Here is a 57,671-nt window from a genome sequence, read left to right as displayed (position 1 = left end):
CGTTCATCCCCAGACCCAAAGTGCCCCAGGTATACGGCACGCCGTAGCGATTACCGGGGTCGACGGCGGCCATTTTCTCCAGCAAATCCGGATCAAGGTTGGCGTAGCCCTTGAGGCCTTCGTGGGGGATTTCCTTCAACGCGCCGGCCGCCAGTCCACGCGCCAGAACGCTGGATGACGGCACCACCACGTCGTAACCGCTGCCACCGGTGAGCAACTTGGTTTCCAGCACCTCGGAGGTGTCGAAGGTGTCGTAACGCACATGAATGCCGGTTTCCTGCTCGAACCGTTGCAGGGTTTGCGGCGGCACGTAATCAGCCCAGCTGTAGAGATTGAGGGTTTTGTCCTCGGCCTGAGCCTGAAGAGCCACGGACAACAGCAGCGCGGGGAAACACAGCTTGAACACGGGAGCCATGACGAACACCTGACCGGAGGAAGTGGTTGCAGGATGCGCGGTCCGATACATTAGAAAAATAGCCGAATAATTATCCTGACTTTATCCCGGAGTAATGTGATGTTGGGTCAACTGCACGACGTGGACTTGCAACTGTTGCGCCTGTTTGTGCGGGTGGTCGAGTGCGGTGGTTTCAGTGCGGCACAAGGTGATCTGGGCCTGAGCCAGTCGAGCATCAGCCAGCAAATGGCCAAACTGGAAACCCGCCTCGGCTACCGTTTGTGCAGCCGTGGCAAGAGTGGTTTCAGTGTCACGCCCAAGGGTGAGCAGCTCTTGATCGCGGTGCGCGCGCTGTTTGAATCGATTGAAACCTTCCGCCATCAATCCAACGGTGTTGCCGGACGCTTGATCGGTGAAGTGCGCCTGGGGATCTCCGAGTCGGTCGATCAGTCGGTGTTGCAGCGGGTGGCGATGGCAATCCGGCGCTTTCGCGAGCGCGATGAATCTGTACGCATCGAATTGATCAGTGCCATGCCCGGCGAAATGGAGCGGTTGCTGTTGCAACAGCGACTGGATCTGGCGATCGGCTATTTCTCGCAAGTGCAAAGTGCCTTCGACTATCGCCAGTTGTTCAGCGAAACCCAGCATTTGTACTGCGCTGCCGGCCATCCCTTGTTTACCGATGCAGCGCCGAGTGATGCCGCCCTGCAGGCCTGCGACCGGGTCGATCACCCCTATCGGTTTTTGCGCAGTGACGAACCGTTTCAGGGCAAGGTCTGCTCGGCGCGGTCGGAGCAGGTTGAAGGCACGCTGACCTTTATTCTGTCCGGCAAACATGTCGGTTATCTGCCGGATCACTACGCGCGCAGCTGGCAAGCCAAGGGCCTGCTGCGGCCCATTCGTGAGGGTGAGTTGAGTTTCGAAGTGGGGTTTCATCTGGCCCGGCATCGGGCGCAGGTGCCGGGAGATGCGCAAAAAGCCTTCGAGGAAGATCTGCTCGCGGCCTTCTCCTGATACATCTCCCTGTAGGAGCTGCCGCAGGCTGCGATCTTTTGATCTTCAAAGATCGCAGCCTCGTTTCACTCGACAGCTCCTACACGGGCGTTTGCCGATAGCGACCAATAAAACCTGACCTTTCAGGCAGTTATTGCTCGTTGCCCTCGCCGCCCTCTTCCGGCATCCTGCGCCTCCATTTTCTGACCCGGCCCCGCCTCGCGGCGCGCAAAACACCATGACCGCCTCTGAAAAAGCCCCGCGCAACAACGACCTGATCTATGGTCTCAACGACCGCCCGCACTTGACTGCCACCGTGTTTGCCGCGTTGCAACACGTATTGGCGAGCTTCGTCGGCATCATTACTCCCACGTTGATCATGGGCGGCGCCCTCGGTCTGCACAGTGAAATCCCCTACTTGATCAGCATGGCGCTGTTCGTTTCCGGCCTCGGCACCTTCGTCCAGGCCAAGCGCTTCGGCCCGGTCGGTTCGGGACTGCTGTGCCTGCAAGGCACCAGTTTTTCCTTTATCAGCGTGATCCTCAGTGCCGGGTTCATGGTCAAGGCGCGCGGTGGCGGCACCGATGAAATTCTCTCGACGATCTTCGGCGTGTGTTTTTTCGCTGCGTTCATCGAAGTGGTGCTGAGTCAGTTCATCGGCAAACTGCGCATGTTGATCACCCCGGTGGTCACCGGCACCATCATCACGTTGATGGGCCTGTCGCTGATCAAAGTGGCAATGACTGACATTGCCGGCGGTTTCGGCGCGCCGGATCTGGGTGCTGCCAGCCATATCTTTCTGGCAGCGCTGGTGATCGGTACCATCGTCGTGCTGAACCGCGTCGACGTGCCGTTTCTGCGCCTGGGCGCGATCGTCATCGGCCTGACGCTTGGCTATGTGGTGGCGTGGCTGATGGGCACCGTGGATTTCGCTTCAATGCCCGAGGTGCCGCTGGTCAGCGTGCCGGTGCCGTTCAAGTACGGTTTCAACTTTGACTGGGTGGCGTTTGTGCCGGTGGCGGTGATTTTCCTTGTCTCGCCACTGGAAGCTGCCGGTGACCTGACCGCCAACTCGATGATTTCGCGGCAACCGGTCAAAGGCCCGCTGTACATCCGCCGGATCAAATCCGGCCTGCTCGCCGACGGCCTCAACTCGGCGATGGCTGCCGTGTTCAACAGCATGCCGATGGTGACCTTCGCGCAGAACAACGGCGTGATTCAACTCACCGGCGTGGCCAGCCGCTACGTCGCCTTCTTCATTGCCGGTCTGCTGGTGCTGCTGGGGCTGTTCCCGATGATCGGCGCGGTGCTGCAGTTGATGCCGAAACCGGTGCTGGGCGGCGCCGAACTGGTGATGTTCGGCACTGTGGCGGTAGCCGGGATCAAGATCCTCGCCGAAGCCGGCCTGCATCGGCGCAACATGCTGATCGTGGCGATTTCGCTGGGCATGGGCCTGGGCATTGCAGCGGTCCCGGAAGTGCTGCGCGAGCTGCCGCAAGCACTGCGCAACATCTTCGAATCGCCGATTACCGTCGGTGCGTTGTGCGCTATCGTGCTGAACATCTTTCTGCCGGAAGAGTTCATCGAGCTGGAAGAAGACGATTTCGACCCGGAAGCTTCTATCCTTCAGGTCATGGAAAACCCGGACATGCCGGCCAAAGGTGAACCTGCCCCAGCCGCGGCTGTCGCACAGTCGAACCGCTAACGTCTGGCCTTTGATAGAAAGGGCTGAGCCGGTGACGGTTCAGCCCTTTTTTGTTGAGAGACCGTTTATGCGCCGTTTTCAAGCCGTCATGCTGTCACTGCTCCTGCTGTCCCTCAGCGCCTGTGCGCTATTCCCCAACCGTGATCCGGTGAACATCAACGTGGTCGGTCTCGAACCGTTGCCGAGTCAGGATCTGGAAGTGCGCTTCGCCATAAAAATCCGCGTACAGAACCCCAATGAGACGGCCATCGACTACAACGGCATCGCGCTGGATCTTGAGGTTAACGGCCATTCGCTGGCCTCGGGCGTGAGCGATCAGAGCGGTTCGATCCCGCGTTTTTCCGAAACCATTGTCAGCGTGCCAGTGAGCATTTCCGCGTTCTCGGTCCTGCGCCAGACGCTGGGCCTGAGCCAGACGCAAACCCTCGATAACCTGCCTTACGTGCTGCGCGGCAAACTCGCCGGCGGCTTGTTCGGCACCATGCGTTTCGTTGACAGCGGCAAGCTCAGCCTGCCCAAGGCCACTGCCGCGACCTGGTAAAAATGCGCTAGCCTGCTTCGTTCCTCAAAGACACTCATGGAGGCTGCAGGTTTATGGAAGACACACCGACGCTGTACACCGAACGACTGATCCTGCGCCCATTGCAACTGGCCGATGCCGACGCCGTGCAACGCGAATTTGCGCATTGGGACGTGGTGCGCTATCTGAACTCGGCCGTGCCATGGCCCTACCCGGAGGATGGCGCCCTCACCTATCTGCGCGACATTGCCTTGCCGGCGGTGGCGGCAGGCAAGGAATGGCATTGGACGATTTGCCTCAAGTCCGCACCTGAACAGTTGATCGGCAATATCAGCCTGATGGATCAAGCGGACAACCATCGCGGCTTCTGGCTGGGCCCGGCGTGGCAAGGTCAGGGATTGATGACTGAAGCCTGTGCGGTGGTGGCCGATTACTGGTTCAACGCTCTGCAGCGCCCAGTGATGCGCGTGCCGAAAGCGGCGCCGAACATTGGCTCGCGCAAGCTCTCGGAACGCGCGGGGATGCGCTTGATCCGGACAGATGAAGGCGATTTCGTCGGTGGGCGTTTTCCACGGGAGCTGTGGGAAATCACCCGCGAGGAATGGCTGGAACAACACAATAACTGAATCGAGTGACTATCCCCTGTGGGAGCGAGCTTGCTCGCGAAGGCGGAATATCAGTCAACGAAAATGTTGAATGTGATGACGCATTCGCGAGCAAGCTCGCTCCCACAGGTTCTCTATAAGGCTGGAGTCATGTGTTGAAGCGCACCCCGGGCTTGGCGCGTTCATCCACTGACAGCTCAAACACATCCGGCCGCGCGTAGTGGCCGACCACATCGTAGTCATACCGCGCGCGCACCAGTTCATCGGTGTCGATTTCAGCCGTGAGCAACCCCGCCTCCCCGCGCAACGGCCCCGCCAGCACGTCCCCCATCGGCCCGACAATCACGCTGCCGCCGGCAATCAACGGGCGATCCGCCGGCCAGTTGGCAATCTCGACACCCAGCGCCTGAGGCGATGCCTGCACCTGACACGCACTGACCACAAAGCAGCGGCCTTCATGGGCGATGTGACGCATGCTGACCTGCCACATCTCGCGCTCGTCCACGGTCGGCGCGCACCACACTTCAATGCCTTTGGCGTACATCGCCGTGCGCAGCAACGGCATCATGTTTTCCCAGCACACCATGGCGCCGAGCTTGCCAACCTGGGTGTCGAATACCGGCAAAGTCGAGCCGTCGCCCTTGCCCCAGATCAACCGTTCGGTGCCGGTGGGCATCAGTTTACGGTGTTTGCCGACGAGGCCGGCCTGGGGGTCAAAATACAGCGCGGTGCAATACAGCGTGCTGCCGGAGCGTTCGATCACGCCGACCACCAGATTGGCCCCGGTGCGCGCTGACAGATCGGCCAGTGCTTGCGTCTCGGCACCCGGCACATCGATCGCATTGGCGAAGTAACGGGCATAGGCATCACGCCCCTCAGGCAGGCGATAACCCAATTGTGTGCCGAAACCCTCGCCTTTCGGATAACCACCCAGCAGGGCTTCCGGCATCACTACCAGCGCCGCGCCGGACTCGCTGATCGCGCCTTCCCAACTCAAAATCTGTTCCAGAGTGGCAGCTTTGCCGTCGGGCAATGCGCCGATTTGCAGCGCTGCAACAATCGATTTGGCCATTGCGGGGACTCCTTGAGGTTCAGTGGTTGCCGATTCTGCGGCGCCACGCGATCATGAATAAAGCCCCGAACACTGCTGAATGATATGAGCCAAATGAATATCGCCACCGTCGACCTCAACTTGCTGAAAGTCTTTGAAGCCCTGCATGAAGAGTCCAGCGCGAGCCGCGCGGCGTTGCGTCTGGGCGTCACGCAATCGGCCGTCAGTGCGGCGTTACGCCGGTTGCGTGAGGTATACGGCGATCAATTGTTCGTGCGTACCGGGCGTGGGCTGGCACCGACGCTCAAAGCCAATCAATTGAAACCGGTGGTCAGCGACGCGCTCAACAAATGCCGGCAGAGTCTGGCGATGGTCGACCCGACGGCCAATCAATACGATGGCCGCTCGGTCACGGTGGGGCTGTCGGATGACTTCGAGATTGCCTACGGCCGTCGCCTGATCGAGGAAATTGCCCGCAGCGCACCGAAGCTGCGGGTGATCTTCCGACAGACTCATAGCCAGATCGTCGCCCGCGCGCTGATGGAGCGCAGCATCGATCTGGCGATTACTGCCGGTGGCTTTGCCGAGCGCTTGCTCAGCCGTCAGGTGTTGGGCGAAGGTGGATATGCGTGTCTGGTCGATCCGGCGAGCCTTGCGCCCGGCCAGCAGCAGATTGATCTTGAGGCGTTCGTTGCCCGCGAGCACATTCTGGTGTCGTCCGGCGGGTTTATCGGGATTACCGATGAGGGGTTGGCGGCGCTGGGCCTGAGCCGACGGGTGTGCGCTTCGACCACGCACTTCGCCGCGCTGCCGTACCTGCTCAAGGGCAGTCGGGCGGTGGCGACGATTCCGACGCATGCCGCCGAGAGCATCGCAGCACTCAGCGGTCTGGCGCTGCTGCCGTGCCCGCTGAAATTGCCACGTTATCCGATCGAACTGGGCTGGCGCACCAGCACGCAGATCAATCCGGTGGTGGTCAAAGTGCGTGAAGCGATTGCCGAGACGTTCAGTTGAGGCGTTACTTGTTGGCGGCCATCAGTCGATTGACTTCACTGCGTACCATGTTGGCGAACTCTGGCGGCGACATGCCGTCCAGTTCCGCGCGGACCCACTCGGCCCATTTGCCTTTGCGCTTGCCGCGCTCGCCGAACAAACGCGCGGCTTCGCCTTTGGCTTTGCCCAGATTGTTCTGCCAGAGTTCGAACAGACGGGATTTCTCGTCTTCCAGCGCAGCGCGCTCTGCGAGGGATTTGTCGGCCAGATTGAAACTCATGGGGAATTATCCTGCTGCGTAAAATGGCGACATCTTACACGCTCGACAGAAATCTCCCGCGCAGGTTTTTCTTTCTGACCTAAATTCAGTGCAACTTTTCAGTAAGCGCCACACTCCATTGATCACTGTCCATTCAACTGCAAGGAGTCACCCAATGGCCCGCAAATCCGCCGTGCAAGCCGCCGAAGATCAAATCAAGGATCAGGCCTTCAGCGAACTTCAGGCTCTGATCGAAGAGTCCGACAAACTGCTCAAGAGCAGCGCCTCACTGGTCGGCGAAGAAGCGGAAACGCTGCGCGGACAAATCGCCCTGAAACTGCAACAGGCCCTGGATTCCGTGTCGAGCGTGCGTGATCGCACCAAACCGGCGGTCGATGCAACCGAAAGCTACATCGGCGGCCATCCGTGGCAGACCGTGGCGATCTCCGCCGGATTCGGTCTGGTGGTCGGTTTGCTGCTCGGCCGTCGCTGAGTCAAACGCACACAAAAAAGGCGAACCCGCTGGGTTCGCCTTTTTCATGCCTGCTTGAATTTCGCTGTTCAAAACCTGAGCTCAGCTCGATCTTTCACGTCGGCGCACATCCCCCATTCACCTCGTTCAGTCCCCTCTCCCTCTGAGAGAGGGCTAGGGTGAGGGGCTTTGCTCTTTGCTCACACCCCCGCCAGCTCACGCAACTGCACCAATGTCTGCGCATCAAGCACAATACCCTCAGCCAACGATTTGCTCCGCTGCCAATGCCGACGATCCCCCGGCAAACGCTTGAGCCCGACACCGTGCATCTGCCGCACCAGTTCGCCACTGCGTTCGGCAAAACCTTGTCCGGCAGCTTTACTCGGATCAATGACGATCAACAGTTGCCCGGTCCACGGCGTTTTCGCCCCGGGATGATTGGACCAATCGAATTCGAAGGAAAAGTTGCCTCCCGTCAGCGCCGCCGCCATTAGCTCGACCATCATCGACAGCGCCGAGCCCTTATGACCACCGAACGGCAACAACGCCCCGCCCTCAAGAATCGCCTTGGGATCCTGAGTCGGCTGGCCGAGGCTGTCCACGCCCATCCCGGCCGGCAGCCGCTCACCTTTGCGCGCGGCGATCTGCACGTCGCCATGGGCAATCGCGCTGGTGGCCAGGTCGAAGACAATCGGCGCGGCGCCGGCCCGTGGTGCGGCGAACGCAATCGGGTTGGTGCCGAACAATGGCCGGTCGGCGCCGTGGGGTACCACGCAGGTCATGCTGTTGACCACGCTCAACGCCACCAGACCTTCATCGGCGAAAGGCTCGACATCCGGCCACAGCGCGGCGAAGTGATGCGAATTGCGAATCGCCAACACGGCAATCCCCGCGCTACGCGCCTTCTCCACCAGCAACGGCCGGGCGGCGGCCAGCGCCGGTTGCGCGAAACCATTGCCGGCATCGACACGGACAAATCCGGAGGCGACATCTTCGACTTGCGGCACCGCGTGGCCGTTGACCCAGCCACTTTTCAGGGTCGAGACATACCCGGGAATGCGGAACACGCCGTGGCTGTGGGCACCGTCGCGCTCGGCGCCGGCGCAGTTGGCGGCCAGCACTTGCGCGACTTCGGCGGAGGTGCCGTGGCGCAGAAAAATCGTTTCAAGCAGGTGCGTCAGCGCTTCGAGAGACAACGAGGACGAGACAGCAGAAGACACATGATCGTGTGGCGCAGACATCTGAAGCTCCAGAATGATTATTGGAGGGAACAACAGCGTACGGACGACTTGCCCACCGATTAACCATGGCGGAGCTGTCGGCTGTCAACCCTTGGATGGGTGATGACCGACATTGACCCATGGCACATTTCCACTCGGCATGTGCGGTAACTATGTACCGCCTGCACGGCGACTTGCGCTCCTACTCTTGAACTCCCCGCCCAAGGCGCCCCGTTCAGAGTTGCGAAGATGTCCAGCCCGCTGCTGTTTCCCGACATACTCAAATCCACAGGCCGGCATGACGAGTTGAGTCGAACACACGGCCTCAACAGTAAAGATTTCAGCTGGCTGGCCCATGTGCAGCTGGCGACCCACGCCCTGCGCAGCGAACAAACCCCACCCATGCTCGCCGAACGGATTCTGCTTAACGCCGACAAGCAACTCGCCGTACCACTGGCCGGCAGTTTTATTCTCGGCACCGGGCCGGATGACAATGGCGTTTTTTTATACACCCCCTACGACGGGCTGAAAAAATACAGCGATCACAAGGCCCTGACAGACGCCTTGCAGACGCGCCTCGACAACGCTGAGGAAACCGATGATCTGTTCGCTTTTCTCACCGTTTCGCTGCGTAAAGAGCTGGTCGAAAAGCGCGGTATTACCCTGACCCGCGAAACAATCCAGGGCGATGTGTTTGACGATCAAAAAGCCCTGATCAGCGAATCCCGGGACGCCTGTGCGCGCGATCTGCTGGATGAACTGAAACGCCTGCCTTCGCTGACAACACTGCTGGAAAAAATTCTCGACGAACTGCTCGAACCGCACTTTAACGGTTTGCCGCAATCGCTCACCCGCGTCAGTTTGTTCGCCAACATCACGTCCCATTCAGGGGATACTCGACATCGGGTCGATTCGTTGTCGCCAAGTGAAGCGCTGCTGCTGCATTTCCGCCGTCAGGGCTGGCCGCGCGGTCACACGGCAGAATTCTCCCACCCGACCCGTCCCCCCCGGGATGCTGACCAGATAGCGTGGGCAAAAGCGATCACATCCGCGTCGGAAAAGCTGACCATGCTGCTGTTTCGACAACTTGAGGTCTACTGGAATACCGCCGCATTTGAGGGGTCGTCCAGACGCACCTTCTTCACCCAGACGCTGCAGGATCAGGTGCGTGCCGATTTGATGATCAAGCGCGAAACAGAAATCCTCTCGGCCACTGAGTTCAACGCCCTGCACAGCTTGATTCGAGAGCCAAACGTGGGTGTCCGGCGGCCGAACTTCGAAACGGTATGTCTGCGCGAGGAAACCGCTTATGTCGAGTTGGCCGGCTCGCTGATGATCAACCATGACAAGGCCTACCTCTACACCCCCACGCAAGGCTTGCAAGTCCTCACGAACTACGCCGACCTCAAGCAAACGCTGACGGCCAAACTCAATGCAGCGGGACATGAAGACGAGCTGTACGGGCTGATGAATCTGGAAGAGCGCAATCGCTACCTGGGTTTCGCCAACGCTCAGGTTTCAGGAGAGAACATCGGCGGCGAAATCATCACGACGCTGTTTGAGGCGATCCTCACCAAACAGCGCCAGAACGTTGAATTCGCCTTGCAGCTGTTTCGCCAAAGCGAGCGCACGATCGACATCCACGCGCTTTTCGATAAAGCGCTGGATATCCGCTCAATGATTCACGAACGTCTACTCAAGCTTGACGTCAACGAGCGGTGGAGTACGCGCCCGATGTTTACCAGCGCTCCTCCTTCCTCACTCGTGCAGGCCGACAAGGCGGCTCACCTGGCGACAGAACTCGAACGAACCCTGGACAATCTCTCCAGCCACTTCAAAGATCAGCCGACCACGAGCAGCACCGATCAGCGCGTCTTTCTCGAAGGCATTCGATGGAAACTGGCGCAGGCTTTCGAGGAGGGGGTGCGCGGGGAGGCGCGCATAAAAAACCTCAGCGATTCCTGGCTGACGGCCGAGCGAAAAATAGTCGATACCGTGTTCGATGCAAAACACGCAACCCGGATGGATCGCCAGTCACTCAATGGGTTCCGGCCGGATGCCTGGTCGCTCAACCTCACCTGTGCCGGCCAAAGCGGTGTGCTGCCGCTCGCTCATTGCGTGCTGATGACCGAGCGCGGCGGCATGGACGGCGAGCATTCCGGGCGTGCCATCCTGTGGACGCCAGCCATTGGACTGGAATCGTTCGACGATATCGCCATTGCGCAGAAGCAATTGCAACGGCGCCTCGACGACCATGACCAGTGTCGGACGCTGCTGGAAAACCTGCCTGTGAAGCAATATCAACTGGACCGCCAATACACGCTGGGCACCTTCCATTTGATTGAAGGCGACGTGTTGAACGATCGCATGCAATCGGCCATTGAACATTTCCTGGCCCATTGTGAGGCTTTACGCGCTTGTATCACGGACAAGGACATCCTCTCGGATTATCTCAACCAAACGAAAAACACCGTCATCGATACGAACTTGCGCCGAACCATCGAACTCGCGCGCGCCTTCGTCAGTCAGCGGGATTTTCCCGACTGGTTGCGCATGGCCCCAATCACGGAACAACGCACACAACTCGCACTGCTGGATGAAGTCCGGCGTAGTTTTATCGATGGCAAGGATTTTCTCGAGGCCGTCCCTGCGTTGGCCACCCACGTTGACCAAACACTGAAGACACTGCTCGACGCCCGATTTCCGAACAACGGACTCATGCCACACGATATCCATATCACTCCGAATCTGACCCTTGCCGGCCCTCCCTGCAACTTGCTCGAATTTGCCTTGCATCACTACAACATCGTGCAAGGCACCGGGTTCAAAGTCGCCTCGAAAGCAACTACAGCGTTGCCGACGAACTTTGATCAGTCTGCGGTACAGCAATTGTTGTCATCGCTCAATGTCACCACCACCTATGTGGAGAAAGTGACCAAGACGCTGTCAGGCAGTCATGAATCTGCACGCACCAGCAAAGAACGTTTTCTGCGTCAGCTGCCTTGGCAATTGATGCAGCACGCGCACTCGCTGAAGCTGCAACAGCAACTGTCAGAGACCGGATATGACTACATCTGCCAAGTACTGGACATGCCGGATGCAATAGCCCGTGCCACCGTCAAGGGTGCGCACGCCATTGTCGGCCCGCTATCGTTGATGAAGACCGAAGGCAGTGATGCGGTCGACGCCCTCGGCCTCTATGTCATTCGGCCTGGCGCGGGACACTCAGGGCCACGGGTGCTCTACGCCCCCTACTCCAGATACGTTTTTCGCGAATTCGAAAATGAAGCGCAATGGGTGGACGCCCTCAATACACCTGGGCATTTCCAGGATCTGATCCTGCGACGTCTGCCCGCCGAGCAACAGACCGTTCTCAAGAACCTGTTGAAAACCACGATTGGCAAAACCAGTGAAATCAAACTTCACAACACTGCCATCAACGGCAATGTGTTGGAGCACTTTCACAAAGATACGCTCAGTCTTTTGCCGCGTTTACTCAGTTGCCAGCAGCAGATCAATGCACAATCCGACTGGGAAACCGCGAAGTCTTTGTTCAGTCGCGGTGTCCGTCTGGTGCCTCACCTCTTGTCCGGCAAACTCGCGTCTTTGTTCTTTCTCTGGAAAAGCTACAAGGACTTCAAGGAGTCCGCCGAAGGTCTTCAGGATCACCATTGGGCCAACGCTCTGAAAGGCTTTATTGCCGGGGCAATATCCCTGTTTAGCCTGGGTCGTCTGTCGTGCGAAACGGAGGCAGAAGCGCAAACAGCTGACTTTGCCTCCGAGGCGCAAAGACCTGAATCGAAGGGTGCCGACGCAGCCGTGAACACGACGGCAAAAGCCGTCGTTCGCTGGTCAAAAGTGCCACCGGTTACGCCCTCTCGCGTCAACTTGCAGCCTTATGAGACAACCACCGCACTCGAGAGCCTCAAGCTTGAGCCACCTAAACTTGTTTATATGGATTCATCGGGTACTCGCAAGTATGCGGCGATTGCCGGCAAGGTCTATCCGGTAATAGAGGCAGAAAAAACCTGGTACTTGCGCAAAAAAGACGGGGGCCGAGGGCCGGCCCTGGAGCAGAAAAACTCACGACTGGTGCTTGCCCGCCCCGGTCAGCCCGTGCATCGCTGCCGATCAAAGCGGCGCAATCGACTGCAAAACAGAGTTGAGCAACATTGTTCGATTCTGATGCGAATCCAGGCCCGAGGGATGGCACAGATCAATCGCCAATATCCCGCCAGAGCTTTCGTGATACAGCAAGCTGTCGCCCGGGCAAGAACCTACGCGCTCAATTGCCTGCATAACTTTGTCGTCCATCGCGACAACCTTGGGGGCTCTCGCGTGGAAACGGTCCTCAGAGATTTTTTCGAAATCTCGCAGATCACGCCCATGCTCCTGAAGAAAGTCGAGAAGGTCATCCTGCCGATTTGCCGGGAGCTGACTGACCCAAAAGATGACTTGCTCTATACCGACCGTTTTTTCGTTGGCCACAATGAGCGTTACGATGACGATACGGTTGCCTTTGTATTCAAGGAAGACACGCGAAAGGTCATCCACTTTACGGAACATTTTTTCAACCCGAGACTGGACGCTTATACCGAGTTTTTGCCTCCCAGGTTCAATGTGGATTCCCACGCACGCGCAATCACACTACTCCACGAGCTGTCGCATTTGATCTGCGACACCGAAGACTTTGTCTCCGTAGAGGCAATGTGTCCATTCCCTGACCTTATCGACATCACCCTCCCGGATGGGCAGCTGCTCAAAGCGATCCTGGAACGCTATCGTAAATCCTTGTCCCGCTCCGCTGACCCTTCACGATTATTCGTGGAAAAGAACGATACTGGGGTGTGGGTGGATCTTGACCAGTTGCCTGGGCACGCCAAGGCCTACAAAAAACTTCTCAGCCTGACCAAAACCGCAAACCTTGCAGAGGCTCGTAAAGCGATCCGCCATCCGGTCACTAATGAAGCACGTATTGACGTAATGCTGGCCAATGCCGATTCGATCGCCCTGCTCATCAGCGAATTGGGCCGGCAACTTGATCCGCCACTGGTGCCGATACCCTTGCCGGCTCCAGCGTCAAGTCAAGCGCAAACCCTGCAAACGTTGGCGTGACCAGCGAAAAAAATGCGCCGGGTTGACGCCGGCGCATGTTTCAGGAGCTCACTGAGTGTTTACAACGTGATCAATCCTTCTGATCCCGCAAAATATTGCCCGATGCCCCGTCGATGCGGAACTCGTAAACAACGCCGTCCGCCTTGCGCCCTTCACCTTTCCAATAGCCGTTGTTGTCGGCTTCGATCTCATAGACCTCGACGTAACCGGCCTTGGTTTTAACGATTTCGATGGCTTTTTCGATGGTTACCCAACCAGCACCCGGCTTATCTGCCAACGCTGCGCCAGCACTGAGCAAACCGGCAGTGGCGATCAAGGCTGCGAATGTCTTTTTGATCATTTTTTCACTCCATTTGTGGATAGTGGTCATTGTCGTCCTGTCTTTTTGGGCGCCTGAGCGAAAAATAAGTTCCACTTTGATGGGTAAATGCCATGACGGTTGTTCTCGGTAACTTCCCGACAAGGTTAGAATGTGCGAAATCAGGACGAGTCAATGACCCAAGACACCCTCTCGGAAGCCGAATACGATGCGATCACCGATGCCGCCGCGCATTGGTGCATGCGTGTGCACGCCGCCGACTGCACCGCCGAAGAGCGTCGCGCGTTCAAGCAATGGCACGATGCTCATCCACTGCATGCCTTCGAATATGAAGCCATGCTGGAAATCTGGGACGTGGCTGAACACTTGCCTCGCCCGGAATCTGCGTCAGTCGTGCCAGCGCCTCGACCTTCGCGCTCATGGCGTCAATTCGCTGTTGCAGCCGGTGTCTGTGCGCTCGCCCTGCCACTGGCCGCTTACACTGGCTGGAACCTGGGCTGGCTGCCCAACAGCTATCAGCATTTCGCCGCCACCGATAATGTCCGGCAGGTCACGCTGAATGATGGCAGCCAGATCGAACTGAACCTGAACACCGACCTGACCTTCAGCAATTACAAAGACGAACGCCGGGTCACCCTGAAAAAAGGTGAAGCGTTCTTTACGGTCAGTCACGACCTGGCCCACCCGTTTGTCGTCCGTGCAGGCGAAGGCAAGATTCGAGTCACGGGAACACGGTTCAATGTCTGGATGTATCAGGATCAAGTGCGCGTGAACCTGATCGAAGGCTCGGTGCTGGTCACCAGCAATCGTTCATTACCCGGCGATGGCTTGCGCCTTGGCCCGTCGATGCAGGCACGCTACAAGCAAGGCGATTACATGCCGCAGATCAGCCAGACTTACGCCAGCGACACTTCACTGGCGTGGCGCAATGGCAAACTGGTGCTGGATAACCTGGCATTGAGCGAAGCACTGCCACTGATCAATCGTTATCTGAGCAACCCACTCGAACTGGCTGATAACAGCACCGGTTCGATTCGCGTGGGTGGCATCTACAACATCAAAGAGTTGAACAACCTCGCCAACAGCCTGCCCAAAGTGCTGCCGGTCTACCTGAGTCGTAACAAGGAAGGTAACCCGGTGATCAACTCGATACCGCAACAGCCGCCAAAAAGCTGAAGGCCGCATCCCTTGCAGGATGCGGCCTTCAGGCTTGATGCGATGAACGCTTGTACTTATTGAGCGGCGACTTTCCCCGCCTTGTCCAACGTCTCGCGAACAGTCTGCACCTGATACTGCGGATCAGCCTGAATCTGCTGTTCGGTGAACGGCAACACACTCCACTGCTTCTTCGAGAACGCCTCGGTCTGGTCCCGCGAATACTTCGACGCCGGATCGCTCGACAGCGAAAACGCCAGCAGCCCTTGGGCGTGCGGGCCCTTGTTGTCAAAGGTCACCACTTGCAGGTAGCTCGTGCCACTGACCACTTCGAGTTTGCCGTCCTCACGGGGCACGCTCTGCATGGCGTTGTAGATTCCCAGAGTCGCCGGCCCGCCGTGAATCGGCGTCTGTTGCCCGCCACTGCTGACCACCTGGATATCACCCCAGCGGGTTTGCGGCGTGAGACCCATTTTTGTCGTCGCTTCGACCGACGCCAACATGGCCTCACGCAACGCCTTGGCCACCGCCGGCCGCTCGACTGCCAGGCCACGCGGAGTGTGTTGTGCATCCTTGGGATCGAACGCCACGCGCCAGACATCCGGCGCAGCCTGCAATGCTTGCATGATGTTCTGGAAGTGCACCAGGCCCACGCCCGAATCGAGATTGGCGCGGCCATCCCAGGCCTTGAGGCTGACGCAAACCGGTTTAAGGGCCTGAGCATCGGCGCCGAGATCAGCGGCACAGAACTTCAACAGATCCGGCACCACCTGCGTCGCCAGATACACCTGGTCGTCCATCACCATTTGCTGCAGATCTTTCACCGCCAACGGTCCTTTCTTGCTCAGCGTGCTCAAACGATCCAGAGCAAACCGGGCGCGCAAGCCCAGCGGTTGGCCATCCTGACTGATCAGCGGCGAGAAACCGGTCAGCGGTTGCGCCGGGTTGGCCAGCCACGCAGAGTCGTTGGAATGCTGGACGAAATCCTTGCGCAGCAGTTGCGGCAATTGGCTGGCAGCATAAATGCCTTTCTGCGCAGCTTGTGGGTCGATGTCCCACGCGCAGGCACTGTTGGAGCCGTCCAATACGATCATTTGTGTGCCGATACGCGGGTCGCTGCATTTGGCCAGCTTCTCGGCGTTGACGTTCGGCACCACCGACAGGTTCATGTACAGCGTCTGGCCTTTGTCATCGACGGCCAGAGTGTTGACCCACGGAATACCCTGAATCTTGTGCACCGAATCCTGCAGCTCCGAAAGTGTGGACGCCTGATTCATCGTGTACCACTGGTTCAGCACACGATCATTGTCGAGGTTGGCGTCGCGCAGGCTGTAGGCGAACTGATTGTCCCAGTCGAGCTTGCCCGGCCATTGCACGATCGGCCCGAATTGCGAACTGTAGACATCACGCGAGACCGGCACTACTTGCCCGTCGGCCTGTTTCACCTGCACGGTGACGGTCTGCTTGTTCAGCGGCATTGACTTGCCATCGAGCAGATAACGGGTGGAATCCTTCGGATCGAGTTGCAGACGATAGAGCGTGAAATGTTTCGACGAATCGACCGTGTGCGTCCAGGCCAGGTGCTGATTGAAGCCGATATTGATCATCGGCAGGCCTGGCAAGGCGGCGCCCATGACGTCGAGTTTGCCGGGAATGGTCAGGTGCATTTGATAGAAGCGCATCCCGCCGACCCAAGGAAAGTGCGGGTTGGCCAGCAACATTCCACGCCCGTTAAACGAGCGCTCGCTGCCCACCGCGACAGCGTTACTGCCACGGTCCAGGGCAAAGCGTTGCTGACGCGCGTCAGCCAACTGATAGGCCTGCACGTTTTGTTCGATTGCGGCGCTCGCATGCGGCGGTGTAGCACCGGCCAAGGCCTCGGCGAACTGGCCGACACCGCCCTCGACCAACAGTCGGCGGGTCAGCTTCACCAGATCTTCCGGTGCAATATCTCGCACCCACTCGCCCTGACACTGTTGCGGCAAGCCTTGCGGACGGCGCTCGGCCAGATAGCGGTTGTAGCCCGCGGCATAACCTTCGACCAGATCACGCACCTGCGCAGGTTGCGCCTGCCAGAAAGCCTTGACCGCCTCTGGCGTATTGAGCCAGGTAAAGAACACGTCGCTGACACGGTTTTCACGTTGCTCGACGCTGAACTGATCCGGGCCGAAGTAACGGGAACGCTGGCCATTGACCGTCACGATCTCGTTGGCCAACAGGCACAGATTGTCCTGGGCATAGGCATAGCCGATGCCAAAACCCAGCCCGCGCTCGTCTTGCGCGCGGATATGCGGCACGCCAAAAGCAGTGCGGCGAATATCGGCGCTGACATCCGTCGCCGGGCTGAACGCATGGGCCGAACCACTCAGGCCAAAAACCACGCCGGCCAAGGTCAGTCCGGTTAACTGTCTGGAAATAATCACGCTCGCTCCTGATCGACATGCCAAAGAGCGGATCAGGCGCTTGCGCGGACCCGCCCTGGAAACACCCACGCGTCCACGCGCAATGAGCCTGTCGAAGAAACGAAGTCAGAGGAAAAAATTTAGGCACTCCACGCAATCCCCCGAACGCAAAATCAAAAGCCCCTCACCCTAGCCCTCTCCCGGAGGGAGAGGGAACTGACCGCGGTGACTGTGAGACATGCGCCGACGTGAGATTCCGAGCCGCACTCAAATCCAGAAACAAATCAAAAGCCGCCCCCCACCCTAGCCCTCTCCCGGAGGGAGAAGGAACTGACCGAGGTGATGGCGAGAGATACACCGTCGTGAGATACCGAGCCGCACTCAATACTGAAGCAAATCAAAAGCCGCCCCCCCCCCCGCTCCTCACCACTCAACAGGATGAGCGTTAGCTCGGCTGCAGCTCTTGATCTTGCCGTGCTGGCCCCTTCGGCAGGCTGAGTGGAGGGATTTATCCGGGGGTGGGAGCGCAGCGACCGTTCGACGAAGTCGAATGCATCGAGAGGAGGTGCAGCGAAGCAAACCGTAGGCGATGCCCCCGGATAGATCCCGTAACGAAGGAACCCGAGCCACGGCGAGGGCCGAACGCCGGGGCCCAGCCTTTTGGTTACTTTTTGGCGTCTGAAAAAGTGACCCGCTGTAAGAGCGGAACCGCCAGCCGCAACCCCCAAAAAAACGGATATACACCCAAAACCCCAACAGCATGGTCGGCCCAAAGGCCGCCAAGCCCAACACAATCCCAACCCAGAATCACAAGGAAAAGACAAACCCACGACAAATTTTCTACATTTTTTCTTTCATGATTTGTCGTGCTGAAACGTCTTGTTTAGAGAGAGCAAAAAAACCTTTCCCGATCAAGCTCTGAAAAGGAGTAATCGCATGTACAACTCGCATCTACCAACGGACGGTAGCCAGGCCCCCAAAGGAGTTTCCATGAGCCCTCACGCGAGCGATTTCGGGCAACGCGTCGAGCGTCACGGCAACGAACGCATCCGTTTGCTGCTGAAAAGTTTCGGGCTGCGCACCAGCCTGATTCGTCTGAAAGTCATTGATGCCCTGCTGGTCGCCGCACAAAGCGAACGGCGTCTGGGCGTGCGCGGCGTCCACAGTCAATTGCTCGACCTGGATATTCCGCTGTCCTTCCTCAGTGTGCGCGAAGTGCTGAAGCGTCTGTGCGCCGAAGGGGTGATCACCTTCAATGAAGACAAGAGCTACAGCCTGCATCCACAGGCTGCGGCAGTCCTCAACAACGATTGAAGCGTGCGGCAAACGCCGTCAAGGCTTGACCTTGCGGCGCATGACGCCGTTGATCACCACCACAATCACCGCCACACCGATGGCGACGAACTGGAACGTCTTCTCCGAAATCATTCCGGCGTTTTGCAGCCAGGACAGGCCAAGCATGATCGCCAGGACCGACACGGCGATCAGAATCGAATAAATCAAGCGTTGCTTGTGGGTCATTGCGGCTTCCTGAAACGTTGAAATGTATCCGTTTTGTATCCGTTTGCATGCCATGCACATACCGTTCTACGGGGATGCGCCGCGGCAATCGGGGTCTCATGTTACAGCCGATGAAGAGTTTTGGCTTCATGACGGCGTAACCATGAGGAATTTTCAAAATGCTGCGTCGAATCACCTGGCTGATTCCGGTTCTTGCCCTGCTGACCCTGAGTGGCTGCATCATCTTCCCCCACGGCGGCTGGCATGACGATCACCACCGTTATTACCAGGGTGGCCCTGGTTATTACCAACATCGCTAGAACAGGATTGTTCGCCCTGCCCGCTTGCCAACTAACAGATTGAGGCAGGCCATCAACAAGCCCGATCAACTTCAAACAAAGCCCGCCCTGTTGCGGGCTTTTCTGTTTCTTGCCGGCGGCTCTGCCGCGCAGTTGAAATTCGCCTGCTACGCAAAGCGGACTCGCTAAATAAGTTGCAAGCATTTGAAATTTAATGTCGCAGCAAAACAATAGGTCACGTATGCCTCTGCCACTAGTCTCTGGCAACTTTCCTCCACTCACTAACAGGGACGTTTATGCAGAGAACTCTTATACAGATCGGGCCTCGACAAGTGCTCGGCTTCTGTTTAGCGCTAAGCGCTTTTGAACTTCTGACGTATATGGCCAGCGACTTGATCATGCCAGCCATGCTGAGCGTGACAACTGAACTTCACGCTGATGTGCGTCATGTGCCGAACGCCTTCAATCTGTATCTGATTGGCGGAGTCTGCCTGCAATGGCTGATTGGGCCGCTGTCCGATCAATGGGGCCGGCGGCGGGTACTGTTGGTCGGCTGCGCATTGTTTGCGGTGGCCTGCGCAAGTGCATTTGCCACCCAGAGCATTGAAACCTTCAATCTGCTGCGACTGTTGCAAGGCATGGGCCTGGGTTTCGTGGTCGCGGTCAGTTATCCCGCCCTTCAGGAAGTATTCTGCGAGGCTGATGCGGTGCGCTTGATGGCGCTGCTCGGCAATATCGCCCTGCTTTCACCGCTGATGGGGCCGCTATTGGGCATTGTCTTGTTGCAATGGCTGTCCTGGCGCGAACTGTTTCTGGGCCTCGGTTTTGCCGCATCAATGGTCTGGCTGGGGCTTTTCGTCTGCATGCCGGAAACGGTCGGGGTCACTCGCCGCGATGGGCACGTGCAGGCCGCCGTACGTTGTTCCTGGCGCCAGACCGGTCAACGCTACCGAGCCCTCTTGGGTAATCGTCGCTTCCTCGCTGCCAGTCTCGCACTGGGGCTCATGAGTCTGCCGCTGATCGCCTGGATCGGCTTGGCACCATTGCTGCTGATCCAGCTGCTCGGGCTGACGCCGCTGGAATATGCCTTGTGGCAGATTCCGGTTTTTTCCGCTGTTATCACCGGCAATCTGATCCTCGACCGCTTGCTGGCTACGCATTCTTTGTCCCGGTTGATCCGGTTGGCGCTCTGGCCTTTTTGTCTGGGCCTTGGGGCGTTGATTGCCTGCGCGCTGTCAGGTGCCGGACTGGGCGCAGTGGTTGCCAGCCTGGCGTTGTACGCGGTCGGACTGGGAATGAGCAACGCTGCGTTGTATCGGCTGGCGCTGTTTGCCAGCGACGACAGCAAGGGCTTGGTCTCGGCGCTGGCCGGCATGATTTCGATTGCGGTGATGGGGCTCGGCGGCTCGCTGATTGCCACCATCGGCGGCGGCGCCGGCCTCGAACGCTTCGCACTCTGCGCCGCCTTCAGCGGCCTGATGTGCCTGCCCCTGTTGCACGGTTTGTTGCAACGCACATCTCCCGACTCCGTCTCTGCTCAATAAAGGAATATTGAATGAACCACTTCCCCGCCAGCGATGCGCTTTGCGCGTTGCCACACCCCTATTGCCCGGATTCTGTGCCCACGGGCCTGTTCGACCAGGCCATGACCGAAATCAGTCGGTTTCATTGCCAGCACACCCCCGGCTACGAACATTGGCTGAACGCCAACGGCCTCGATGTGAAGGATCTGGACAGCCTCGATGACTGGTCCCGACTGCCGCCGATTCTGGCCAATTTTTTCAAACAGCAACTGTTGCTCAGCCCGACCGGGGAGGATGCCCTGGAACTGACATCCTCCGGCACCAGTGGCCAAAAAAGCCGCATGCGCTACGACCAACGCAGCCTGTCGGCCGCGCAGTTCATGGTCGAGCAGATCTTTAATCATTACGGCTGGAACACGCCGGATACGCCGTGCAACTACCTGCTGCTGAGCTACGAACCACAAGGTGCGATCACACTGGGAACGTCCTATACCGACCAGTTCCTCTGCCGCTTTGCGCCCGTCAATAGAGTTGTCTACGCCTTGCGCTGCAACGGCGATGGCCACCAGTTCGATGTGTTTGGCGTCATCGCGGCCCTGCAATCGTTCGCCGAGGAAGGCCTGCCCGTGCGCATTTTCGGTTTCCCGGCGTTTCTTTGGCAGACCTTGCAGCAAATGCAGGCCACAGGTGTGCCTGAGCTGAAACTGCCGGCCGATTCGCTGGTGTTCTTCGGCGGCGGCTGGAAAACACAGGTCCGCGAGGAGATTCCAAAACAACAACTGTATGGGCGCATCGCCCGACAACTGGGTATCGCAACGTCACGATGCCGCGACGGTTACGGCGCGGTCGAGCACGCGGTGCCCTACATCGAATGTGCCCAGCATCATTTTCATGTGCCCGTTTACGCCAGGGCTTACGTGCGTAATCCGCAGGACTTCTCCGTTCAACCCTACGGCCAGCAAGGCTTGCTGGGGTTCGTCTCGCCCTATATTTCGTCCAGCCCGGCGCACGCCGTGGTGATGAGCGATCTGGCGACATTGCACCCCGGTTCGAGCTGTGACTGCGGCCTCGCCAGTGACTGGTTCGAACTGCATGGCCGCGCAGGCACCACAGTCGGCAGAAGCTGCGCGATGGCCGCGTCCGAATTACTGGGGAGGCACTGACATGTACCTGATCAACGGAGATCTGCACGCGGACGTAAACCTCGACAACGCACTGGCGCTGCTGCATCAAACCTTGCCGCAACACCTGAGTACGCCGCTGGACAGCGCCACCGTACTGACTGCCGCCGCACAGTTTGCCCAGCAATTGCACAGCGCCGAACTGCCGCTGGATGAAGAACAACGCCAGGCCCTGATCGACTTCTGTCAGCCTCATGCTCTGCAACTCAAGCTTGAGCGCGAACTGGGCGATCAGGCTGAATCGCTGCGACGTATCGATTATCAGCAATCGCGCTTTGAGCGCTGGAGTCCGCTGGGACTGGTGGTCCACGTCACGCCGGCCAACGCGCCGCTGCTGGCGTGCTGCGCGATGATTGAAAGTCTCTTGGCCGGCAACATCAACTGGCTACGGCCCAGCCGCAGCGACCAGGGCCTGACGGCGCGCCTGCTGCACGCTCTGGTGCAATGCGACCCCAGCGGTGAGTTGCGCCATTACGTCGCTGTGTTACCGGTGGCGACAGCGCAGATCGGCCGTTTGTGCAAAATGGCCAACGGCGTTTCGGCGTGGGGTGGCGAAGCGGCGCTGCAGGCGATCCGCCAACAGTTGCCGCCCGGATGTCGCTGGATCGACTGGGGGCACCGCATCAGTTTTGCCTACCTGACGCCGGAAGCGGCCTCGCCACAGGCGCTGGACGCACTGGTCGATGAGGTCTGCCGACTGGATCAGCAAGCTTGTTCCAGCCCGCAATGGTTGTTGGTCGATAGCGACGACCCCGCCGCTCTACAAGCAATCGGCAGCGAATTGGCCAAAGCGTTCGAGCGCCGCGCCGAACAATGGCCGGCACTGATGCCGACGGCTCAGGAGGCCAGCGAAATCACTACCCGCACCCTGATGACGCGCCTGAGCCAGAGTTTTTCCGAGGTGACGGCGCAGGTCTGGAGCGCACCGGGATGGCGGGTGATCTGGAGCCATGATCAGTTGCTTGCGCCCTCGCCGCTGTTTCGCACGGTGTTGCTCAAGCCCCTGCCGCGTGCACGACTGACGCAAAACCTGCTGCCTTGGCGCAACGTTTTACAGAGCTGTGCACTGGTGTGCGACGAAGCGCAGATCGGTGCATTGTCGCGAACATTGATTGCCGCCGGCGTCAGCCGGATTGCGCCCATTGATGCAATCCATGATGGCTACGATGGCGAGCCCCACGACGGCGTTTATGCACTGCAACGGCTTAGCCGGCGGGTGTCGGTCAGCGTCGCACCGACGCAGTTGCTTACCCACATGACCCTCGACCGGCCACCGTGCAAGCCGACGCTGGCGGGCCGCGCGATCACCGACAAAGAAGCGTTTATCGCGCGACCGACGACAGCCGCGGCGCAACTGTTTTTCCGCTCTGGCGGCAGCAGCGGCACACCGGCGCTGGCGGGATACAGCTACCGCGATTTTCAGCGGCAAATGCGCGCAACGGCCGACGGGTTGTTTGCGGCGGGTCTCGATCCGCGCCGCGACAAGGTGATGAACCTGTTCTTCAGTGGCGGTTTGTACGGCGGCTTCTTCAGTTTTGCCAAAGTGCTGGAAATATTGGGCGCCCACCACCTGCCAATGGGTGCTCCGGCCGACGATGACTACAGCGATGTTGCGCAAGTCATCATCGAACAGCGCGTGACGGTACTGATTGGCATGCCCAGCACGCTGCATCGTTTGTTCCTCAACGAACAGCAGCGTCTGAGCCGTTATGGTGCCATCGAAAAAGTCTTTCTCGGCGGTGAACACATCAGTGATCAGTGTCGCGAACTGTTGCAGCGCTGTGGCGTTGCCAGCATCCGCTCGGCGGTGTACGGCAGTGTCGATGCCGGTCCCTTCGGGCATGCCTGTGCCGCGACCGGCGATGGTGTGTTTCATCTGATGGACGCGATCCAGCATCTGGAAATCGTTGCGCTTGCGGAGGACGTGCCTGTCGTTGGCAATGAAATCGGCCGTTTACTGTTCACCTCCACAGCCCGCGAAGGTCAGCAGGTACAGCGTTACGACGTCGGCGACACAGGGCGCTGGTTGCCCGGCGAATGCGCGTGCGGGCTGAGTTCCCCGCGTTTCGAACTGCTGCAACGGCACGGCAGACTGCTGCGTATCGGCACCGATTTCATCTGCCTGAACGAGCTCGCCAGACACCTGCAAACACCTTTTCAGTTGCGCCTCGATCACGCCCCTGACGGCCTCGAACGCCTGATGATTCGCAGCCCCGCTGCCCCCGCCGACATCCACCGCCGACTGGAAGGCTACGCGACGCTGACGACCCTCGTGCGAACCGGGCTGCTCACCGTGCAAGCGCAAACCTGCGAGCCGCAACAGTTCGACAGAAACAGACACAGCGCAAAGATACCGGCAGTGGTTGACGCTCGCCGCTGAAAGTCCAACTTCGTCCATGACCAGAACAATTAAAGAGACCACCATGAATACAACACTTGAACTGAGCAAGTTGCTCGCCTTCGCCCGCGAACATTCAACGTTTTACGCCAGACATTGGCAAGACTCTGCGCCACAGATCAGCACACTGGATGAACTTCCGCCGATTGATCCGCAACAATACTGGGCCAGCAGCACTCACTTCGATCAATGGCCAGTACTGACTTCAACAGTCCAACGCGCACTGGTGTTCAAGACCGGTGGAACAACCAGCGCGGGTAAACTTTCGGTATTCACCCGTGAGGAATGGCAGACACTTGTGCGCGACTTCGGTCGCCATCTGGCGAGCCAACTGAATACGGGAGACCGGGTTGCAAATCTGTTTTTTGTCGGCGACCTGTATGCCAGTTTCATCTTTATCCACGACGCCTTGGCACACGAAACATCGGGTATTACCGAGTACCCCTTCACCGGTGACGTCGACTTTACGGTACTCGCTGACTCTATCCGCCAGCACCGGATCAATGTGCTGGCCGGCGTGCCCGCTCAATTACTGACGTTCGCCAGCGTGCTGGAGCGCCAGGGGCAAACCCTGGCCGAGGTCGAAAGTGTGCTTTACGGCGGCGAAAGCCTGTTCGCCGGGCAATTGCAGATCTTGCACCGAGTGTTCCCGAACGCACGGATCGCCTCCATCGGCTACGCCAGTGTCGACGCGGGATTCATCGGCGCCACAAGCCGCGATTGTGCCTTGGGCGAGCACCGCATGCTGGCCAGCCACAGCGTGCTGGAAATTATCGATGAGCACACCGGTGAAGTGATTGAAGAGTGCAATCGTACCGGGCGCCTTCTGATCACCAACCTCACCCGTCGGCTGATGCCATTGATCCGTTATCCCGTGGGTGACCTCGCCTGCTGGCGAGAACCGGCCGAGGCGTCCATGCGCAAGTTTGCCTTGATGGGCCGTAGCATGAGCAGTCAGCGTATAAGGGTGAGCAGCCTGACCCTGTTGATCGAAGACATCGCCAAAGTGATTCAGCGCAGCACTGTCAGCGCCGACTGGCAACTGGTCATCAGCCAATCGGCAAACGTCGATATCTTGTGTCTGAAGTGGGTGCCCGAGGCGTTCAATCCCGAGACAGCGCAGACCGGCACAACCTTGCAAAACGGCTTGATCGAGCAATATCCGCTGATCGCGCAACTCTGCGCTGATGGCCAACTTGAACTGCAGGTCGCCCATTGCACAGCCGAGGCACTTGCTCGCCATCCGCGCTCCGGCAAACGCCAGCGAGTCGTCGACCTTCGCAACTACGACACCCCACGTCCGGAGCAACGCCCATGGACAACGTGACGCTGCGCAGTTATCGCCGCTCCGATGCTGGAGCGATCAGCCGTCTGTTCCGGGAAATCTATGGCGACCATTACGTGCAGCCGCACGTGTATCTGCCTCTGATGATCAACCAGAATCATGGCGATGGCAGTTGGCATTCGTTGGTAGCGGAATCCGGCAAAAAAATTCTTGGCCACGCCACGCTGTGCCGCAACACAGGATCAAACACGGCGGAACTGGCATTGAGCGTGGTGCATCCGTCCACGCGCGGGCAGAACATCGCCACGCATTTGGGCACGCGACTGTTGATCCATGCACAGGCACTGGGTTGCCATGGCGTAACCATCAAACAGGTCACGCAGCACGCCTATACACAGCGCATGGCTGACAAACTCGGCTTCTGCAGCACGGGATTGATGCTCGACTACGTGCCCTCGCCGTTTGGCGAACCACTGCCAGAATCCATCGTCATCGGCTACACGCCGATCGATGGCTCCCGCCGCCCACTCCCGGCGCTGTCATGGCCAGAAAGCTGCCGCGCTTTCATGGAGCATTTGTGCCGCGTACACGGGACACAGGACAAGGAAGCGTCATGGGTGGGAGCGCCTATTCATGTCGAACAGTGTTCCGGACGCTATGACGTGATTCTGCAAAAACTCGACAACGGTTTGCTCAAACAGCTGAAGCAACTGCCTGGACACTGGATGATCTCGATCAGGCTCAGACTGGCGACGGGTTTCGCCAGCGCCGTGGACAGCCTGTCAGCGATGGGCTTCGTCTTTACCGGGATTGCCCCGAATGAACGCTGTGCGGGATGGCTGGCGTTGTTTCATCGCGGTTATCGGCCGCGTACGCTGGAGTTGCGTTGCCCGCACATCCAACGGCTGCATGATCAGGCGCAACAACAAATAGCGTGCGCGAAAGCGTCGCTTTCTTGAAGCAGATCGAATCCATCGACACCGCCCGTTCAGAGTTTGAACGGGCTACAACGGTCAGGTTCAAGCCTTGGACCTGACGCCTTGGTCAACCGGCTTCGCGACGTTGCCATCACCATAGGTCTTCAGATTCTGCAGGACGTAGATCGCTTTCTTGAACTCGGGGATGAGGTTTTTCCCGTAGGCGTTGCCATTGAGACCGTTGGACTGAATAGCATCGAGCTGGGTGGCAAAGTATTCCAATGCGTTGAATTTGACATCGATATCCTTGGTCACGCCAAAACGGTCGAACTTGTCACCGGCGTTCTTCAACGTAAAGGAAGTGATCTCGGAGATCAGCCCGCGGCTGCGCAGCATCTCGCTCAGATTGCCCATTTGTTTAACCGAAACATTCGCCGGATCGAAGCCCTTGATCGCCTTGCGCAAACCCTGCTTGTCCATCTCGGCGGTATTCAGCGCGGTGGGATCATTACCGACCAGCGTCAGCATCTGCTGCACCTTGACGCTCTGGGACACTTGTTTCTTTGCGCCGGTGTCGCGCACCAGTAGTCCTGCCTTGGCCTGCCAGCCGCCGACAATACCGATCGTCATGAAAAGACTCCCTGTGAAATGACCTGAAATATCCGAGTGAACGGCATTAATGGCCGCGAGTATCGGCGGGCGAACTGATGGCACCAACCTCTTTCTGCACTTTTTTACAATTCTTGTACATTCTCGATACAAATGCGCAACGCCGCGCAAACCCTGACTCAGAGCCGTCATCACAATGAAATGAAAATCGCTTTTTCAGCCAGTCACAGGCGATGCCCAGCGCTTGTGTATCGAACCCGATACCGACCAGTCATCGGCGCTCAGGTTTTTTAGGACGCAAGTACCTAAAGCTTCGCGATGTAACGACGATACGTTGTGGATACCCGCACTGTTTTGCCCCTGCCCCCTAATAAGAAACGCTGCTCAAGGACCGGTCTCCATGCCCGCATTCCGCACTATTTCGGCTCGCTACACGCTGTTTCTGGTTCTGTTCATCCTGCTGTTGTCGGTGTTGACCGTGGTCGGCATCAGCCAACTGGTCGCTCCCAAACTGCGTCACACCGAAGAACAAGTGGTGCTCAACCGCATCGCCGAAGTCGCCGAGCAGATTCAGGGCGAGTTGAACAAAGTGCAGGCGCAACAGCGCAGCATCACCCAGACCATCCCGCTGCTCGACAGCGCTGCCATCGACACGGTGCTGCCAGGCCTGGTCGATCAGTACGGCGAGTTGAAGGTGTTCGGCGGCGGGATCTGGCCGCTGCCGGGGCAGAGGGAGGCCGGGCGCAATAAATTCAGTACGTTCTGGCACCGTGACGCGTCGGGAAAACTGGCCGTGAACACGTTCTGGAACAGCGACGCGGCCCCCAACTATTACGACCAGAGCTGGTACAAGGGCGGCATGGCTACACCGCGTGGCAAATGCGCCTGGGCGGCGGCTTATAAGGATGATGCCAGCGCCGAGCCGCGCACCAACTGCGCCATGGCCATCCAGAAAAACGGTAGCGCCTGGGGGGTTTCGACCATCGACGTGACCCTCGGCTTCTTCAATGATCTGGTGGCGCGCAAGGAGAAAGACCTCAACGCCGAAATGCTGATCATCGAAGCCGACGGCAAGATCATCAGTAACAGCTCGCGCATCAGTGGCCCGATCGTGCTGAAGAACATCAGCGAACTGGCCGGTACGTCGACGTTCGCCAGCCAGGTAAAAAACGGCCTGCAGAACCGTGATCAGGCGCAGCGCATCGAGTTCGACAACAACGGTGAAGCCAGCACCTTCTTCATGCGCCCGATTGAAGGTACGCCTTGGTTCCTCGCCACCGCCCTGCCGACGAAAATGCTCACGGCGCAGCGTGATGACGTCCTCAGCACCTTGAGCCTGTTGCAGATTCCGCTGGTGATTCTGCTGGTGCTGTTGCAGGTCTATGCGATTCGCCAGTTGGTGCAGCGCATGAAAGCGTTGAAAGCCAACATCGATTTGCTGTCCAGCGGCGATGCCGACCTGACTCGCCGTATTACCATCCGCGCCGAAGATGAACTCGGGGCCATCGGCCATTCGGTCAACACCTTTATTGCCTACCTGCAAAACATGATCGGCGAAGTTACCCAGGCCACCGGCGCCATGGCTTCCAGCCTCGACAACCTGCAACGCACCTCGGCACACACCAGCCAGATACTGCTGCGTCACGCCTCGGAAACCGATCAGACCGTTACCGCCATCACCGAGATGAGTTCAACGGCAGAAAGCGTGGCGCAGAATGCCGCTGAAACCGCCGCTTTCACCCAGCGCGCCAACGAAAACGCCGACCGTTCGCGTGTGGTGGTGGGCGAAGCGACCAACAGCGTGGTGGCGCTGATCGATGAAGTGGCCAGCGCTACGCACAAAGTCGAAAACATGCAGCAGGACGCTCAGCGCATCACCGAGATCCTCGGGGTGATCGGCGCGATTGCCGGGCAGACCAACCTGCTGGCGCTCAACGCTGCCATCGAAGCCGCGCGCGCCGGTGAGCAGGGCCGTGGTTTTGCCGTGGTCGCCGATGAAGTCCGCGCCCTTGCCGCGCGCACCCAGGCCAGCACTTCGGAAATCAACGAGATGTTGACGCGTCTGACGCAAGGCGTGAGCTCGTCGGTCAGCGCCATGGAGAACACCCAGGCCAGTTGCCAGTCGGCTGCCGACGCGACTGCACGGGTCAACTCCGGTCTGGACGAAATGGCCGGCTCGGTCAGCCACATCAACAGCCTCAGCACGCAGATCGCCACCGCCGCCGAACAACAAAGCGCCGTCACCGAAGAGATCAACCGCAGCATGGTGCAGATCCGTCACATGGTCGATGAGCTGGTGCAGAGCGGCAAAGCCAGCGAGCTCAACACCCATCAGTTACTTGAAGCCAACAGCCGGGTGAGCGCGATCATGGGGCGCTTCAAAGTGCGCTGATCTCTGATTCCCACAAGGGCTTTCTGCCCAACAGATAACCCTTGTGGGAGCGAGCTTGCTCGCGAAAGCAATCTGCCAGTTACTGCTTCAGTGCCTGAATGACCGCATTCGCGAGCAAGCTCGCTCCCACAGATTCACACCATCGCCAGATGTGGCCACCTGACAACTTTGTCATCTCGCGCTCAGCAACCTGTCAGCGTTGATCTACGATCATCTTGCCAGCCTGCCTTGCAACAACTGGAAACATTGCGTTGATGCCGGGCGGAAAAAACCGGTCAAAATGCGTTCTTTTCTGATCGTCAGCCGAGCCGAGAATCCGTTATGCGAACCCATCTGCGTCTGGTCGCCCTGAGCGCCCTGTTCATTTCTTCCCTGGCCCAGGCCGCCGACCTGATCCCGATCGAAGTCCATCGTGACGCCAATTGCGGCTGCTGCAAAAAATGGATCAGCCACCTCGAAGCCAACGGCTTCAAAGTCGACGATCACGTCGAAAGCGACATGAGCAGCTTCAAGCAACAACATGGCGTACCGCCGCGTCTGGCGTCGTGCCACACCGCAATCATCAACGGCAAATTCGTCGAAGGCCACGTGCCGGCGGAGCAAGTGTTGGCCCTGAGCAAGCGTGACGATCTGCTCGGCGTGGCTGCTCCGGGTATGCCGATGGGGTCGCCGGGCATGGAAATGGACGGCATGAGCGATGCTTATCAAGTGATCGGCCTGAAAAAGGACGGCGCTGATGTGGTCGTGGCGGATTACCCGGCACATTGATCATCGCGGCTTACGGTGGATTGTTTCTCGCCGCATTCGGCGCGGCGACCTTGTTGCCGCTGCAGTCCGAGGCATTGCTGGTCGGTTTGATCGTCAGCGAACGCTACTGGTTGTGGGGCCTGCTGGCCGTGGCGACGCTGGGCAACGTACTCGGCTCACTGGTCAACTGGTGGCTGGGCCGCGGCATCGAGCGCTTTCAGGATCGACCCTGGTTTCCGGTCGGCCCCGCGCACATGGCCCGGGCGCGCAAACATTATGAGCGTTACGGCCACTGGTCGTTGCTGCTGAGTTGGATGCCGATCATTGGTGATCCGCTGACACTGATTGCCGGCGTCATGCGTGAACCGCTCGGGCGGTTTTTGTTGATCGTCACCTTGGCCAAAGGTGCCCGTTATGGCGTGCTGGCCATGCTGACGCTGGGCTGGCTGGGTTGAACGTTCGGACGCGGGCATTGCCTGTGTTTAACGTCGGCATAATCCAGCCGTTCCAGCATCGGCCGATTTCAAACGGAGTTTGACCTTATGTCTGTCACGTTTTCCCGTTGGCTTCCCGGCCTGTTTCTTTGCGCCGCCCTGCCGCTGTCAGTGCAGGCTGCGACGCCAACTGAATCAGCGCCTGAAGGCCCGGCCTATGGCCCGGAACTGCAAGGCTTCGAATACCCTTACACGCTTAAACACTTTGCTTTTCAGTCTCAGGGTAAATCCCTGCAAATGGGTTACATGGACGTCGCCGCTCACGGCAAGGCCAATGGCCGCACCGTGGTGCTGATGCACGGCAAGAATTTTTGCGCAGCGACCTGGGACAGTTCGATCAAGGCCTTGAGCGAGTCCGGTTACCGAGTGATCGCGCCAGATCAAATCGGCTTCTGCACCTCCAGCAAACCTGACCACTATCAGTACAGCTTTCAGCAACTGGCGACCAACACTCAGCAATTGCTCAAAGCGTTGGGCATTCAGAAAGCCACGTTGCTCGGCCACTCCACCGGCGGCATGCTCGCCACCCGCTATGCCTTGCTATTCCCCGAGCAGGTCGAGCAACTGGCACTGGTCAACCCGATCGGTCTGGAAGACTGGAAGGCCCTCGGCGTGCCCTATCGCACGGTGGACCAATGGTATCAGCGCGAGCTGAAAGTCAGCGCCCAAGGTATTCGCGATTACGAACGCACCACCTACTACGACGGCCGCTGGAAACCGGAATTCGACCGCTGGGTCGACATGCTCGCCGGGCTGAGCAAAGGCCCGGGCAAGACCGAGGTCGCTTGGAACTCGGCGCTGATCTACGACATGATTTTCACCCAACCGGTGTACTACGAGTTCAAGGACTTGAAGATGCCGACCCTGCTGCTGATCGGTACCTCCGACACCACGGCCATCGGCAAGGACCTCGCGCCGCCTGAGGTGAAAGCGAAAATCGGCCACTATGAGGTGCTCGGCAAACAAGTGGCCAAGCTGATCCCGCAGTCGACGCTGGTGGAGTTTCCCGGCATGGGCCACGCCCCACAAATGGAAGAACCGGCGCAGTTCCACAAGGCCCTGCTCGACTGGCTCAATACATCCAATCCCGTGCGTTGATGAGGTAAGGCAGATGGCGGTGCAGATTGCAGTGATCGATGACTGGCAGGACGTGGCTCGCGATGTGGTCGACTGGTCAGTGCTCGATAGTCTCGGTGAAGTGACGTTCGAACACGATTACCCGGCCGACAACGCCACCCTGGCCGAGCGTCTGGGCCGCTATCAGGTGATCTGCGTGATGCGCGAGCGCACGCGTTTCGATGAGGACTTGCTCAAGCGTCTGCCCAATCTCAAGTTGCTGGTCACCGGCGGCATGCGCAACGCGGCGCTGGACATGCAAGCGGCGGCAAAACTGGGCATCACGGTGTGCGGCACTGACAGTTACAAGCATGCGGCGCCGGAGTTGACCTGGGCGCTGATCATGGCGGCCACGCGCAATCTGGTGAATGAGGCTAATTCCCTTCGCGCCGGTGATTGGCAGCAGGGGCTGGGCGGTGACCTGCATGGCAAGACCCTCGGCATCCTCGGTCTGGGCAGCATCGGCCAGCGCGTCGCGCAGTTCGGCCAGGTGTTCGGCATGCGGGTGATTGCCTGGAGCGAAAACCTTACGGCCGAACGGGCTGAACAGGCTGGCGTGACGTACGTGAGCAAGCAGGAGCTGTTCGAGCAGGCCGATGTGTTGTCGGTGCATCTGGTACTCAGCGAGCGCAGTCGGGGCTTGGTCGATGCGCAGGCGCTGGGCTGGATGAAGCCGACAGCACTGCTGGTCAACACTGCGCGCGGGCCGATTGTCGATGAAGCGGCGCTGATCAAGGCCTTGCAGAAACAACAGCTCGCCGGGGCAGCCCTGGATGTGTTCGAGCAGGAGCCGCTGCCAGCGATGCACCCGTTTCGCACACTCGACAATGTGCTGGCGACGCCGCATGTCGGCTATGTCAGTCGGCAGAACTATGCGCAGTTCTTTTCGCAGATGATCGAGGATATTCAGGCTTGGGCGGCTGGGGAGCCGATTCGCCTGCTGAACTGAGATTTCCCCTCATTGCGCCGATGTAGCGACCACCGCCTTCGCGAGCAAGCTCGCTCCCACATTGGATCTGTGCCAGGAACAGATTTTTTGTCCATTGAAGATCCCCTGCGGGAGCGAGCTTGCTCGCGAAGAGGCATTCACAGTCATCCTTTCGACAAACTGCCCGCACCACAACAGTGCGCCCGCCCTCCTCGCTAGCACAAAATCGTGACTGCCCAGTCACCGTTTTGGCCCTGACTCGCAGAAAAACCTGCACTTCGTCGGTGCGTTTGCCCTTCCAGAGCACGGTTTCCGTTAACGGCAAACCGATTGTCGAACAATTTACCCATTTGCTCTGGCCCGCTCTAGGATCTGGCCTAGACTGACTTTCGCGGGGTAAAACCGACCCGTCACATCGCGGAAAAAAAGTCGAAACTTTTGCGCGTGGCGACGGGTCATCAGAAAGACAGGGCCAAAGCGACTGGTGCAATCCTTGCAACGGCCCGATCACCCATTCTGCTTGCGCGTGTTGGGTAGCGTTTGCTCACCGATGCGTGGCGCGTTTGCGCCCGGCCACAGGACTTGGCCATGGACATCGCTTGTTCAAGACAAGAATCAGATCAACGAGACGGGAGATTCATATGATCAGTGCGGCATTGGATATTCAGGGAGAGCGTGCTCAGCAGTCGGTTGGAGAATCGAGCACCGTCAGTGTTCCTGGCAGCCGACAGATCAACGTCCCCGGCACCAAAACGCTGACTCCAGTAGCGAGCCAGAACCCCAACAAGAAAAAAGTGTTATTCGTTACCTCGGAAATCGCCGATCTGGTCAAGACCGGCGGCCTGGGTGACGTGTCTGCCGCCCTGCCCCGGGCCATGGCCCATCTGCACGACGTGCGCGTGTTGATCCCCGGTTACCCGCAGGTGATGCACAGCGAAAACCCGATCCACATCATCGGCGAACTCGGCGGCCACGCCGCATTGCCACCGTGCAAGATCGGGCGCATGGACATGCCGGACGGTCTGGTGATCTACGTATTGATCTGCCCCGAACTCTACGAGCGTGAAGGCTCGCCTTACGGCGCCAACAACGGTCGCGACTGGCCGGACAACCACATTCGTTTCGCCCGCCTGGGCCTGGCCGCCGCCGATATCGCCGCCAATCTCGCACAAATTCACTGGTGCCCGGATCTGGTGCACGCCCATGACTGGCCGGCCGGTCTCGCCCCTGCCTATATGCACTGGCGCGGGCAACGCACACCGACCCTGTTCACCATTCACAATCTCGCTTATCAAGGCGTGACCAGCCTCGGCTCCTGCCCCGAACTGGGTATTCCCACCCATGCCCTGCAACAGGAAGGCATGGAGTTCTACGGCAAGATGTCATTCCTCAAGGCCGGCATGGCGTATTCGAGCCATATCACCACGGTCAGCGCCACCTACGCGCAGGAAATCACCACCCCGGACTTCGGCTGCGGCCTCGACGGTTTTCTCGCCGCCAAGACCCAGCAAGGTTTGCTCAGCGGCATTCCCAACGGCATCGATGAGAGCTGGGACGCCGCTACCGATCCGCACCTGTTCGCGCCATTTGCCATCGGTGATTGGGAAGGCAAAGCGGTCAACGCCGCGCATGTGCGTGAGCTATTTGAATTGAATGATTCAGAAGGCCCGCTGTTCGCTGTGGTGTCGCGACTGGTCTATCAAAAAGGTCTGGACCTGACGATAGCGGTGTCCGAGTACATCGTGCAGAACGGCGGCCAGATCGCCATCATCGGTCGCGGCGAACCGGAGGAAGAACAAGCCATGCGCGAACTGGCGCTGCGTTTTCCCGGGCAGATCGGCGTGCGTATCGGCTTCAACGAAACCGACGCCCGGCGCATGTTCGCCGGCAGCGACTTCCTGCTGATGCCATCGCGTTACGAGCCTTGCGGTTTGAGCCAGATGTACGCCCAGCGCTTCGGCTCGCTACCGGTCGCACGCAATACCGGCGGGCTGGCCGACACCATTGAAAACGGTGTCACCGGTTTCCTCTTTGATGAGTCCAGCGCTGAAAGCTATCAGGAAGCCCTGAGCCGCGCGTTCAAGGTGTTTGCCTTCCCCGAATTGCTCAATGCCATGCGTTGCCGGGCGATGGCTGCACCGTTCAACTGGTGCAAAGCGGTTGAACCGTACGCCGAACTCTACGAACAACTGGTCGCCAAGGCGCTGGGTAAAGCTCACCACAAATAACCAGGGAGGTTCACCACGATGCCGTTACGGTCTACTGAAACCTGGCCCCACGGCGCGATCATGCTGGACGCCGAACACACGCAATTTGCGCTATGGGCGCCAGATGCGTTTTACGTCAGTGTCGAACTTGAAAACGGCCAGTCGTTGCCAATGCTGCCGCAGGCAGACGGCTGGTTCGTGATCAAGACCCGCTTTCCGGCGGGCACTCGCTACCGCTACAACATCGACGGCGAACTGGAGGTGCCCGACCCGGCCTCCAGGGCACAGGATGGCGACCTTGACCGCCACAGCGTGGTGGTCGATCCGCTGAGTTATCAATGGCGACACACGGCCTGGCACGGTCGTCCGTGGAGCGAAGCGGTGATCTACGAGTTGCACGTCGGTGCGCTCGGGGGTTTCGCGGAAGTCGAACAACATCTGGCGCGCCTTGCGGGCCTGGGCATCACCGCCATCGAACTGATGCCGCTGGCGCAGTTCCCCGGCGAACGCAATTGGGGCTACGACGGTGTTTTGCCTTACGCCCCGCAAGCCTCCTACGGCACGCCGGAACAACTCAAACACCTGATCGACAGTGCCCACGGCCACGGTCTGGCGGTGATTCTCGACGTGGTCTACAACCACTTCGGCCCTGACGGCAATTACCTGCATCGTTACGCGAAAGGCTTTTTCCGCGAAGACAAACACACGCCGTGGGGCGCGGCGATCGATTTCCGCCGCGACGAAGTGCGTGAATTCTTTATCGAAAACGCACTGATGTGGTTGCTCGAATACCGCTTTGACGGTCTGCGCCTGGATGCCGTGCATGCCATCGAAGACCCGGATTTCCTCACCGAGATGGCCCGACGCATCCGCGCACAGATCGACCCGAGTCGACATGTCTGGCTGACCGTGGAAAACGAACTCAACCAGTCGAGCCTGTTGGAATACGACTACGACGCGCAGTGGAACGACGACGGGCATAACGCCCTGCACGTCCTGCTCACCGGTGAAACCGACGCCTATTACGCCGACTACGCCGCACAACCCACTGAACAACTGGTGCGCTGCCTGAGTCAGGGATTTGTCTTCCAGGGCCACATCACCCGTCACGGCGAACCGCGCGGCGAGCCCAGCGAACACCTGCCCTCCACGGCGTTCGTGCTGTTCCTGCAAAACCACGATCAGATCGGCAACCGCGCGTTCGGCGAGCGCCTGCATCATCTGGCCGATCCGCGTGCCGTGCAGGCAGCGACCGTGCTGTTGCTGCTGTCGCCGATGATTCCGCTGATGTTCATGGGCGATGAATTCGCCGCCGAGCAGCCGTTCCTGTTTTTCACCAGTCACCACGGCGAACTGGCCAAGTTGGTACGTGAGGGTCGCCGCAACGAGTTCGCCGCCTTCAGCGCCTTCACCGATCCGCACAAGCGCGAGCAGATTCCCGACCCGAATGCCGACAAAACCTTCCACGCCTCACAGCCAAGGTTGATCGGCCATGGCAGCGAAAAACAGCAGGAAACCCTCGCGCTGTACCAGAAGCTGCTGCAATTTCGCCATCAATACATCATTCCCCATCTGTCCGGCACGCAAGCGCTCGGCGCCCATATGCTCGGTTATGGCGCGGTCAGTGCGCGCTGGCGCCTGGGCAATGGCAGCGAGCTGCGAATTGACCTGAACCTCAGCGACACGCCAGTGGTCAACCCTCCACAGACCGAGGCCGTGTGGTTATTTCAACAGCCATCCACCGTCGATCTATCGGAATCGGGCGTACTGCCCGCGTATTGCGCGCTTGTCAGCCTCACGGCCGCAACCCCTTTGCAACCTCTGAATGGAGAGCGCCTATGAGCGATGCGCAACTGGAAATTCTTGCAAGCCGCGCCGGCCTCGCCGTCGACTGGATCGACGCCAACGGCCGCCCGCAAAAAGTCGCCCCGGCGGTGCTGCGCAATGTCCTCATAGGACTCGGCCACCCGGCCAGCACGGCGCAGGAAATCGACGCCAGCCTGTTGGAATTGCAAGCCGTTCAACAAGATCGCCATCTGCCGCCGCTGTTGACCAGCGATGTCGGTGTCGGCGTTGATCTGGCGCGTTACTTTTCGCCTGAAACCCCCTGCGAAATCCACCTTGAAGACGGTTCACGCCTGAACCTCAAACTGGATAGCGAAGCGGTGTTGCCGGGCCTGATCCCGGTCGGTTATCAGCAAGTGCACATTGGCGATCAATACTTCACCCTGGCCGTCGCCCCGGAGCGCTGCTTCAGCGTCGGCGATGCGGTCGACAATCCAATCCCGCGCGCGTGGGGCCTGAGCGTGCAGTTGTATTCCCTGCGTCGGCCCGGCGACTGTGGTTTCGGCGACACTCAAGCGCTGGAAGAACTGGTGCGCGTGGCCGGTGAGCGCGGCGCCGAGGCCCTGGCGATCAGCCCGCTGCACGCCATGTTCAGCGCCGATACCGGCCGTTATAGCCCTTATTCTCCGTCCAGCCGGCTGTTCCTCAATTCCCTGTACGCCGCACCGGGCGCCATTCTCGGTGAACGCGCCTTGCGCGATGCCATCGACGCGGCAGGCCTGGCGGAGCAGTTCGCGCAACTCGAAGACCTTAAACTGATTGACTGGCCGAGCGCCGCCGACGCCAAGCAAAAACTCTTGCAAGCCTTGTATGAAGGATTCGTCGCCGGCGACCACCCGCTGCACCCGGACTTCGCCAGTTTCCGTCACGCCGGTGGCGAAGCACTGGAAAATCACTGCCGTTTCGAAGCGATTCAGGAAATGCGTGCCGCCCGTGGCGAGAACCTCGACTGGCGGCAATGGCCAGAGCACTGGCACGACCCACGCGGCGCGGCGCTGGAAGCCTTTGCCGAAGAATACGCCGAGCGCATCGGCTATTTCGCTTTCTGCCAATGGCTGATCCACCGTTGTCTGGAACGCGCGCAAACCGCCGCACGCAGCGCCGGCATGGGCATTGGCCTGATCGCCGATCTGGCGGTGGGCGCCGATGGCGCTGGCAGTCAGGCCTGGAGTTTTCAGGATGAATTGCTCGCCTCACTGACCGTCGGCGCACCGCCGGACATTCTCAACCGCTCGGGTCAAGGCTGGGGCATTTCCGCGTTCTCGCCGGAAGGCCTGATCCGCAATGGTTTTCGCGCTTTCATCGACATGCTGCGCGCCAATTTCGCCCACGCCGGTGGTTTGCGCATCGACCATGTCATGGGCCTGCAACGCTTGTGGGTGATCCCCAACGGCGCCGCACCGGCCGATGGCGCGTACCTGTATTACCCGGTCGACGACTTGCTGCGGTTACTGACGCTTGAATCCCATCGCCACCAAGCGATTGTCCTCGGCGAAGACCTCGGCACCGTGCCTGATGGCCTGCGCGAGAAGCTCATCGCCCGCTCCATGCTGGGCATGCGCGTGTTGCTCTTCGAACAGGACAACACCCATTTCAAACCGATTCTCGACTGGCCGGACAACGCACTGGCGACCACCAGCACCCATGATCTGCCAACGCTCAACGGTTGGTGGCATGGCCGTGATATCGACTGGAACGCGCGGTTGGGTTTTGTCGACGCCAACGGTGAGATCGAATGGCGCCAGCACCGCCAGCGTGAGCGCGAAGGTTTGCGCAGCGCGCTCAGCCAGGACCCGCAGAACTTTCGCGAGGAGTCCCACGAGGCCGATCAAGTGGTGGATGCCGCGGTGCGATTCCTCGGCCACACCCGTGCACCGTTGGTGCTGCTGCCGCTGGAAGATGCGCTGGGCATCAACGAACAGGCGAATTTTCCGGGCACCATCGACACCCACCCGAACTGGTCACGACGTTTACCCGGCACCAGCGAGGCATTGCTCGATGACGCCGATGCGGCGCGACGTCTGGAACTACTCGCGTGCGCGCGTCTTCAGGCTGCCGAGCGTGACCAATGAATCAAGCGCTCATCCAGCCTCTACGCGCGACCTTGCGCCTGCAATTTCATAAATGCTTCACCCTTGAACAGGCCGTGCCACTGGTGCCCTACTTTGCCCGGCTCGGTATCAGCCATATTTACGCCTCGCCGCTGCTCGCGGCTCGGGCCGGTTCCATGCACGGCTACGATGTCGTCGACCCGACCCAGGTCAACCCCGAACTCGGTGGCGAGCCGGCGTTAAGGCGCTTGGTCGGCACCCTGCGCGAACACAACATGGGACTGATCCTCGACATCGTCTCCAACCACATGGCGGTCGGTGGCAACGACAATCCGTGGTGGCTCGACCTGCTGGAATGGGGGCGGCTGAGCCCTTACGGCGAGTTCTTCGACATTCAATGGCACTCGCCCGACCCGCTGATGGAAGGCCAGTTGCTGCTGCCGTTTCTTGGCAGCGATTATGGTGTGGCGTTGCAGGAAGGCACGCTGAAGCTGCTGTTCAAGGCAAACACCGGCAGCTTTTACGTCGAGCACTACGATCATCATTTCCCGATCTGCCCGAGTGATTACGGTGAGATCCTCAAACATCAGGAGACGCTGAAATCCCTCGCTGACCGGTTCAGCACGCTCAGTTATCAGACTGATGCACATTCGCTGGCGATGCCACTGAAGGAAGAGCTGCGCGAACTGGCGGGCGATTCGCAGACGCTTGAAGCGATTCACAGCAACCTGCAGCATTTCGACTCGACCACCGAAGAAGGCTTCCACAAGCTGCATCAATTATTGGAGCGTCAGAGCTATCGTCTGGCGAGTTGGCGCACGGCGGCGGATGACATCAACTGGCGGCGCTTCTTCGACATCAACGAGCTCGGCGGGCTGCGTGTTGAGCGCCCGGCTGTATTCGAGGCCACCCACGGCAAGATCTTCCAGTTGATCGCCGAGGGTCTGGTCGACGGCTTGCGTATCGACCACATCGACGGCCTCGCCGATCCGCGTGGTTATTGCCGCAAGCTGCGCCGGCGCGTCGATCTGCTGGCGCCCGGCAGGCACTTGCCGATCTACGTCGAGAAGATCCTCGGCGCCGGCGAAACCCTGCACCGTGACTGGGCGGTGGATGGCACCACGGGTTACGAGTTCATGAATCAGCTGTCGCTGCTGCAACACGACCCGGACGGTGAATTCGTGCTCGGTGACCTCTGGCAGCGGCGCACCGAACGCCCGGCCGCGTTCATCGAAGAAGCACAGCTGGCGCGTCAGCAGATTCTCAACGGCTCGCTGGCCAGCGATTGCGAAAGCGTCGCCCAGGCCCTGCTGCAAGTCGCCCGCGATGACCTGATGACCCGCGACCTGACTCTCGGTGCGATCCGCCGGGTGCTGCAGGCGCTGATCGTGCATTTCCCGGTCTATCGCACTTACATCAGCGCCATGGGCCGCTCGGCGCAGGACGAGGTGTTTTTCCAGCAAGCCATGGACGGGGCCCGGCAAACGCTGAGCGAAGCCGACTGGCCGGTGCTCGACTGCGTTGCCGCCTGGCTCGGTGGCACGCCGTGGCGGCGCAAACCACGTGGGCGTTCACGCAAGATCCTCAAGCATGCCTGTGTGCGTTTTCAACAACTGACGTCTCCGGCGGCGGCCAAAGCCGTGGAGGACACCGCGCTGTATCGCTCTGCGGTGCTGTTGTCGCGCAATGATGTCGGCTACAACACTGAACAGTTCAGTGCCCCGCTCAGCGACTTTCATGCGGTCAATCAGCAACGGTTGAATGAATTCCCCGACAACTTGCTCGCCACCGCGACCCACGACCACAAACGCGGCGAAGACACGCGCGCGCGGCTGGCCGTGCTCAGTGAACGCAGCCATTGGTACGCCGAGCAGATCGAACTGTGGCGCGCCCTCGCCCGCCCGGTGCGCGTTGACGAGCAGATGCCGTCGAGCGGCGATGAACTGATCCTCTATCAAGCGTTGCTGGGCAGTTGGCCGCTGCAACTGCGCGATGACGATCAGGCCGGGTTCGCTGACTACGCCAATCGCGTCTGGCAATGGCAACAGAAAGCCCTGCGCGAGGCCAAGCTGCAAAGCAGTTGGAGCGCACCCAATGAAGTCTATGAAAACGCCGCGCAGGCGTTCACCGAAAAACTCCTCACCGGTGAAGAAGGCGAACTGCTGCGCGCAGCACTGAGCAAGACCGTCAACAGCATCGCCGCTGCCGGCGCCCTCAATGGCTTGGCGCAAACCTTGCTGCGCATGACCGTGCCGGGGGTGCCGGATCTGTATCAGGGTAATGAGTTCTGGGACTTCAGCCTGGTCGATCCGGACAATCGCCGGCCGGTGGATTACGCCGCTCGTGAACACGCCTTGCAGGAGCGATTGCCACCTGTGGAGTTGCTGGCGAACTGGCGTGACGGGCGCATCAAGCAAGCCTTGATCGCCCAAGTGTTGACCCTGCGTATCGAGCATGCCGAGCTGTTCCGCCGTGGCAGCTACCAAGCTCTGGAAGTGCTCGGCAGTCAGGCGCACAACGTGCTCGCGTTTGCCCGCGAGCACGAGGAGCAGCAGGCCATCGTGATCGTGCCGATCCGTTGCGCCACGTTGCTGGAAAACAGTGCTGTACCTCAGGTCGATGCGCTGCGCTGGGGCGATACGCGGGTGGTTTTACCGTTCGCCGCCTCTGACACAAACCTGAAGGGACTTTTTTCAAGCACAGCAGTCACAAAAAACAGGGAGCTGAATATCAGCGACGCGCTGGGGGATGTCCCGGTCAATCTCTTTATCCAACACTTAACGTAAGCACGAGTTCAGTTCAGGAGCATTGCGATGAGTACCGACGATAAACGCATTCGCGAATTCGCCTATCAAATCTGGGAATCGGAAGGTCAGCCTGCTGGCCAGGAGGAGCGCCACTGGGAGATGGCGCGCAAACTGGCCGAAGCGGAAGCCCTTGCCCCGAAAAAGCCACCAAAAGTGGCTGGCAGCAAAACCGCAGGCAAGGCTACTGAGGCCAAGGCCCCAGCCGCCAAACCGAAACCTGCGGCCAAAGCCAAACCGGCCAGCGCCGCCAAAGTGATTCCCCCGGGCGAGAAAGCCGCCGAGAAAAAGCCCCGAGCGCCGAAGAAGCCTTCGGCGATCTGACGCTCTAACCGGATTATTGAACTGAATGAACGTGTGGCGGGTTCGCTCGCCACCGAGGACGCGCTCGTCCTCAAGAAAGCACACCCATCCCTGTGGGAGCGAGCTTGCTCGCGAAGGCGGAGTGTCAGGCGACTGCAATGTTGAATGTCAGATCGCATTCGCGAGCAAGCTCGCTCCCACAGGGTCCGGTGTTAACCGAACTACCCCGATTTTTGCAGGAGCAATCATGACCCGTCCAAAGAAAGCCGAGCCCACCGCGCACGCCGAGCCGTCGAGAATCCGTGAAGGCCTGCCCTTCCCCCTCGGTGCAACCTGGGATGGGCTGGGGGTGAACTTTGCCCTGTTTTCCGCCAACGCCACCAAAGTCGAACTGTGCATCTTCGACGATGCCGGCGAGGTTGAGCTCGAACGCATCGAACTGCCGGAATACACCGACGAGATTTACCACGGCTACCTGCCCGATGCGCACCCGGGGCTGATCTACGGCTACCGCGTCTACGGCCCGTATGACCCGGCCAACGGTCACCGCTTCAACCACAACAAATTGCTCATCGACCCGTACGCCAAGCAATTGGTCGGCCAACTCAAGTGGTCAGAAGCGCTGTTCGGCTACACCATCGGCCACCCGGATGCCGACCTCAGTTTCGATGAGCGCGACAGCGCACCGTTCGTGCCCAAGTGCAAAGTCATCGACCCCGCACACACGTGGGGCAACGACCACCGTGTCAGCGTGCCGTGGGACAAAACCATCATTTACGAAACCCACGTGCGCGGCATCAGCATGCGCCACCCCTCGGTGCCGGAGAACGTACGTGGCACCTTTGCCGGGTTGATGGTCGACGATGTGCTCGAACACATCCGCAAGCTCGGTGTGTCGACGGTCGAGTTACTGCCGATCCACGCGTTCGTCAACGACCAGCACCTGCTGCACAAAGGCATGACCAATTACTGGGGCTATAACAGCATCGCCTTTTTCGCCCCGGACCCACGCTACCTGGCCAGCGGCAAGATTGCCGAATTCAAGGAGATGGTCGCGCACTTGCACGAAGCCAACCTCGAAGTGATTCTCGACGTGGTCTATAACCACACCGCCGAGGGCAACGAGCAAGGCCCGACCCTGTCGATGCGCGGCATCGACAATGCCTCTTACTACCGCTTGATGCCCGACGACAAACGCTTCTACATCAACGACTCCGGCACCGGCAACACGCTGGACCTGAGTCATCCGTGCGTCCTGCAAATGGTCACCGACTCGTTGCGTTACTGGGCCAGCGAGATGCACGTCGACGGCTTCCGCTTCGATCTGGCGACCATTCTCGGCCGCTACCACGATGGTTTCGATGAGCGTCACAGCTTCCTCGTCGCTTGCCGTCAGGACCCGGTGCTGCGCCAGGTGAAAATGATTGCCGAACCGTGGGACTGCGGCCCCGGTGGTTATCAAGTGGGCAACTTCCCGCCGGGCTGGGTCGAGTGGAACGACAAGTTCCGCGACACCGTGCGCGCCTTCTGGAAAGGTGACGACGGTCAGGTCGCCGACTTCGCCAGCCGCATGACCGCCTCCGGCGAGATGTTCAACCAGCGCGGGCGGCGGCCGTATTCGTCGGTGAACTTCATCACCGCCCACGACGGTTTCACCCTCAACGATCTGGTGTCGTACAACGACAAACACAATGAAGCCAACGACGAGAACAATCAGGACGGCAGCAACAACAACCTGTCGTGGAACCACGGTGTCGAAGGCCCGACTGACGACCCTGAAATCAATGCCCTGCGTCATCGGCAGATGCGCAATTTCTTCGCCACCCTGCTGCTCGCCCAGGGCACGCCAATGATCGTCGCCGGTGATGAATTCGCCCGCACTCAGGACGGCAATAACAACGCCTACTGCCAGGACAGCGAAATCGGTTGGGTCAACTGGGATCTGAGCGAGGACGGCAAGGCACTGCTCAAGTTCGTCAAACGCCTGATCAAGTTGCGCCTGACTTACCCGATTTTGCGTCGCGGGCGTTTTCTGGTGGGCGAGTACAACGAGGACATCGGCGTCAAGGACGTCACCTGGCTGGCGCCGGATGCGACCGAGATGACCACCGAGCATTGGCACGATGCGCACAATCGCTGCCTGGGCATGTTGCTCGACGGCCGCGCGCAGGAAACCGGGATTCGCCGCAAGGGTGCGGATGCGACCTTGCTGCTGGTGGTCAACGCCCATCACGACATCGTCAACTTCACGTTGCCGGAAGTGCCGGAAGGCAGCTTCTGGACGTGCATGATCGACACCAATCAGCCGTCGATCCGTGGGCAGGAACGCTTCGATTTCGGCCACGAATACTCGGTCACCGGGCGCTCGCTGCTGCTGTTCGAACTGCAACGTGATGAAGAAGACTGATATGGATCTGCACCGTTATCTCGCCCGGCGTCCGGCAGATTATCCGCACACCGTAGCGCTCGGCGATTGTCTGCGGGCGCTGGTCGAAGCCGGGCTGGATCGTTTGCCGTTGCCGGGCAGTGGCCGCACGCTGGAACGTTTTCAGCAGTTGGCGGAAGTCGGCGGGCATGACCTCGGTTTGTGCAAACTGTTCGAAGGCCATACCGACGCACTGGCGATCATCGAGCAATTGGGCGGCACGCCGACGCCGGGCAGCACCTGGGGCATGTGGGCGGCTGAACCACCGCAGGCACGAGTCAAGGTCAGCCCGGCCGGGCACATGGTCGCGTTGCACGGGCGCAAGGCCTGGTGCTCCGGGGCCGCCGTGCTCAGCCATGCCTTGCTCACCGCGTGGGATGCCGAGGATCAGCAACAGCTGGTGGCCGTCGCCCTCGATCAACCGGGCGTGACCGTCACCGAACAAGGCTGGCAAGCCGTTGGCATGGCCGCCACCGGCAGCGTCGAGGTGCTGTTCGACGGCGCCGAAGCGCAGGCCATCGGCAATCCCGGCGACTATCTGCAACGACCGGGTTTCTGGCAAGGCGGAATCGGAATAGCGGCGTGCTGGTACGGCGCCGCAAGGCAAATTGCCGAAGCGTTGCGCGCGCAGTGTGGGCAGCGCCCGGAGCCGCACGCCCTCGCCCATCTCGGCGCGGTCGACAGCGCCTTGCAGGCGGCCGCCGATGTGCTGCGTTTCAGCGCCCTGCACATCGATGCACATCCCGCAGACAACGCCGAACTGCTCGCCCGTCGTGCCCGTGCGGTGGTCGAACAGTCAGTTGAGCAGGTGATGCGTGAAGTCGGTCGCGCCCTCGGCGCCGGGCCGTTTTGCAAGGATCGACACTTTGCCCGGCTCAGCGCCGACCTGCCGGTATTCCTGCGTCAGAGTCATGCCGAACGTGATCTGGCTGCACTCGGGCAACTGGTTGCCGGGCAATCCACGGAGGCATGGGCACTATGAAAACCAATCCGATTGTCGGCCAGGGCACGAGCCTGCATCAGTGGCAGGCTTCGCGGCATCTGGCGGAGCTGGACAGCATCGACATCCTCAGTCTGGTGCCTCCGGGCGCACGGGCGGTGATTGTTGCGCCGCACCCGGACGATGAAGTGCTCGGTTGTGGCGGTTTGCTGCAATTGCTCGCCGAGGCCGGCCGGCCTGTGCAGTTGATTTCAGTCACCGACGGCAGCGCCAGTCACCCCGGTTCCAGTCGTTGGCCGGTGGAACGTCTGAGCGTGGTACGCCCGCAGGAGTCTGCCGAAGCGTTGCGGCGTCTCGGTTTGCCGATGCATCGCGTGAAGTGGCTGCGTGGTGGCTTCAGCGACACTCAGGTCGCGGCGCAGGAAGCGCAGTTGGTCGATTTCATCGAGCGTCATCTGCGCTCCGATGACGTGCTGTTCACCACGTGGAGCGAAGACGGTCATTGCGACCACGAAGCCGTCGGCCGCGCCAGTGCCGAGGCTGCCCGCCGCGTCGGTGCGAGTTGCCATGAACTGCCGGTGTGGACCTGGCACTGGGCAACCCCGGAAGACGCCTTCGTACCGTGGCAACGCGCACGCAAGATTCTTCTGACGCCCGCGCAAGTCGCGCGCAAGCGCCACGCGGTACACGCCTTCGCCAGTCAACTGGAAGGGGACCCTGACGCCGGACTCGGTCCGGTGCTCGCGCCGTATGTGCTCGATCGCCTGCTGCAGCCCTTCGAAGTGGTGTTTCTATGAGTGTCGAGGATCGCTATTTCGATGGTCTGTTTGCCGGCAACGACGACCCGTGGGCCTTCCGCGATCGCTGGTACGAACAGCGCAAACGCGCGATCACCCTCGCCGCCCTGCCGCGTCCGCACTACCGGGCAATCTTTGAGCCGGGATGCGCCAACGGCGAGTTGAGCGCAGAACTGGCCAGTCTCTGCGATCGCTTGCTGTGCTGCGACACCGCCAGTGCGGCAGTGACTCTGGCGCGCACGCGGTTGAGCCTGTTCGACCACGCCGAAGTGCGGCAAAACCGTCTTCCCGGCGACTGGCCGGAGGAAAAATTCGACCTCATCGTATTTAGCGAGATCGGCTACTACCTCGATGGCGCAGATCTGACAGACGTGATCCGTCGGGCCAGTGATTGCCTGACTGCAGACGGCCAGTTCCTCGCTTGTCACTGGCGTCCGCCGATCGACGATTGCCCGCTGAATGCGCGGCAGGTTCACGACCTGATCCACGAAAAACTGCATCTGCCGCGTCTGGTTTTGCATCAGGAAGCGGACTTTATCCTTGAGATATGGAGCCGCGAACCGCGCTCGGTAGCGGCGCTGGAGGGGTTGCGATGATCGGCATTCTGATCCCGGCACACAACGAAGAAGACTTGCTCGACGAATGCCTGAGCGCGGCGATGCGCGCCAGCCGGCATGGCTTGCTGGCCGGCGAGCGCGTTGAAGTGCTGGTGGTGCTCGACAGCTGCACCGACCGCTCGGCGCAGATTGTCAGTCGCTATCCGGTGCTGAGTCTGCACATCGACGCACGCAATGTCGGCCAGGCGCGCGCGGCGGGTGCACAGCTATTGCTGGAGCGCGGGGCACGCTGGATCTCCTGCTCGGACGCCGACAGCCGCGTCGCCGATGACTGGCTGGTGGCGCAGTTGGGCTTGGGTGCGGACGCGGTCTGCGGTACCGTCACGGTCGAGCACTGGCACGAGTCGTTCGATGCAGCGGCGCAAATCCGCTATCACCGGCATTACCGGGCCTGCGATGGCCATCGGCATATCCACGGTGCCAATCTGGGCATCAGCGCCGACGCCTACCGCTGGGCCGGAGGCTTTAAACCGCTGGCTTGCGACGAGGATGTGCAATTGGTGCGGGAACTGGAACTCGACGGCGCGAACATCGCCTGGAGCCATCGCCCGCAAGTGCTTACCAGTGCGCGATTCGACAGCCGTGCGCGCGGTGGCTTTGGTGACTACCTGCGAAATCTGGCACAGATAGCGCAAAAAAAAGCGGATCAGATTGATCTGTGACGCGACGAACTTCGCTTCATGAGCAATACTCTGCTGCGCGGCAATCCAGGGTTCGGAGCGTCGCAGGGCATTCAACCAGCCTTCACGGGTCGGTAGCGTCTGGCAATCACTGCCACGCACACGACTGAGGGCGAGACAACACAAGGACGTCAGACCATGAAACCGTTATCCCTCAACGACAGCAGTCTGCCGGCGCAAATATGGAACAGCGCCGCACAACTGGACAACATTCCCGTCATCAACACTCGCAGCCTGGTGCCCGATGGTGCCCGCGCCGTGGTCATCGCGCCGCATCCCGGCGATGAAGTGGTCACCTGCGGCGGACTGCTGCAATTACTGTCAAGCCTCGAGCATCCACTGCAACTGCTGTCGATCACTGACGGCAGTGCCAGCCATCCGGGCTCACGGCAGTGGTCGGAAAAACGCCTGAGCGTGTTTCGCCCACAAGAAAGCGTCGAAGCCTTGCGCCGCCTCGGCTTGCCGATGCACAGCCTGAAATGGGTGCGTGGCGGCTTCACCGATAACGCCTTGTGCGACCAGCAGGCGCAAGTGACCGAGTTCATCAGCCGTTACCTGCGCCCCGGTGACGTGGTGTTCAGCACCTGGCGCGGCGATGGCAATGATGACCACGAAGCAGTGGGTCGGGCCAGTGCGCAAGCGGCAGAACAGGCCGGTGCGACGTTCCATGACGTACCGGTTTGGGCCTGGCACTGGCCCGAGCGCGACCAGCAAATGATCCCTTGGGAGCGTGCGCGCAAACTGCGCCTCGACACCTGGACCGTAGCGCGCAAGAGCCACGCCACTCACGCCTATGCCAGTCAGCTGAACGGCGAACCGGCGATCGGCATTGCACCGATGTTGCCGCCGGTGATTCTCGAAAGAATGCGTTTGCCCTACGAAATCGTCTTTGTCTGACTGCCAGAAGCACCGAGGTCCTGTGGGAGCTGGCTTGCCAGCGATGAGGCCGTAACATGCACCTCATTCATCGCCTGATAGATCGCTATCGCTGGCAAGCCAGCTCCCACAGGGTACGGTGCGTTATCGAAGACTATCCAAAAGGAACTGCCGCCCCTCGCCATCAGTCGCATGAGTAAGCGGCCCGCAATCCAGAGGAGTGAACGTGTCCAGCGATCCCAAGCGTCATGTTGTCGACGCGCCCGTCATTCATCGTCTCCGGGTGCTGACGGTCAACACCCACAAAGGTTTCACCGCGCTCAACCGGCGCTTTATTCTGCCGGAACTGCGTGAAGCGGTGCGCAGCACCTCGGCCGATCTGGTGTTTCTGCAAGAAGTGGTGGGTGAACACGAACGGCATTCGAGCCGTTACAACGAATGGCCGCAAACTTCGCAATACGAATTTCTCGCCGACAGCATGTGGAGCGATTTCGCTTACGGGCGCAACGCTGTCTACCCCGACGGCCACCACGGCAATGCGCTGCTGTCGAAATACCCGATCCGTGAGTACCGCAACCTTGATGTCTCGATCACCGGGCCTGAACGCCGCGGCCTGCTGCACTGCGTGCTCGACGTGCCGGGGCACGCCGAGGTCCACGCGATCTGTGTGCACCTGAGCCTGCTGGAAAGCCATCGGCAATTGCAGTTGCAACTGCTGTGTCAGTTGCTCGAATCCCTGCCTGATGACGCGCCGGTAATCATTGCTGGCGATTTCAACGACTGGCAGCTTCAGGGCAATGTCGCCCTCGCCCGTCGCGACTATCTGCACGAAGCCTTCGAGCGTCATCACGGGCGCCCGGCCAAGACTTATCCGGCGCGGTTTCCGTTGCTGCGACTCGACCGCATCTACCTGCGCAATGCCAGCAGTCATGACCCGCAGATACTCGGCAACAAGCCGTGGACGCATCTGTCCGATCATTTGCCGCTGGCGGTGGAAGTGCATCTGTAAGCGCGATTCTGACAAGACCGTCCGTCAGCCCTGCTTGTACCGTGAGGAAATTCATCTACACCTAAAAAAGCTCAAGGAGTAGCGCATTCAATCCGTTAGGCCATGGATTTGATGTAGGGCATCAACTGTAGATGATGCCCAATTCATGGCACACCCAAGGATGAATTCCCCCGAATTTGCCACAGGGAATGACTATGCCGCGCTACTCCAATCACCTGCGGACAATACCGCACGCCCTGCTCCTGCCTGCTTCTCTGCTGATGTTGACCAGCCACCCCGCTTCTGCGGCATGCAACCTGGTGCCCGGGCCTGGCAATGACAACTTCACCTGTGACAGCGGCACCAGCGGTTCACTGACGGATCTCGCCGGCAGTAACAGCCTGACCTTCCCCGCCAACAGCACTGGCCAGATCAATGGCAGCGTGACCTTCGGCGCGGGTGCCGACCGGGTCGAGATCAATGCCGGGGTCATCACTGGCGCGGTCAGTCAGGGCAACGGCATCGATGATTTCATCATGAACGGTGGCTCAATCGGCTCACTGGCCCAAGGCGACAGCCGCGATACGTTTCTGATGACCGGTGGCACTATCGTCGGCGCCTTCGAGGACGGCGATGTCGCGCGCATGACCGGCGGCACGATCGGCCGGGTCGACATGAAACTCGACAACAATGTTTTCGACCTGTCGGGCGGGCAGATTCTCGGTAATCTGGTGACCGGGTTCGGCACCGATACCATCATCGTTTCCGGCGGCCGCATCGGCGGTAATATCAGTGTCAGCGGCGGTAACGACAGCCTCACCGTAAGTGGCGGAGAAATCGTCGGCGAGATTCGCGCCAGCGTCGGTGATGACCGTTTCCTGTGGGACGGTGGCGGGATTATCCGTTCGGCGGTCCTGATGGACGTCGGCAATGACACGGCTACCCTGCGTAACCTTGACGACAGCATTCTTGCGCTGACGCCGGGTATCAATGGCGGCGTCGGCAACGATGCGCTGACGTTCGATAACACACGAACTTCCCTGCCCGCGCGGTTCGTCAATTGGGAAACGCTCAACCTCAACAACGGCTCGCAGCTTGATCTGGGATCGTCCGCCCTGGTGCTGGGTGACGCGGGTACCGGCGCGGGGCTATTGAACATCGACGCCAGCAGCACTCTGTTTTCGACTCAGGGTGTTGTTGCGCCAGCCGTGGCGGGGTAAAACGTGACGCTCGACAACGCCGGGGTCATCGACCTGACACAAGGCAACAGCCGCACCAACGATACACTGACCGTGCAAGGCAACTATGTCGGCAACCGTGGTCAGTTACTGCTGCAAAGCATCGTCGAGGGTGATGATTCACCGAGCGACAGACTGGTCGTCAACAACGGCAGCCTTGACGGTTCAACGGTCATCAGTGTCAGCAATGTCGGCGGCCTGGGCGCGCTGACCCAGGTCAATGGCATTGAACTGGTGCAGGCACTAGGCAGCACGGTCAGCAGCGACACTGCGTTTACTCTCGGCGGCCCGGTGTCTGCCGGCGCTTACGATTACTACCTGTTCAAGGGCGGCGTCACCGCCGGCACCGAGAACAACTGGTATTTGCGCTCAGCCGTGGTCGCACCGCAACTGATGAGCGTGCCCAATCCCGATCCGGCATTGCCGCCGATTCTGGTCCCGGTCGTGGCCACCCCGATCGCAGCGGCCATTACCCCCCTCGACGGCGCACCCGGCGAACCGGCGCCCATCGTTTCCTTGCCGGTGTTACCCGCCGCCGTGGCCGGTGCCGCGCCGATTCCCCTGTACCGCCCGGAAGTGCCGACCTGGTCAGTGTTGCCGCCGGCTGCTGCGCAATTGACGCTCAACGCGCTGGGCACTTTTCATGATCGACAGGGCGATCAGCGCCTGCTCACTGAAACCGGCACATTCGGTGCCGGCTGGGGCCGGGTCTACGGCAAGAACTTCGAACAGACCTGGGCTGGGACAGTGACCCCGCGCCTGGACGGCTCGCTCAATGGCTTTCAGGTTGGCAATGATCTGTTCAGTTCGCAGACATCCGCCGGCCAGAGCCAGCGTATAGGGTTCTTTGTCGGCCACAGCCGTTTGCAGGGTGACGTCGACGGTTTCAACGAGGGTTTGCAGCACAACAGCGCCGGCAAGATCAAACTCGAAGGCGACAGCTATGGCCTGTACTGGACGCTGACCGATCCCTACGGCTGGTATCTCGATACCGTGGTGATGGGCACGCGTTTCGACGGCGACAACCATTCCGATCGCGGCGTGAAACTGGATAATCGCGGGCACGCGCTGACGTTGTCGGCCGAAGCCGGTTATCCATTGCCGATCAGTGATACGTGGGTGATCGAGCCTCAGGCGCAGGTCATCCACCAGAAAATCTCCCTCGACAGTCAGGACGATGGTATTTCGCGTGTTTCGTTCGATTCCGACGGTGCCTGGACCGGTCGCCTCGGTGCACGTCTCAAGGGCCGTTATCAGGTCAGTGGCCTGCCGGTGGAACCGTACTTGCGCGCCAATCTGTGGCATACGTTTTCCGGCACTGATTCGGTGACATTCGGCGACAGCGATGTGATTACCAGCGAACAGAAATCCTCGACAGCGGACATTGGCCTGGGTGTCGTGTTGACCCTCGACCGCGCCGTCAGTGTGTACGCCAGTACCGATTACAGCAGCAATATTGACAGCAATGACGTACGCGGCGTGGTAGGTAATCTAGGAGTGCGCATTAGCTGGTAGACCTTCCGTCGGCAATAAAACGTCTCTGCCTTGGACTTTCGTCACGTTTTTCCATGCAAACAACCACTTAGTTATGTGCAGAAAAACAAACGCTTGCAAACTCTGTTTTACCACTACCGCTCATCGTTCAATTTCTTGACGGCTGCACTCGACTCTTCTTATCTCTACCTTACTACCCCCGGAATCACTATCCGGGACGAGCCTTCGGACACTCGCAAAATCGAGCGGTCAGGGTTCGCCCCGCCCCATTCGGTCGCCCCTCGTTCGGGGTAGGAGAGACGCCACACAGAGAGAATGCATGCGCCTGCAAGGTAGACCTCCATGAAAATTTCAGTCACCCCACACGAGATCAAAATCACTTTCTGCACAGTGTCGAGTTCTATCTTGCTGTGCTCATCCATGGAGGCGCAGGCCGCTCCTGCGGCGGATGAAACGACACCGTGGTATCGCGCGGATGTGCCCGTCATGACCTTGCCCGTCACCGTCATCACCCCCGGGCCGCAGCGTTTGAGTCCACGGCCGGACTTGCAAGGCGCCAACCTGATCACCGAAGACCTCGCCCCCGGCGCCTGGGATCAACTCTATGGCCGCAGTGCCCGGCAAGCGCAAACCGATGTGCTGTCTTCAGGTTTCGCAACGCCCGGCAGCGGCGACTTCAAAGGTCCTGCCGTGCTGACCGTGCAAGGTGGTAGCCATACCCAGACCATTGGCCTGATCGGCGGCCTCAACCAGATTCAAGCCAACGCCAATGGTCTGCTCACCAGCCGTGCCTTGGCAGATCCGAACAGTGACACCCTCAACCTGCAAGGTCAGAGCCTCGGCGCCTACTACAGCCTGATCGGCGCCCAGGGCTGGCACGTGGATCTATCGGCCAGCGGTGGCCGGGTCAGTGGTTTCAGTCGCAATGAACAAGGTGCACGCCAGGCCACCGAAGGTAGCGCACTGACTTTGTCGGTAGAGGGCGGTTATCCGATTGGCTTGAGCGACAACTGGGTGGTCGAACCGCAGGCGCAATTAATCAATCAACGCATCACCCTCGACACGCCGTATGCCGGCTCGGGCAACGCTTCCTCCACTGATCTGACAGCCTGGAGCGGCCGCGTCGGTGCACGCTTGAAAGGCAGTTACGATTTGAATGGTCTGCCGGTGGAGCCCTATGTGCGCACTAACCTCTGGCACACGGTGTACACCGGCAACACCGTGACACTGGATCAGGTCGACAAGATCAGCAGCAGCCGCAAGTCATCCACCGTAGAACTGGGCTTGGGGCTGGTAGCGCGGGTGACGCCGGCGGTGAGCCTTTATGTGAGTGCGGATTACAGCAGTGATGTCGATGACAATGATTTGAACGGGATCATTGGCAGCCTTGGGGTGCGGATGCGCTGGTGATCTTCAGATTACCGAAGAACCCTGTGGGAGCTGGCTTGCCAGCGATGGCGGAGTGTCAGTCACCAAAGATGTTAAAAGTGACGGCCTCATCGCGGGCAAGCCCGCTCCCACAGTTTGACACTACCGGGATCAACCCTCAGGTTTAAGGATCAACACCGCCAGCGGTGGCAAATTCAGTTCCAGCGACAACGACTGACCATGGCTCGGCACTTCCTCGGTAAACGCCCCGCCGCCATTGCCATAATTGGAACCGGCATAGGTATCGGCATCACTGTTGAGCAATTCTGCCCAGCGCCCGGCAAACGGCACGCCGACGCGATAAGCCTGACGTGGCACCGGCGTGAAGTTGGCCACCACCAGCACCGGTTTACCGTCCTTGCTCCAGCGCAACCACGCATACACGCTGTTGATCGCATCGTCGCCGATCAACCATTGAAAGCCTTGCGGCGCGTCGTCCTGATCGTGCAGTGCCGGTTCTTCGCGATACAGCCGATTGAGATCGCCCACCAGTTTCTGCACGCCTTTGTGCTCGGAGTATTGCAGCAGATACCAGTCCAGTTGCTGATCGTGATTCCACTCGCGCCACTGGCCAAACTCGCAGCCCATGAACAACAGTTTTTTGCCCGGATGGGTCCACATGAAACTCAAATAGGCGCGCAGGTTGGCGAATTTCTGCCAGCGATCGCCCGGCATCTTGTCGATCAGCGAATGCTTGCCGTGCACCACTTCATCGTGGGAGATCGGCAGGATGAACCGTTCGGACCAGGCGTAGACCAGACCAAAACTCAACTCGTTGTGATGATGGGCGCGGTAGACCGGATCCTGCTGAATGTAATGCAGCGAATCGTGCATCCAGCCCATGTTCCATTTGTAAGCGAAACCCAGACCGCCCTGCTGCGTGCTTTGACTGACACCGGGCCACGCGGTGGACTCTTCGGCGATCACCAGTGCGCCCGGCGCTTCCAGTTCGACCACATCGTTCAAGTGCCGCAGGAAGTCGATGGCTTCCAGATTCTCCCGTCCGCCATGACGGTTCGGCACCCATTCCCCCGCCTTGCGCGAATAGTCGCGGTACAACATCGACGCCACCGCATCGACACGCAAGCCGTCGACATGGAAATGCTTCAACCAGTGCAGCCCGGAGGCCAGCATGTAACCGTGCACCTCGGTGCGCCCGAGGTTATAGATCAGCGTGTCCCAATCCTGATGAAACCCTTCCAGCGGATTACCGTACTCGTACAGCGCCGTGCCATCGAATTGCGCCAGACCGTGGGTATCGGTAGGGAAATGCGCCGGTACCCAGTCGAGAATCACACCGATCTCGGCCCGGTGGCAGGCGTCGACGAATTCGGCAAACTGCGCCGGCGAGCCGTACCGCGCACTCGGGGCGAATTGCGACAACAATTGATAACCCCAGGAGCCGCCAAACGGGTGCTCCATGATCGGCATCAGTTCGATATGGGTGAAACCCAGTTCCTTGACGTACGGGATCAACCTTTCAGCAAGTTCCGGCCAGGTGTACTGGCGCGCCACTTCGCCCAGATCATCCAGTTCGCATTGCCAGGAACCGGCGTGCAATTCGTAGATCGACAGCGGCGCCGAGTGTTTCTGGCGGTCACGACGGCTGCTCATCCAGTCCTGATCCTGCCAGTCGATTTGCAGCGGCTCGGCGACTTTCGACGCGGTGTCCGGCGGCAGACTGGTGGCCAGCGCCATCGGGTCAGCCTTCAGCGGCAGAATGCCGTGGGCACCGAGAATCTCGTATTTGTACAACTCGCCCGCTTGCAGGCGCGGAATGAACAACTCCCAGACCCCGGACGGATGACGCAGACGCATTGGATGCCGACGCCCGTCCCAGACGTTGAAATCACCGACCACCGAGACGCGCCGGGCGTTCGGTGCCCACACCGCGAAGCGCACGCCGTCGACGCCATCAACGGTTTTCAGTTGCGCGCCAAGGCAAGCACTGAGGTCACGGTGATTGCCCTCGGCGAACAGGTACAAATCCATTTCACCGAGCAACTGGCCGAAGCTGTACGGATCCTCGGCAACCTGCTCGCCACCGGCCCAGCGCGTGCGCAATTGATATGGCCGCGCCTGAGCGAAATGACCGACAAACAGCCCTGGCGTTTCGGTCTGTTCCAGTGGAGCGAGTTCTTCGCCGCTGTCCTTGTCCAGCACCACGACACTCAATGCACCCGGTAAATAAGCGCGAATGAACTGCCCGCCAGCGCCATCGCCGTGCGGGCCAAGAATGGAAAAAGGGTCCTGATGTTCCGCCCGCACCAGAGCGTCAATATCTTTCGCCGAGGGCAGCAGTGCTTCTTTGACCTGACCCTGTTCCTTGTTCGAGAAACTCATGACTACTCTCCACCAAGATCGGAAAAGGGTTTAAGCCCCGTCAATAACCCATACAAACCGTGCAACGGCACGGGCAGCCACGTGGGGCGATTTTCGGCTTCATAGGCCACTTCATAGGCCGCCTTCTCCAGGCCGAACAACGCCAGCGCGGCGTCGGCACCTTCAGGATCTTGCCAGGCATGATCAAGACTAGCTGCCGCGTGGCGATATGCCTGAACAAATGCCTCACGGGCCTCACGCAGGTAACGCTCGGCAACCAGACGCCGCGCGGTTTCAGACTCGGCGCTATGGTCAACGTTGTGCACGTTGATAGTCATCGCCGCCGCGTAATCGAACGAACGCAATACGCCGCTGACGTCTTTGTACGGGCTGTGTTTGCCACGGCGTTCGCTCAATGGCCGCGCCGGTTCACCCTCGAAGTCGATCAGATAAGCATCGCCCTTGATCACCAGCACCTGACCCAAATGCAAGTCGCCGTGGACGCGGATGCGCAAGCCGCCCGTGGCTTTTTTCGCCAGATCCTGCACGTGGGCAAGAATGGTTTTCTTCTCGTCGATCAGGCGTTTGACCAATTTCTGATCCACCGGATTGAGTTCGCCCTGATGCTGCTTTAGCAGTTTCAACGCGTGCTCAACCTGAGCCACGACATCCTTGCCGGTGGCCTGCATATCCTTCGCCGTCGACACCTGGGGTGCGAAGTCGGCATTGTCGGTCGGCGCAGCGAGCACCTTGTGCATCTCACCCAAGCGCTGACCGAGCATGCCGGCAAAATCCTTCAACTCGCCGAGGGCGTTGTAATGCTGCTCCTGCTCGGACATGGCATCGGCCAGCTCATCACGCAGCGCCCGTTCGAGGTTGTTCTGCGTCCATTCCCACGCGTCACCCTGATTGCTCAGATAACCCTGGGCGATCATCAGCAGATTGTCTTCGCCCTTGGCATCGCGGCGAATCACCGAACCGAGCAGCGGAGAGATATTGGCAAATCCGGCCTCGGTCAGGTAAGCGCTCATCTCCAGTTCCGGGTGTACGCCAGAAGCGACTTTACGTATCAGCTTGAGCACCAGGCTGTTGCCGATCACCACCGAACTGTTTGATTGTTCGGCGGACAGATAACGAACTTCCGACTCGGCCCCTAGAGCGAGTTTTTCCAGATGCGGCGTCGGCGCAAAAAGGATTTCACCCTCGGCCGACTGCAATACCGTGTTGTTCTGCATGCCTTGCAGCACCGCACGAATAAACGCTTCGAGGCTGAACGCGTCGGTGATCAGACCGACTTGTCGCACTCGGCGTACACGGGACAAGGCCAATTGCTGCGGCAACGCCGGGCCGACCTGATCTTCAGCAATAAAACCGAACGGCAGTTGATAACGACTGGTCTGCCCGCCGCTGGTGACTTCGATCTCGCTGAGCAGCACCGGATGCTGGGCATCGCCGAAGCGCACGCCGTAGGCCAGATGCACCTTGTCGATGGCCGCATCCTTGCCGGCGAACCAGCGTCGGTTCTGCAGCCAGCTCGGCAGGATGCTCTGCTCCAGCGTCGTACGCGACGGCGCTTCGAGCAGTTCTTCCATGCGTTTTTTCAACACCAGCGTGGTGAAGTCCGGCAGGCTCTGCGCCGGTTCGACGTGCCAGCTCGGCATCTGGTTCTCCGCCGCCAAGGCGAACCAATAGAAGCCGTACGGCGCCAATGTCAGGAGGAAATTCAACTGGCCAATTGGCGGAAACGCATTACCGCCAAGCATCTCCACCGGCACCATGCCAACGTAAGCCGACAGATCCAGCTCCGCCGCTTGCGCGCTGCGCGACACGTTGGCCACGCACAGAATGATTTCGTGTTTGCCGTCGGCGTCGGTAAATTCACGGGTGTAGGCGAGAATCCGGCGATTGCTCGGCGAGAGCATTTTCAATGTGCCTCGACCAAACGCCTTGGACTGTTTGCGCACGGCAAGCATGCGCCGCGTCCAATTGAGCAATGAATGTGGATCGCCTGCCTGGGTTTCGACGTTGACCGACAGATAGCCGTACTGCGGGTCCATGATCGGC

Annotated in this window: 42 protein-coding genes and 3 pseudogenes (2 of these 45 cut by a window edge); 35 read left to right on the top strand and 10 right to left on the bottom strand. The window is 59.7% G+C overall.

Translation table 11 applies throughout. The features are described 5' to 3' along the window. Window positions 1-415 carry the start of a polyamine ABC transporter substrate-binding protein gene (locus tag ACIF4X_RS00440; RefSeq protein ID WP_397480461.1) on the bottom strand. The gene continues 677 nt to the left of window position 1, outside the view, so 415 of the gene's 1,092 nt are visible here — the first part of the coding sequence; the start codon lies at window positions 413-415; its stop codon lies off the left edge, out of view. A gap of 99 nt (window positions 416-514) precedes the next feature. Here ACIF4X_RS00440 and ACIF4X_RS00435 point away from each other — a divergent pair, with 99 nt between their 5' ends. From ACIF4X_RS00435 to ACIF4X_RS00420, 4 genes are all read left to right on the top strand, one after another. Further along, window positions 515-1,408: a LysR family transcriptional regulator gene (locus tag ACIF4X_RS00435; RefSeq protein ID WP_397480460.1), complete on the top strand. Its 894-nt coding sequence runs from the start codon at window positions 515-517 to the stop codon at window positions 1,406-1,408. A gap of 217 nt (window positions 1,409-1,625) precedes the next feature. Then, complete coding sequence (locus ACIF4X_RS00430) at window positions 1,626-3,092, top strand: nucleobase:cation symporter-2 family protein (protein ID WP_397480459.1); 1,467 nt, start codon at window positions 1,626-1,628, stop codon at window positions 3,090-3,092. Window positions 3,093-3,159: 67 nt separating this feature from the next. Beyond that, window positions 3,160-3,633 (top strand): LEA type 2 family protein, encoded by a 474-nt coding sequence (locus ACIF4X_RS00425; protein WP_397480458.1) that lies wholly within the window; start codon window positions 3,160-3,162, stop codon window positions 3,631-3,633. 53 nt (window positions 3,634-3,686) lie between these two features. After that, entirely contained in the window at window positions 3,687-4,238 is a 552-nt protein-coding gene (locus tag ACIF4X_RS00420; protein WP_397480457.1) for a GNAT family N-acetyltransferase, read from the top strand. Between the two features lie 127 nt (window positions 4,239-4,365). On the opposite strand, the gene ACIF4X_RS00415 is transcribed toward ACIF4X_RS00420, so the two are convergent. Continuing rightward, window positions 4,366-5,289, bottom strand: a complete 924-nt coding sequence (locus ACIF4X_RS00415; RefSeq protein WP_397480456.1) for a carbon-nitrogen hydrolase family protein — start codon at window positions 5,287-5,289, stop codon at window positions 4,366-4,368. 84 nt (window positions 5,290-5,373) lie between these two features. Between ACIF4X_RS00415 and ACIF4X_RS00410 the strand changes: the two genes are divergently transcribed. Further along, window positions 5,374-6,282: a LysR family transcriptional regulator gene (locus ACIF4X_RS00410; protein WP_397480455.1), complete on the top strand. Its 909-nt coding sequence runs from the start codon at window positions 5,374-5,376 to the stop codon at window positions 6,280-6,282. 4 nt (window positions 6,283-6,286) lie between these two features. Here the strand turns inward: ACIF4X_RS00410 and ACIF4X_RS00405 are convergent, their stop codons facing one another. Next, window positions 6,287-6,541 (bottom strand): hypothetical protein, encoded by a 255-nt coding sequence (locus tag ACIF4X_RS00405; protein WP_007917411.1) that lies wholly within the window; start codon window positions 6,539-6,541, stop codon window positions 6,287-6,289. A 154-nt stretch (window positions 6,542-6,695) separates the two neighbouring features. Here ACIF4X_RS00405 and ACIF4X_RS00400 point away from each other — a divergent pair, with 154 nt between their 5' ends. Then, window positions 6,696-7,013 (top strand): YqjD family protein, encoded by a 318-nt coding sequence (locus tag ACIF4X_RS00400; protein WP_016982860.1) that lies wholly within the window; start codon window positions 6,696-6,698, stop codon window positions 7,011-7,013. A 179-nt stretch (window positions 7,014-7,192) separates the two neighbouring features. Here ACIF4X_RS00400 and ACIF4X_RS00395 read toward each other — a convergent pair whose 3' ends face one another. Beyond that, window positions 7,193-8,233, bottom strand: coding sequence for an Ldh family oxidoreductase (locus ACIF4X_RS00395; RefSeq protein ID WP_397480454.1), 1,041 nt, complete (start codon window positions 8,231-8,233; stop codon window positions 7,193-7,195). Window positions 8,234-8,461: 228 nt separating this feature from the next. Between ACIF4X_RS00395 and ACIF4X_RS00390 the strand changes: the two genes are divergently transcribed. Further along, the gene (locus tag ACIF4X_RS00390; protein ID WP_397480453.1) at window positions 8,462-13,327 is read left to right on the top strand and encodes a dermonecrotic toxin domain-containing protein; all 4,866 of its coding nucleotides are present in this window, start codon (window positions 8,462-8,464) and stop codon (window positions 13,325-13,327) included. Between the two features lie 70 nt (window positions 13,328-13,397). Here the strand turns inward: ACIF4X_RS00390 and ACIF4X_RS00385 are convergent, their stop codons facing one another. After that, entirely contained in the window at window positions 13,398-13,667 is a 270-nt protein-coding gene (locus tag ACIF4X_RS00385) for a PepSY domain-containing protein (protein ID WP_397480704.1), read from the bottom strand. Between the two features lie 153 nt (window positions 13,668-13,820). On the opposite strand from ACIF4X_RS00385, the gene ACIF4X_RS00380 reads away from it, so the two are divergent. Next, complete coding sequence (locus ACIF4X_RS00380) at window positions 13,821-14,822, top strand: FecR family protein (protein ID WP_397480452.1); 1,002 nt, start codon at window positions 13,821-13,823, stop codon at window positions 14,820-14,822. Window positions 14,823-14,878: 56 nt separating this feature from the next. Here the strand turns inward: ACIF4X_RS00380 and ACIF4X_RS00375 are convergent, their stop codons facing one another. Beyond that, a complete protein-coding gene (locus ACIF4X_RS00375) occupies window positions 14,879-17,224 on the bottom strand; it encodes an acylase (protein WP_397480451.1) in 2,346 nt (781 codons plus the stop codon). A gap of 915 nt (window positions 17,225-18,139) precedes the next feature. Between ACIF4X_RS00375 and ACIF4X_RS00370 the strand changes: the two genes are divergently transcribed. After that, window positions 18,140-18,517 (top strand): fe2+ zn2+ uptake regulation protein, encoded by a 378-nt coding sequence (locus ACIF4X_RS00370; RefSeq protein ID WP_397480450.1) that lies wholly within the window; start codon window positions 18,140-18,142, stop codon window positions 18,515-18,517. Window positions 18,518-18,535: 18 nt separating this feature from the next. Here ACIF4X_RS00370 and ACIF4X_RS00365 read toward each other — a convergent pair whose 3' ends face one another. Further along, window positions 18,536-18,724: a hypothetical protein gene (locus tag ACIF4X_RS00365; protein WP_038363103.1), complete on the bottom strand. Its 189-nt coding sequence runs from the start codon at window positions 18,722-18,724 to the stop codon at window positions 18,536-18,538. Between the two features lie 158 nt (window positions 18,725-18,882). Here ACIF4X_RS00365 and ACIF4X_RS00360 point away from each other — a divergent pair, with 158 nt between their 5' ends. From ACIF4X_RS00360 to ACIF4X_RS00335, 6 genes are all read left to right on the top strand, one after another. Continuing rightward, the gene (locus tag ACIF4X_RS00360) at window positions 18,883-19,023 is read left to right on the top strand and encodes a hypothetical protein (RefSeq protein WP_007918111.1); all 141 of its coding nucleotides are present in this window, start codon (window positions 18,883-18,885) and stop codon (window positions 19,021-19,023) included. Window positions 19,024-19,298: 275 nt separating this feature from the next. Continuing rightward, a complete protein-coding gene (locus ACIF4X_RS00355) occupies window positions 19,299-20,546 on the top strand; it encodes an MFS transporter (RefSeq protein ID WP_397480449.1) in 1,248 nt (415 codons plus the stop codon). A gap of 11 nt (window positions 20,547-20,557) precedes the next feature. Further along, window positions 20,558-21,688, top strand: coding sequence for an acyl-protein synthase (locus ACIF4X_RS00350; protein ID WP_397480448.1), 1,131 nt, complete (start codon window positions 20,558-20,560; stop codon window positions 21,686-21,688). A 1-nt stretch (window position 21,689) separates the two neighbouring features. Next, window positions 21,690-24,086, top strand: a complete 2,397-nt coding sequence (locus ACIF4X_RS00345) for an acyl-CoA reductase (protein ID WP_397480447.1) — start codon at window positions 21,690-21,692, stop codon at window positions 24,084-24,086. A 43-nt stretch (window positions 24,087-24,129) separates the two neighbouring features. Further along, window positions 24,130-25,431: a phenylacetate--CoA ligase family protein gene (locus ACIF4X_RS00340; RefSeq protein ID WP_397480446.1), complete on the top strand. Its 1,302-nt coding sequence runs from the start codon at window positions 24,130-24,132 to the stop codon at window positions 25,429-25,431. Then, entirely contained in the window at window positions 25,419-26,348 is a 930-nt protein-coding gene (locus ACIF4X_RS00335; protein ID WP_397480445.1) for a GNAT family N-acetyltransferase, read from the top strand. The genes ACIF4X_RS00340 and ACIF4X_RS00335 overlap by 13 nt, the downstream gene beginning before the upstream one ends. 60 nt (window positions 26,349-26,408) lie before the next feature. On the opposite strand, the gene ACIF4X_RS00330 is transcribed toward ACIF4X_RS00335, so the two are convergent. Further along, on the bottom strand, window positions 26,409-26,936 hold the full coding sequence (locus tag ACIF4X_RS00330) for a hypothetical protein (protein WP_397480703.1): 528 nt from the start codon (window positions 26,934-26,936) through the stop codon (window positions 26,409-26,411). A gap of 379 nt (window positions 26,937-27,315) precedes the next feature. On the opposite strand from ACIF4X_RS00330, the pseudogene ACIF4X_RS00325 reads away from it, so the two are divergent. The 20 genes and pseudogenes from ACIF4X_RS00325 to ACIF4X_RS00230 form a co-directional block, all read left to right on the top strand. Further along, window positions 27,316-28,446, top strand: a pseudogene (locus ACIF4X_RS00325) (cache domain-containing protein); the annotation flags it as partial. A 333-nt stretch (window positions 28,447-28,779) separates the two neighbouring features. After that, window positions 28,780-29,307, top strand: a pseudogene (locus tag ACIF4X_RS00320) (methyl-accepting chemotaxis protein); the annotation flags it as partial. A gap of 321 nt (window positions 29,308-29,628) precedes the next feature. Then, window positions 29,629-30,075 (top strand): DUF411 domain-containing protein, encoded by a 447-nt coding sequence (locus ACIF4X_RS00315; RefSeq protein WP_038368994.1) that lies wholly within the window; start codon window positions 29,629-29,631, stop codon window positions 30,073-30,075. Then, entirely contained in the window at window positions 30,075-30,509 is a 435-nt protein-coding gene (locus ACIF4X_RS00310) for a YqaA family protein (RefSeq protein ID WP_397480702.1), read from the top strand. The genes ACIF4X_RS00315 and ACIF4X_RS00310 overlap by 1 nt, the downstream gene beginning before the upstream one ends. An 87-nt stretch (window positions 30,510-30,596) precedes the next feature. After that, on the top strand, window positions 30,597-31,646 hold the full coding sequence (locus ACIF4X_RS00305) for an alpha/beta fold hydrolase (RefSeq protein WP_397480444.1): 1,050 nt from the start codon (window positions 30,597-30,599) through the stop codon (window positions 31,644-31,646). A gap of 13 nt (window positions 31,647-31,659) precedes the next feature. Further along, complete coding sequence (locus ACIF4X_RS00300; RefSeq protein ID WP_397480443.1) at window positions 31,660-32,613, top strand: D-2-hydroxyacid dehydrogenase family protein; 954 nt, start codon at window positions 31,660-31,662, stop codon at window positions 32,611-32,613. 620 nt (window positions 32,614-33,233) lie between these two features. After that, on the top strand, window positions 33,234-34,820 hold the full coding sequence (gene glgA, locus ACIF4X_RS00295) for a glycogen synthase GlgA (protein ID WP_397480442.1): 1,587 nt from the start codon (window positions 33,234-33,236) through the stop codon (window positions 34,818-34,820). An 18-nt stretch (window positions 34,821-34,838) separates the two neighbouring features. After that, entirely contained in the window at window positions 34,839-36,641 is a 1,803-nt protein-coding gene (gene treZ / locus ACIF4X_RS00290; RefSeq protein ID WP_397480441.1) for a malto-oligosyltrehalose trehalohydrolase, read from the top strand. After that, a complete protein-coding gene (malQ, locus tag ACIF4X_RS00285) occupies window positions 36,638-38,716 on the top strand; it encodes a 4-alpha-glucanotransferase (RefSeq protein ID WP_397480440.1) in 2,079 nt (692 codons plus the stop codon). The genes treZ and malQ overlap by 4 nt, the downstream gene beginning before the upstream one ends. Next, window positions 38,713-41,481, top strand: a complete 2,769-nt coding sequence (locus ACIF4X_RS00280; protein WP_397480439.1) for a malto-oligosyltrehalose synthase — start codon at window positions 38,713-38,715, stop codon at window positions 41,479-41,481. The genes malQ and ACIF4X_RS00280 overlap by 4 nt, the downstream gene beginning before the upstream one ends. A 27-nt stretch (window positions 41,482-41,508) precedes the next feature. Then, entirely contained in the window at window positions 41,509-41,823 is a 315-nt protein-coding gene (locus ACIF4X_RS00275; RefSeq protein WP_397480438.1) for a DUF2934 domain-containing protein, read from the top strand. A 226-nt stretch (window positions 41,824-42,049) separates the two neighbouring features. Further along, window positions 42,050-44,209, top strand: a complete 2,160-nt coding sequence (gene glgX / locus ACIF4X_RS00270) for a glycogen debranching protein GlgX (protein WP_397480437.1) — start codon at window positions 42,050-42,052, stop codon at window positions 44,207-44,209. A 1-nt stretch (window position 44,210) separates the two neighbouring features. Beyond that, window positions 44,211-45,209, top strand: a complete 999-nt coding sequence (locus ACIF4X_RS00265; RefSeq protein WP_397480701.1) for an acyl-CoA dehydrogenase — start codon at window positions 44,211-44,213, stop codon at window positions 45,207-45,209. After that, window positions 45,206-45,964, top strand: coding sequence for a PIG-L deacetylase family protein (locus ACIF4X_RS00260; protein ID WP_397480436.1), 759 nt, complete (start codon window positions 45,206-45,208; stop codon window positions 45,962-45,964). Before ACIF4X_RS00265 ends, ACIF4X_RS00260 begins: the two co-directional genes overlap by 4 nt. Further along, on the top strand, window positions 45,961-46,560 hold the full coding sequence (locus ACIF4X_RS00255; RefSeq protein ID WP_397480435.1) for an SAM-dependent methyltransferase: 600 nt from the start codon (window positions 45,961-45,963) through the stop codon (window positions 46,558-46,560). Before ACIF4X_RS00260 ends, ACIF4X_RS00255 begins: the two co-directional genes overlap by 4 nt. After that, on the top strand, window positions 46,557-47,243 hold the full coding sequence (locus tag ACIF4X_RS00250) for a glycosyltransferase (protein ID WP_397480434.1): 687 nt from the start codon (window positions 46,557-46,559) through the stop codon (window positions 47,241-47,243). Before ACIF4X_RS00255 ends, ACIF4X_RS00250 begins: the two co-directional genes overlap by 4 nt. 156 nt (window positions 47,244-47,399) lie before the next feature. After that, window positions 47,400-48,158, top strand: a complete 759-nt coding sequence (locus ACIF4X_RS00245) for a PIG-L deacetylase family protein (RefSeq protein ID WP_397480433.1) — start codon at window positions 47,400-47,402, stop codon at window positions 48,156-48,158. Between the two features lie 205 nt (window positions 48,159-48,363). Then, on the top strand, window positions 48,364-49,146 hold the full coding sequence (locus tag ACIF4X_RS00240) for an endonuclease/exonuclease/phosphatase family protein (RefSeq protein WP_123375378.1): 783 nt from the start codon (window positions 48,364-48,366) through the stop codon (window positions 49,144-49,146). Between the two features lie 260 nt (window positions 49,147-49,406). Next, a pseudogene (locus tag ACIF4X_RS00235) lies at window positions 49,407-51,878 on the top strand (autotransporter outer membrane beta-barrel domain-containing protein). A 321-nt stretch (window positions 51,879-52,199) separates the two neighbouring features. After that, window positions 52,200-53,267 (top strand): autotransporter domain-containing protein, encoded by a 1,068-nt coding sequence (locus tag ACIF4X_RS00230; RefSeq protein ID WP_397480432.1) that lies wholly within the window; start codon window positions 52,200-52,202, stop codon window positions 53,265-53,267. Between the two features lie 129 nt (window positions 53,268-53,396). Here ACIF4X_RS00230 and glgB read toward each other — a convergent pair whose 3' ends face one another. Then, window positions 53,397-55,628: a 1,4-alpha-glucan branching protein GlgB gene (gene glgB / locus ACIF4X_RS00225; protein WP_397480431.1), complete on the bottom strand. Its 2,232-nt coding sequence runs from the start codon at window positions 55,626-55,628 to the stop codon at window positions 53,397-53,399. Between the two features lie 2 nt (window positions 55,629-55,630). Further along, a protein-coding gene (treS, locus tag ACIF4X_RS00220; protein ID WP_397480430.1) for a maltose alpha-D-glucosyltransferase crosses the window boundary here: on the bottom strand, window positions 55,631-57,671 show its 3' portion. Its footprint extends 1,301 nt past the window's final position; only the last 2,041 of its 3,342 coding nucleotides appear in the window; its start codon lies beyond the right edge, outside the window — the gene reads right to left on this strand; its stop codon occupies window positions 55,631-55,633.

Origin of the sequence: Pseudomonas sp. NPDC085632, assembly GCF_044541255.1 — a bacterium.
Classification (GTDB): Bacteria; Pseudomonadota; Gammaproteobacteria; order Pseudomonadales; family Pseudomonadaceae; genus Aquipseudomonas.
The sequence above is the reverse complement of the archived record's forward strand: the minus strand, read 5'-3'. Positions and strand labels throughout refer to the sequence as shown.

Bases quoted from the DNA above. Each gene is read 5' to 3' on its own strand.
- ACIF4X_RS00255 (WP_397480435.1), top strand. From the start codon at position 45,961: ATGAGTGTCGAGGATCGCTATTTCGATGGTCTGTTTGCCGGCAACGAC.
- malQ (WP_397480440.1), top strand. From the start codon at position 36,638: ATGAGCGATGCGCAACTGGAAATTCTTGCAAGCCGCGCCGGCCTCGCC.
- glgB (WP_397480431.1), bottom strand. From the start codon at position 55,628: ATGAGTTTCTCGAACAAGGAACAGGGTCAGGTCAAAGAAGCACTGCTG.
- ACIF4X_RS00430 (WP_397480459.1), top strand. From the start codon at position 1,626: ATGACCGCCTCTGAAAAAGCCCCGCGCAACAACGACCTGATCTATGGT.
- ACIF4X_RS00280 (WP_397480439.1), top strand. From the start codon at position 38,713: ATGAATCAAGCGCTCATCCAGCCTCTACGCGCGACCTTGCGCCTGCAA.
- ACIF4X_RS00350 (WP_397480448.1), top strand. From the start codon at position 20,558: ATGAACCACTTCCCCGCCAGCGATGCGCTTTGCGCGTTGCCACACCCC.
- ACIF4X_RS00300 (WP_397480443.1), top strand. From the start codon at position 31,660: ATGGCGGTGCAGATTGCAGTGATCGATGACTGGCAGGACGTGGCTCGC.
- ACIF4X_RS00385 (WP_397480704.1), bottom strand. From the start codon at position 13,667: ATGATCAAAAAGACATTCGCAGCCTTGATCGCCACTGCCGGTTTGCTC.
- ACIF4X_RS00360 (WP_007918111.1), top strand. From the start codon at position 18,883: ATGCTGCGTCGAATCACCTGGCTGATTCCGGTTCTTGCCCTGCTGACC.
- ACIF4X_RS00330 (WP_397480703.1), bottom strand. From the start codon at position 26,936: ATGACGATCGGTATTGTCGGCGGCTGGCAGGCCAAGGCAGGACTACTG.
- ACIF4X_RS00250 (WP_397480434.1), top strand. From the start codon at position 46,557: ATGATCGGCATTCTGATCCCGGCACACAACGAAGAAGACTTGCTCGAC.
- treZ (WP_397480441.1), top strand. From the start codon at position 34,839: ATGCCGTTACGGTCTACTGAAACCTGGCCCCACGGCGCGATCATGCTG.
- ACIF4X_RS00420 (WP_397480457.1), top strand. From the start codon at position 3,687: ATGGAAGACACACCGACGCTGTACACCGAACGACTGATCCTGCGCCCA.
- ACIF4X_RS00260 (WP_397480436.1), top strand. From the start codon at position 45,206: ATGAAAACCAATCCGATTGTCGGCCAGGGCACGAGCCTGCATCAGTGG.
- ACIF4X_RS00390 (WP_397480453.1), top strand. From the start codon at position 8,462: ATGTCCAGCCCGCTGCTGTTTCCCGACATACTCAAATCCACAGGCCGG.
- ACIF4X_RS00245 (WP_397480433.1), top strand. From the start codon at position 47,400: ATGAAACCGTTATCCCTCAACGACAGCAGTCTGCCGGCGCAAATATGG.
- ACIF4X_RS00345 (WP_397480447.1), top strand. From the start codon at position 21,690: ATGTACCTGATCAACGGAGATCTGCACGCGGACGTAAACCTCGACAAC.
- ACIF4X_RS00425 (WP_397480458.1), top strand. From the start codon at position 3,160: ATGCGCCGTTTTCAAGCCGTCATGCTGTCACTGCTCCTGCTGTCCCTC.
- ACIF4X_RS00305 (WP_397480444.1), top strand. From the start codon at position 30,597: ATGTCTGTCACGTTTTCCCGTTGGCTTCCCGGCCTGTTTCTTTGCGCC.
- ACIF4X_RS00335 (WP_397480445.1), top strand. From the start codon at position 25,419: ATGGACAACGTGACGCTGCGCAGTTATCGCCGCTCCGATGCTGGAGCG.
- ACIF4X_RS00230 (WP_397480432.1), top strand. From the start codon at position 52,200: ATGAAAATTTCAGTCACCCCACACGAGATCAAAATCACTTTCTGCACA.
- ACIF4X_RS00410 (WP_397480455.1), top strand. From the start codon at position 5,374: ATGAGCCAAATGAATATCGCCACCGTCGACCTCAACTTGCTGAAAGTC.
- ACIF4X_RS00400 (WP_016982860.1), top strand. From the start codon at position 6,696: ATGGCCCGCAAATCCGCCGTGCAAGCCGCCGAAGATCAAATCAAGGAT.
- ACIF4X_RS00315 (WP_038368994.1), top strand. From the start codon at position 29,629: ATGCGAACCCATCTGCGTCTGGTCGCCCTGAGCGCCCTGTTCATTTCT.
- ACIF4X_RS00435 (WP_397480460.1), top strand. From the start codon at position 515: ATGTTGGGTCAACTGCACGACGTGGACTTGCAACTGTTGCGCCTGTTT.
- ACIF4X_RS00405 (WP_007917411.1), bottom strand. From the start codon at position 6,541: ATGAGTTTCAATCTGGCCGACAAATCCCTCGCAGAGCGCGCTGCGCTG.
- ACIF4X_RS00355 (WP_397480449.1), top strand. From the start codon at position 19,299: ATGCAGAGAACTCTTATACAGATCGGGCCTCGACAAGTGCTCGGCTTC.
- glgX (WP_397480437.1), top strand. From the start codon at position 42,050: ATGACCCGTCCAAAGAAAGCCGAGCCCACCGCGCACGCCGAGCCGTCG.
- ACIF4X_RS00415 (WP_397480456.1), bottom strand. From the start codon at position 5,289: ATGGCCAAATCGATTGTTGCAGCGCTGCAAATCGGCGCATTGCCCGAC.
- ACIF4X_RS00275 (WP_397480438.1), top strand. From the start codon at position 41,509: ATGAGTACCGACGATAAACGCATTCGCGAATTCGCCTATCAAATCTGG.
- ACIF4X_RS00370 (WP_397480450.1), top strand. From the start codon at position 18,140: ATGTACAACTCGCATCTACCAACGGACGGTAGCCAGGCCCCCAAAGGA.
- ACIF4X_RS00340 (WP_397480446.1), top strand. From the start codon at position 24,130: ATGAATACAACACTTGAACTGAGCAAGTTGCTCGCCTTCGCCCGCGAA.
- glgA (WP_397480442.1), top strand. From the start codon at position 33,234: ATGATCAGTGCGGCATTGGATATTCAGGGAGAGCGTGCTCAGCAGTCG.
- ACIF4X_RS00395 (WP_397480454.1), bottom strand. From the start codon at position 8,233: ATGTCTGCGCCACACGATCATGTGTCTTCTGCTGTCTCGTCCTCGTTG.
- ACIF4X_RS00380 (WP_397480452.1), top strand. From the start codon at position 13,821: ATGACCCAAGACACCCTCTCGGAAGCCGAATACGATGCGATCACCGAT.
- ACIF4X_RS00265 (WP_397480701.1), top strand. From the start codon at position 44,211: ATGGATCTGCACCGTTATCTCGCCCGGCGTCCGGCAGATTATCCGCAC.
- ACIF4X_RS00365 (WP_038363103.1), bottom strand. From the start codon at position 18,724: ATGACCCACAAGCAACGCTTGATTTATTCGATTCTGATCGCCGTGTCG.